Below are 57,671 nucleotides of genomic sequence, written 5' to 3'. Positions count from 1 at the left end.
GGAACGGGTTATACGATCGGGCGGGTTGCTTCCACGACGGTAAATCTGGTCGAGTCGAGCGTTTATGTCTACAGCTTCACAACGGCGGAGGCAGAATTGCAGGAGTCGCTGGATATTACGCTGACCGTGGGCGACGATAACTTCAAGGCGCCTAAGGATCTCGAATTGCCGTTCGAGGTCCTTTCGGGCTCGACGGCCGAGTTGGGTAAGCACTTCCTGGTGAAGGACGACGCCACCTCTTTCATCGTTCCGAAAGACGGCAACACGGCGACGCTGACGCTGCTCCCGGGGCCCGAGGTGGATCCGTCCAATCCCGCGACGCTGAAGCTCGGCGTGGATGAACAGGGTGGCCGTTTCATTGCCGGAGAGATTCCGAGTGTCACCGTTACGGTCAAGGGCCTGCTTTCGTATGCGGCGCTGGCCGGCACGTGGCAGCACAAGGAGTTGATCGGTCTGGAGGAACTTGAAGAATTTGCGATGCTTGAAGAGATGGATGTTGACGCGATTCCGAGCCACAACGACGGTTTTACGATTTCGATCACGGATGAAGGGGACCATGCGATGTTCACGCCGTCGAGCACGGGCGATCTGGCCGATCTCTTCCGGACGTGCGACATGACCTATACCGCACCTTTCAACGTGCAGGAGGCGGGCAAAGTGAGCGGGTCTTATACAACGGTCGGTGAGGGATATTTCTGGTTCGATGAAGGTTCGTTCGATCTGACTTATTTCCAGTTGAGCAGCGGAAACCGCTCTTTCGAGAATTCGAACGAAAAACTTGGTAAGTTGACTATCGCGCTCATGCTGGACAAGGACGGATCGATGATCCTCTTCCTGCGCGATTACGACGAGCCTCCCTTCCTGCCTTTGTGGTGGTATACGGATCATTTTGAAACCGACTTCTTCGGTTTTGGGTATCGTTTCGAGAAGGTTGTGCGATAGCCGTCTCTGCAATTCGGGAAAGCACCTCTCCTCTTACGCGAGGTGCTTTCCCTTTTGTTTTCGATCCGGAGTCGCCCGAATCGTTTCGTTCGTATAAAAAGAGTTTGCCATGAAGAGTTGTTTACGGTTGTTGTGGGGCATCGTGCTGCTCGGGTGCTGCGCCTGCTCGACTTCGCAGGATCGGACGACGCTGTTGGAGGTTTCGCCCCGGAGTGTCGTGTTGCCGCACGAGGGCGGGGATGAATGGGTCGAATTGCAGGCCGACGGAGCCTGGACCTCGGAGGTGTCGCCTCCGATAGCGCGGGAGTGGCTGACGGCCGAACCCGCCTCGGGCGGAGCCGGGAAATATCGGGTCCGGCTGCACGTCGCACCGAACGCGGATTTCGCACAGCGCGATGCCTCGGTCTATTTCGATGCGGCGGAGCTTTCGCAGGTGGTTGCGGTTACGCAGGCTCCGACCCTCGTGACGCCCGGACGACTCGAATTGCCAGCTCTCAATACTACCGAGTATCTGACGGTCGGATCGGCTTCCGAACCGCTCGAAGTCATGCTCTCCCCGCAGGCGGAGTGGTGTACGGCCGTGGTCGAGGGGACGCGGATGCGCATCCGCGTCTTGACGAATCTCGGCGCGGAAAGGTCCGTGACGTTGCATGTGACGGCCGGCCGGTTCACGCAGGAAGTCGTTCTCGTGCAACAGGCCTTCGATCCGGTGAAAAACTACGGTGACGGCGAGGTCGTTGCGTTGCAACGGGCCACATCCGGAAACGGCGTGTGTCTGGTCGTCGTGGGGGACGGCTACACGCTTGCCGAAATGGCCCGGAGAACGGGGAAATATGAAACCGACATGCGGCGAGCGGTCGAAGCCTTCTTCTCGGTCTATCCTTACAGCGCCTACCGCTCCTATTTCGATGTCTACATGCTGACTGCGATTTCCGAGGAGGCGGGCATGAGTTGTGTCTCTCCGGCGGAGACCGTGGATACGAAATTCTCGACGCTGTGGCAGGGGGTATCGACCTCGATTTCGTGCGATGACGGAGCCGTCCGCGACTGGCTGACGCGGGTGACGGCACTGACGGGGCGCCGCATGCAGGATTTGACGGTCGTCATGCCGATCAACCGGGCGGTGTATGCCGGGACCAGTCTGATGTGGACCGACGGTTTTTCGATCTCTATGATTCCTGTCGGAAGCAGTTTCGACAAACTTGTGGTGCACGAGGCCGGCGGACACGGTTTCGCCAAGCTGCTCGACGAATACGTCTATTACGAGACCGAGATTCCGGCGAAAACTCGGAACGAAATCGAGAGTTTAAAAAACTTTGGATTCTATATCAATGCGGACTTTTCGTCCGACATCTCCCAGACGACGTGGCGGGATTTCGCCGCGCTGCCCGATTATCCGATGGTCGGAACCTATCCCGGGGCGGGCACCTACCGTTCGGGGATCTGGCGTCCGGAAGAGAACAGCTGCATGAACGACAATGTCGCCTATTTCAATGCCCCGAGCCGATGGGCCCAGATCCGGCGTATCCGGAGGCTTGCCGGCGAGCCGGATTATACGTTCGCCGCGTTTCTGCTCGAGGATCAGCGCCCGGCTTATCCGGTCGGAACGCGCTCGGGAATCGGGGATTTGTCCCGCTTCGTGCCGTCGGGGCCTCCCGTGGTCATCATGGAGCCGTCGGACCGTTGAGCGGCGAAGTCCTTTGTTCGGAGCGGACGGATGTCGGGAAAATCGTACCTTTAACCTTTATGACTAATTTTGCAACATCTAAACTAAATATACATATCTAATATGAACAAGTTGCGAGCATTTATTTTTCTAATTGTAATGTTTTTTTGCATAGCACTATCGGCATCGGCTAAAGACGCAAAAAGACTAATCATTATTAATGGATATTTCTTTAATGAATTGCCTTCGGATATAAAAAACAGTGATACTCCACAGGACCTGAAAATATTTTTCATTGAAACGCTCAATGAAACCAAGGCGGTCTGTATGTATTCCCCATCACTTAAACTTTCTGAAGCATCCTTACGATACGCTATTCCTGTGGAAAATATTGAAGAAAGCGAAGAACTTCTGCGTCGGTACAACGAACAAAAGGAGAATGATGGTATTAGCTTCACAATGCAGGCCACAAAACCGCTTATAAAAGTTGGAGATAAATTCCCTGGTTTTTCAGCAACCGATATTGTCGGCAAAACATGGACAAACGCAGATGTAGAAGGTAAAGTTATGGTGCTTAACCTATGGTTTACGGGGTGTGGGCCTTGCCGTAAAGAAATGCCGGAACTTTCCTCTTGGAAAGATGAAATGCCGGATGTAATGTTTTTTTCATCTACTTATGAAGCTCCTGAAGTAGCAAAACAAGTTCTTGACAAAGTTAGATTTAACTGGATTCCCCTTGTAAACGATACCCAATTTAAGAAATTTATAGGCAACAACGGCTATCCGCTTACTATTGTGGTGGATAAATCTGGCAAAATTGCCGCTTTTGAGTATGGCACTTCTCCTGAGCAAAGAGAATCTCTGAAAAATAAAATCTCGGGACTTCGATAAACGTCTTCATATAATAATTGCTCCATAACCTTGGCGTAATGCCACAAATTATGGAGCAATTATTTTACATCTGATTGATATTTTACTTGATCAGATCATTGTACTGCGTCTCGCTCAGCGGAATGACCCAAACCCAGTCATTCGTTCCATTATCGTTGGGCCCTACCGTCACGGCAAAGTTCCGACCAAACGTTCCAGGACACTCGGCACCCGAAGTGTTGTCGGCATAGGTCTTGCGCGAGATGGAGGCTCCCAGCCGCTTCAGATCAAACCAGGAAAAACCTTCGCCCCACAACTCCATACGCCGTGTAAGCAGAATCTCGTCGATCAGCTCCTGCCCCGAGGCTGCTGTTTGCGTATAAGCATCATCGCGGGCGGAGTTGACCGTGTAGAGCAGATTTCGAGACGTTGACTCATCCGGAGTCTGCTGCTTGCAGAGCGCCTCGGCCTCGATGAGATACATCTCGGCGGCACGCATGAAACACATCTGCGAAACACCCGGGAGAGCGGATTTCCGTTTTCCGGAACAGCCCGGAAGAAAAATGCCGGCCGATGGTGAATCGGCCGGCATTTTTTTGCGATTGGCATCCTCTCGCTTGAAACGGATCGGGTTATATTTCGGAGAAGAGGTTGAACTGGTGCAGCAGCGTGAAGGCGAAGAATCCGCCGATGATTGCGCAGAGAAGTCCCAGCAATCCGTTGAGGACGCGCGGAGAGGGTTTTGCGGGCCGGTTTTCGAGGCTTTGGATGTATTCGCGGAAGAAGAGATAGAGCGCCGGGACGACGCTGCAGGCCATCAGATAGTCCTCCGGGATGCCGAAGAAGTAGACCTTCGAGAGGCCGATCAGCGCCCAGTGGCAGAGGAACATGGCCAGGACGATGTTGATGCGCTCGGAGAAGGCCAGCATCACACCGATGGTGAAGACCGCCACCGAGCAGGGCATCACCGGCGAGGTGATCTCCGGGAAGGTGCGTCCCAGGGCCAGCGAGCAGAGCGGATAGAGGAACGGCATGACGAAGAGCATCCGGGCAAAGCGGGCATGGTGGCCGGTTCGGGCCAGCGAGGCGTGTTTGACGATGAGGTCGTAGAGCCAGATGCACCCCATGATGGCCCAGAACAACGCTTGGGGACTGTGATATTGTCGCGGCTCGCAGTAGACGAGGAAATAGACCCCGGCGATCCAGAAGTTGAGCAGCGCCATGTAGAGCTTCATGGCGATCCGCACGCCGTGCGACGGACGTCGGACGAGCAGCGTCGTGAGCAGCACTCCGATGCCGGTCAGCACCAGTTGCGCGGGCCATGTCGCGGCGTTATAGGCGGCTATCGTACTCCAGAAGGTCTCCATCGGTTCATGCTATTGCGGATTGTTTGTCGGGGCTTCGGATTCGCCGGTTGTCCGGGCGTTGACGATCCCCGTTGTTTTCGCCCGCTCTTCCTCGTTGTCCGCAGGATTCTCCTGGGGGTCGGGATCGTTGCCGTTCGGCTCCGCGGCGCTCCGCCCGGCCCGGCGCCGGCGCGTGAGCGAGAAGGCCTTCCGCTTGAAGACGAAGATCGGCAGCGTGGCTCCGGCGGCCAGCAGGGCGATGACGCTCAGCGAGACCGTGGCGTTCAGAAAGAAAAGCTGCATGTATTGCATGCTCTGTCCCGGGTCGTTGAGCGACTGCAGGAACATGATCAGCGAAAAGACGGTTTTGTAGGCGTAGATACCCGGGACCATGGGCAGCAGCGCCGGGATGTACAACACCGTCATCGGGCAGCGGACACCGCATCCGAGCCAGAGGCTTCCGAATCCGATGACCATCGCGGCACAGAGCGAGGCCGAGGCGATGTCGATATCGGCATAGTTCATCAGACAATAGCGCAGGGCGTGGCCCACGGCGGCCAGCAGGGCAATGCGCGGGAAGGCGCGCATCGGCGGATCGGAGATGGCGCCGAATCCGATGGCGGCCACGGCTGCGAAGAGCCCGTCGAGCAGGATGTCCACGGCGATCATAGCAGGCTGTCTTTAACCATGAGGAGCGTCGCTGCCAGACCGATGGCGATGCAGATGATGAGCAGCAGGGCGTTGATCAGGCGGCTGCATCCGATGAGGATGTGCCCTTCGACGATGTCGATCACGCCGTTGATCAGGGGGACGCCGGGAACGAGGAACAGCACGCTTGTGGCGAGGGCCGTTTCGGCCGTGCAGTCGAATCGCAGGGCTGACGAAGCGCAGAGCGAGGCCATGAATGCCGCGACGATGAAGAACAGGAAGTGGTTGACGCCGTGGGCCTGCATGCGCTGTTTGGCGGCATAGCCGACCAGCGTCGAGGTGAAGACGATGGCCATGGCCGTCCAGTCGCCGCCGAACAGGCGGCAGAACGAGGCGTTGGCCAGCCCCACGGTCAGCAGCACGAAGATCGGGTCGATCAACGGTTTGGCGGTCAGCTCGTTGTAGCGGCGGCGGATCTCGTCCAGTGGCAGCCGCTCGTCGAGGGCGTCCCAGCTCAGGGCGCTCAGGTCGGAGTTGCGTTCGAAACTGATCGGCAGCGAGGGAATGCGCACCACGCGGGTGATGGCCTCGCCCGACTCGTCGTCGCGCACCGTGAGGATCGTGCTGCGTTGGAAGCTCGACAACTGGACGTCGACCCCCAACGAACGGCCGATGCGCTGTGAGTTGCGGATGGCGCGGGAGGTGTGGACCCCCGACCCGAGCAGATAGGTCGCATATTCGGCGATAAAGTCGAGGATTTCGGTCAGTTCGTGCCTGGTTTTCATGATAATCGCAAAAATAATCTTTTTCGGATAATTCTGTTCGTTTGATACGAAAAAAATGCCGCCTCATCCCGTTGCGGGGGAGAGGCGGCAGTCGGGGCGTTCTTCGGGAGCCGGAAGGGGTCGTATGGCAGACGACACGCAGGGTTACTCATCTAATCTCTAATCTCGTAAGGTTTCTCCGGCTCCCGGGAACGTCAGGCGGTATGTCGTCGGAATCGTGCGGTGATGTCGGTCATCCCTCCGCAGCGATCGACGCGGTAGAGTCGCTGGTTGGTGGTCGGGGCGTTGAGCGGGCCGCAGCGTTCGATCCAGGGGCCGAGCTTCACGTAGTCGAATACCTCGGGGGCCACCCCTTCGGGCAGCTGCGGCCGCCCCGAGTACCAGCCCACGCGCAGCGCGGGCCACGTGCAGCGCACCCACGCGGCCAGCCGGGCCACCTCGAGCGGTGCGGCGTCGCCGCCCATGAAGCAGAGGCAGGTGACCGAGTGTCCGTAGCGGTCGAGCAGCGCCGCGAGCTCCCGCTCGTCGAGCTGTCGCCCCGCATCGCGTTGCAGGTGGGGGCTGTGGCATCCCGGGCAGCGGTTCGGGCAGCCGGTGAGGTTGACGGCCAGCGTCGTCTCGTCGGGGATCTCCGCGAAGACGATGTCGAAGTTATGATAGCGGAGCATCGGTCTGCGGTTTATGGGCGTAGAAGCGGCGCGAGGCCTCCTGCTGGCGGGCCGCCGAGAAGTTCGAGACGCGTTTCATGTAGCCGATCACGCGCGTGAGGTAGTCCAGATCGGTCGAGTGGCACTCGGGGCACGCGTGCAGGTAGCGCTTGTCGATGTGTCCGCAGTGGTTGCAGACCGTGTTCGGGATGTTGAACGTGAAGTAGTTGCACCCCTCGCGTGCCGCCACGCGCAGCAGCTGCCGGTACTGCTCCTGCGAGAGGTGGTCCTCCAGATTGAGGTGCAGGGCCGAACCGCCGGTCAGGTGGTCGATGTAGCGGTGACCGTGGAGGCGGAACTTGTCGACGATGTTCAGCGACGGATCCTCCACGACGTAGAAGTACGAGTTGTAGCAGTCGCGCGGCACGGCGTATCCGTCCTCACGATCCCACTTGGCGTGCTTCACGCCGACGTTCTCGGCCGGGATCATCTCGCAGTTGAACATCAGCTCCTTCGTGCGGTACTTGCGGTTGCAGCGCTCGATGAGCCCCAGCACCTCCTCGACGAACGAGGCGTAGCGTTCGTTGTCCGAGATCTCCAGCCCGAGGAACTCGGCCGCCTCGACCAGTCCGTTGACGCCGACGGTCAGATACTGCCGCGAGAGGTTGATGTAGCCGGCGTCGAACAGCGGCAGCATCCCCTTTGCCTGCAGCTTCTTGAGGTTTTCGTTGTAGGCCGTCTGGACCTTGTGCACCAGGTCGACCACCTCTTCGAGGAACTTCAGGTAGTGCATGCCGTTGCGCGCGGCGTACTGGATGCAGCGGTTGAGGTTGACGGTCAGCACGCTCTTCGAGCCGGTCGAGACGCCCCCGGCGCCGAGCGTGTAGCTGAAGCCGTTGTCCTGGATTTCGTTGCGCAGGCGGCAGCACGACGAGAGCGAATCGGCGTTGTCGCTCAGGTAGGTGAAGAACGAGTGTCCCTCGGCATACATCTGCGCCGTGAAGTCGCCCCATTCGCGGTCCATCACGTCACCCTCCTTCGAGAGCAGGGCCATCGTCTCGACCGGGAAGGTCAGCACGGTCTTCGTACGCTCGCGGTTGAACCACCGCATGAAGCGCTTCTGCAGCCACGAGAGCGACTCCCAGTGGGGTGCCGATCCGTCCGGGAAGCGGAATTCGCCGAACAGCGACTCGAAGTAGCAGCGGTCGTAGTAGGCGATGTTCCAGAAGACGGCCTGGAAGTTGCGCGCCCCGGTGGGCTGGTTGATCGAGTAGACGATCTGCTCGAAGCAGTCGGTGATGACCTTGTCCAGCGTGCGGTGCTTGCGCGAGAGGTCGACCACCTCGTCGGCCCGCGTGTAGTAGTCCTCGCCGTACTCCTGCTCGATGAAGTAGTTCATGTACATGAGGAACTCGGGGGTGGCGCAGGCCCCCGACAGCATCGACGAGACGATGAAGACCATGTTGACGAATCCGCCGCAGAACGACTTGAGGTTGGTCGGGCGCGTCGAGTTGCCGCCGATGGAGATCGTGCCGCCGAGCAGCCACGGATACATCGTGATCGAGGCGCAGTAGTTGGCCATCGACGTCTCGTCGTTCTTGTAGATGAAGTGGTTGTTCAGCAGGTGGAGGTACTTGTCGGCCAGTTCCCGGCCGTACATTTCACGGATGCGGTCGGTGAGCAGGCGGCGGTTCAGGCGGATGAAGTTCTGCTTGGGCAGCTCGCCGATCAGCGTGGCGATGTTCTTGTTCTCGACGTTGGCGTTGGCGTCGAATTTCGACCCTGTGGCGGGGTTCGAGGCGGCGCAGTAGTCGGTCAGGAAGCGGAGCTTTTCGCGCTCCTCGCGGTCTTCGGTGTGGCGCTGGCGGTAGAGCATGTAGCTCTTGGCCACGGCGAAGTAGCGCTCGGCCATCAGGGCCACCTCGACCTGGTTCTGAATCTCCTCGACGGACATACCGTCGGCGACGTGCACGCGGCTCAATACCGACGTGAGGTCGTCGTCCGTAGCATACCCGCCCACCGAGAGGAAGGCCTTGCTGACGGCCCGTTTGATCTTCTCGACGGAGAACGCCTCGCGTTTCCCGTCGCGCTTGACAATGCAGAGTTCCGAAATGCCCATACAGGTTCCGTAGTTAAAAGGTTGTGCCATCGCTTCCGGCCGACGGTCGACGCCCCGGGCACGTTGCGGACCAAACGGCCCGAAAACGATGCGCGGCAGCCGCCTTGTCGGCGTCCGGAGTCGTATGTACTTAGTATAAAGTGTAAAAAAATGTTGCGGCGTCGTCCCACGTCCCGAGGACTACGGCCTGTCCGGCAAGGCAGGTCTTCTGACTCGCTCCCGCCGCACGCCTTCCCGTTCCTGCCGGAACAGTGGCAAAGAGTGTGCAGCCTTTTGCGGAGCTTACAGCTACGGGCATAGTCCCTGATTTGCACAGGAGTTCCCTTTTGATCCCGGGCCGGCAGCCGCCGGCTGGGAACCTTGCTCGGGAACAAAGATAGGAATTGTTGCGGGGTTTGCAAACGCCGGAGGCTTTTTTTAATGAACAATGTATCAACATCGACGCAATCCCGAGAAAAATTCCTACCTTTGCCGCGGTATGAAAGCATCGCTCAAAACGGGATATGCCGCGTGGGGACCCGACACGCTGGTCCTCTTCTGGCTCGGCGTCTGGTGGGTGTGCAACCTCCTGCAGGCGGGGTTCTCCCAGCTGGCCAACGACGAGGCCTACTACCACATGTTCGCCGAACACCTGGCGTGGGGCTATTTCGACCACCCGCCCATGACGGCACTGTTGGTCTGGCTGGGCGAACACCTCGCCGGCGGCGAACTGGGCGTGCGCCTCTTCTTCACGCTGCTGCAGCCGCTCTATCTTTGGGTGTTGTGGCGGCTGATCCGCCCGGCGGATGCCTCGCGCCGTGACGCCGCATTGTACTGCATGATCGCCGCCTCGACGCTCATGCTGCAGCTCTACGGCTTTATCGCCGTGCCCGACGGTCCGCTGCTCTTCACGACGGCGCTCTTCCTCGGGGCCTTCCGCCGCTTCACCGAGGAGCGGCGCGGCGCCTGGCTGTGGCTGGGGGTGACGATGGCGCTGATGGCCTACAGCAAGTACCACGGGGCGCTGGTCGTTCTCTTCGCCCTGTCGGTGACGCCCCGCCGGCTCTTCCTCCGTCCGGGACTCTATCTGGCCGGTGCCGTGGCCCTGCTGCTGCTCGTGCCGCATCTGCTGTGGCAATATCACCACGACTGGGCTTCGTTCGCCTACCACCTCTCGGGCCGCAATGCCGTCTTCCGCGTGAGCTACGTGACGGATTTCCTCGTCAACATGCTCGTGGTCTTCAACCCCTTCTTCGTGCCGCTCTGGGTCCAGGCCTGGCGCAAGACCCGCTGTCGGACGCCCTTCGAACGTCTGCTGCGGCTGCTGCCCGTGGGTTTCATCGGCTTCTTCCTGCTCTCGTCGCTGCGCGGATACGTCCAGCCGCAGTGGGTCATCGTCTCGACGTTCGGGCTCCTGTGGCTGCTGTTCGACTATGCGCGTCGCCACCCGCGCACGCGTCGCTACGTCATGCGGGCCGGCGGCGTCACGCTGGTGCTGGTCGTCGTCGTGCGGCTGGTGATGATCTTCAACCCGACCGATCTGCGCTTCGAGGTCTTCCACAACCCCGAAAGCTACGGCACCATTGCCCGCGAGGCGCACGGCCGTCCCGTGATCTTCTGCGACGGCTACGCCATTGCGGCCAAGTATGGCTTCTACACCGGCGGCGAGGCCTATTGTCAGCCCAATATCCGCTACCGGACCCATCAGTGGCAGTTTCGTGACGACGATACGCGCTTTGCGGGACGCGAAGTGTTGGTCGAGTGTCCACGGCAGGCCGACACGCTCCCCGGTGTGCAGACCATTCAGTTGGCCAACGGCCGCACCTTCTCGTGGTTCGTCGACCGTTCGTTCCACCCCGTGCGGCGGGTCGACATCGCCTTCAGCGGACTCCCCGAACGGGTTGCTCCGGGCGAGGTGCTCGACCTCGAACTGCGCATCATGAACCCCTATCGTTATGAGATTCGCGTCGGCGAGGGTCCGATCGGACTCCATATTCTCTGGAAGCACGGCCGCTTCCGGGTCGAGGAGTTCCCGACCGGGGCGCGCTTCACGCTCGGCGCCGGAGCGACGCTGACGCTCCCCGTGCGCTTCACGGTCCCGGAACAGCTGGCCGGTGAACAGTTCGACGTGGGCTTCGCCCTCTGCCGGACGGGCTATACGAATTGGTTTAACGGCAAACCCGTTTCGACGCGCGTCGACGGGTTGAACAAACGACTATGATCGAACAGTTTCTGAAATTCTGTGTAGTCGGCGGCTCCGGCGTATTCGTCGATTTCGGAATCACCTACGTCTGCAAGGAGTGGCTGCGGCTGAACAAGTATGTGGCCAATTCGGCGGGTTTCCTCTGCGCCGCCACCACGAACTACATTCTCAACCGGGTCTGGACCTTCCACAACGAGAATCCCGACATCGCGGGGCAGTATCTGCGTTTTCTGGGTATTTCGCTCGTCGGTCTGGCGATCAACAACGCCACGATCTATCTGTTGCACGGGCGTTTCAAGCTGAACTTCTATCTGGCCAAGCTCTTCGCCATCGGTGTGGTGACCTTCTGGAACTTCTTCATGAACTACTTCTTCACCTTCTGACGGCTGGGGCGGTCGGGACACACCCTCTTCCGCCGGTTTTGCCCCTCTCAGTACCCTAAAAAAAGCCCCGGAACATCTCCGGGGCTTTTTCAGGTTTGTCGTACGTCGGGGAATTCGGATCCTCTATCGGAGGCCGACCAGCCGGCACTCCTCCGAGAGCGACTCCGGGGTGCGGATGAAGGCCGTCCAGCAGATCCGGAGCCAAAGGTAGAGCAGCAGCCAGAGATTCAGCTGCCAGCCGTAGAAGAACTCCATGACCGGTAGCGGGCAGATCACGTCGACGGGCATGACCACCACGACGACGAACGTGGCCCAGTAGACGATGCGGTCGAGCAGGTTCAGGGCGCCGCCGCGCTTCATGCTCCAGTACCAGAACTGATAGGCGATCAGCGTGATGACGTAGGTGTGGCCCTCGCTCGAGTTGCTGAAGAGGATGACGTAACCCATCAGTACGGCCAGCGCCGCCAGCCGGAAGAAGGGCTGCCTCCACTTGCGGTAGTTGGCCACCAGCCCGACGGCCAGGGCGGCCAGCACGCCGATCTGCACGGCCATCTGGTAGCGCAGCAGTCCGAAGGGACGCAGGTAGAAGAGATTCATCCACGTGCGGGTGCTCTTGTGTTCGGTCAGGGCGGCGACCCACTTGCCGTAGTAGGCGGGGAGCTCCCCGAAGGGCATGTTGACGGCCGGGGCGGCCAACAGCACGACCCCGATGCCGAGGGCATAGCCGACGTTGCGCCAGAAGTGGGGGTAACAGAGCAGCAGTCCGAGCTGGAAGATGCCGTAGACCTTCGTGAAGCCGGAGATCATCATCAGCAGGACGGCCCAGAACCCCTTGTCGCGTTCGAGCAGCGAGTAGGCAAAGAGGAACATGTATCCCACGGCGACGTTGTACTGGAACGAGAGCTGCGTGCAGGCCAGAATCAGGAAGGTATAGAGGAACGACTTGCACTTTTCGTCGCGCGTGAAGCGGCCCGGGAGGGTGAAGATCGCCACGAACCACATCGTGAAGTTGAAGAGGTTCCAGACGAAGGGGCCCAACCAGGCGGGCAGGTAGGCGAACGGTGCGAAGAGGATGTTGAACAGCGGGCCGTAGAGGTAGTAGTCCAGCTGGGGCATGGCTTGCGACCAGCTTTCGCCGTAGGGGGCGATGTGCTGCCAGAAGATCTTCGTCGATTCGGCGAAGATCATGAAGTTCCTGTGGCGTCCGCGGGCCACCTCCGAGAAGGTGAGCGCCAGGACGATCAGCATGCCGAGCAGGTAGAGGTTCCGCGGGTTGAGGAAGAAGCTCCGGATGCGCTGCCAGAGGGAGCGTTCGACTCCCGGTTCGACGTTGAGCGTAGTTTGGGCCATGCGCTGCGGGGATTATTGTCGTTTGCGGATGCGGCGGAACGGGAGTCCCAGCACCCCGAAGAAGGCTTCGCGGAAGATGCCGCCCGACATCTTCGAGACCCCTTCGCAACGCTCGACGAAGATGATCGACACCTCGTGGAGCTTCAGACCGAGCCGCCAGGCCGTGTATTTCATTTCGATCTGGAAGCCGTAACCCTTCATGCGGATGGCGTCCAGATCGATGGTCTCCAGCGCGCGGCGCGAGTAGCAGACGAATCCGGCCGTGGCGTCACGCAGCGGCAGACGGGTGACCGTACGCACGTAGACCGAGGCAAAGTAGGACATCAGCAGCCGCGACATGGGCCAGTTGACGACGTTGACCCCCTTGACGTAACGCGAGCCGACGACCACGTCGTAGTCGCCCTCGACGGCGGCGCGGTAGAGGCGGACCAGGTCGTCGGGGTTGTGCGAGAAGTCGCAGTCCATTTCGCAGATGTAGTCGAATCCGTTTTCGAGACCCCAGCGGAAGCCGGTGAGGTAGGCGGTTCCGAGGCCCTGTTTGCCCGGGCGCTGGAGCAGGTGGAGCGTTCCGGGGAACTCCCGCTGGCGTTCACGGACGATGTCGGCCGTGCCGTCGGGCGAGCCGTCGTCGATGACGAGCATTTCGAAGGGTTCGGGCAGCGAGAAGACCTTGGAGATCATCTTCGAGATGTTCTCCTTTTCGTTGTAGGTCGGGATGATGACGAGTTTTCGCATGACGTATCTGCGTAAATGGTTTGGTAAGACAAATATACGATTATTTTCCGAATTCCGTTTTTTGTCGCCGTTATTTTGCGATTCGTCGCAGCGAGCGCACGAAGCGTCGGTCGTCGTCCGAGACGCGCAGCGACTCGACGATCTTCTGCAGCGACTTGTTGAAGGTCCACGCATCGAGCGGACAGGCATCCGCCAGCCAGCGGCGCATGCGTTCGGGGAAGCGGACATAGCAGACCGAAACGGCCCACGCCACCCCCATGCGGGCGTAGTAGCCCTCGTGGTGGAACGCCTCGAAGCGGCGCAACAGCGCTTCGAGGTGCTCCGCGTCGATGAAGTTGGTCGTGGCCATCACCACGGCGAAGCGCTGGTCGTATTCGCGCCGGGAGTCGAAGTAGGGCTGGATGAAGCGCCACATGGGTTCCCGCTCTTTGGAGCGCAGCTTCCAGCAGAAGCAGTCGCACAGCGCCCAGTTGTCGATCTTCGGGACGAAGCGGGCGACCAGTTCGAGCTTTTCGTCGACCGGGCAGCGGACCTCGCCGATGACCAACCCCTGCAGCATGCGCTCCTCGTGGTAGGGGCAGTCGTCGTCGCGAAGCACGTCGCGCCACGTGTCGCTGCGGGCAATCTGCCGGGCCAGGGCCCGCAGGTGGGGGATGCGGATGCCGATCGAAGGGCCGATGCCGGGGATCATCGAGGCGTTGAAGTCGCGGTAGGCCGGGTCGGCCATCGCAAGGAGCTGTTCGCGGATTTTCATGGTTGGACGGATTTTTGGGAATTGGATTTTGGAAAATAGTCGGGCGGGTTGTCGGGTCGCTGGAACGGATCTGTCGGTTACCAAGGCCGACAGTCGGACGGGCCTTATGGTTCCCGTTTGCTGAATTTCGGGGTCAGACCGATGAAGAACGAGGCGTTCAGACGCGGCATCGGGCGCCCCAACACCGACTGGTACTCTTCGTTGAAGAGGTTGTAGATGCACCCCTTGAGCGAGAGCGTCAGATGGCGGAATTCGAGGCTCTTCTCCAGTGCCAGGTCGTTCATCACGTAGGCCGGCACGCGTCCCAGCGCGCCGAGGTCGTTGTTCGACATGGTGAAGCGCTCGCTGTACCACTGCCACTTGTAGCTCAGCACCCAACGGCGCCACGCCACCCGTGCCGTGAGGGCTCCCGACCAGACCGGAATGTAGACCAGCTGGCGGCCCACCGATTCGTCGGCCTCGGAGAACTTGTCTCCGCGGTTGATCGAGCGGGTCCAGGCCAGGTTGCCGTCCGCCGAGAAGCGCCACCCCGAGGCGGTCGAGGTCGAGGCCGTGATCTTGCCCTCGGCGCCGTAGCTGTGGACGCGGCGGATGTTGATCGGCGTATAGACCCCCTGCTTGGCCGTGGCGATCCAGAGGATCCAGTCGTCGATGCGCGAGTCGAAGAGCGTGGCCGAGAGGCGGAGCGAGCTGCGCCGGCTGCGGAGCGTCGACTCCACGCCGGCATCCCACGTCCAGCCGCGTTCGGGGTCGAGATCCGGATTGCCGCCCGGCTGGAAGTAGAGGTCGTTGAGCGTCGGGTAGCGGTAGTTGCGGGCCGCCGAGGCCTTCAGCACGACATGGCCGCGTTGGGAGGCCTGCCAGTCGACGAACAGCGCCGGGATGAGCGGCGTCGAGCGGTTGCCGTAGAGCTCCCACCGCAGGTCGACGGCCACCCCCAGTCGCGGTACCGGACGCCACTTGGCCGAGGCGAAGGCCGAGATCTCGAACCGCTCCTGACGGTAGAGCGTGTCGGCCTGTCGGCCCGTCGTGGCGTCGATCACCGAGAGGTCGCCGCTGTGGACGCGGTGCTGGTGGCCCGAGAGGTTGGCCGCGAAGAGCCACTGCTCGTTCGGCGTGTATTCGGCTTCGGCCCGGATGAAGAGGGTGTGGATCCGGCTCCGGGCGTCGGTCACCGGGATGAAGTTGCCCGCTCCGTCGGGATCCGACTCCATGCGGTAGCGCAGATCGTCGTAGGTGTAGCCGGCGCGGGCCCCGACCTTCACCCCGCCGAAGAGGCGGTCCCACGAGACGACGGCCCGCAGCGTGCGTTCGGCCTGTGAGTTGCGCTTTTCGCGCGAGGTGTTGCGGTCCGACGACAGGAGGGCCAGCCCGCGGTCGGTGTCGAGATACCAGGCCGCCAGCGAGAAGCGGTCGCCGCGATCCGACGTGTAGTAGAGCTCCTGGAGCAGGTGCAGGTCGCGGAAGGCGCCGTTGCGGTTGCGCACGAGCGGGTAGTAGCTTCCGACGATCTGCCCGTCGGCATCGGTCGTGAACTGTTTCGAGTCGTAGTTGCGGTAGCGGAAGTCGTTCTCCGAGGTGCTGACCAGCAGCCGCGTCGAGGAGCTCCAGCGCCGGCCGCGGTAGCTCAGCTGCAGAAATTCGTCGAACGTGGTGAACGACCCGATGCCCTGGATGTAGCGCAGCGAGAGCCCCTCCCGGTCGGGTTGGCGGGTGGCCAGCGTGATGGCGCCGCCCAGACCGCCGCCGGTGATCCCCACCGAGCTGGCTCCGTGGTAGATCGCCGCGCGGTCGACGAAGTAGGAGGGGATGAGCGAGAAGTCCACCTGTCCGAGCATCGGCGAGTTGACCTTCATGCCGTTCCAGGTGACCTGCGTGTGGGAGGGGGCCGTGCCGCGGAATGAGGCCGTGGAGAGCGTCGCGCGGCCGTAGGACTTGATGAAGAGGGTCGAGCCGGCGCTCAGGGCGTCGGCCAGCGACGAGGAGATGTTCTCGCGCAGGATGGCGCTGTCGAGGACGGTGCGCTGCACGCCGATCTCCTTCATCGGGCGGCGCCCGGCGATCTCGACCTGCTCGATGGCCACGGTGCGGGCCGTGGAGTCGCGCTGCGCCAGGACGTTCCCCGTGCAGAGCAGTGCGGCGAGTATGACGGCAACGCTCCTCACCGCCTCGCTATTCGGTTCGGGTGACGGTGCGGTAGCAGCCCACGCCGCACACCTCGGTCGAGATTTCGCCCACGCCGTTGCCGGCCGTGCAGTTCACGCCGGTCTGGATGCGGATGAAGTCGATCTGCCGCAGGTCGACCGGATTTCCCTCCCCGTCGACGGCATTGGCGATGCGGAAGCGGTTCTTCGACCCGGCACCGTCGATCGTCGACGAATTGTCGGCGTATCCCCAGGCGAAGGACTGCATGTCGTAGATGCCGGTCTGCTCGTCGGGGACGACGTTGTCCGGAAGGCGGGTTCCCGTGTAGGTCAGCTCGCCGACCCAGGCCGGAATGTAGCTCTGCGTATGGATCGTGCGTTCGATCGTTCCGCTGCCGCCGCGGTTGTCCGTCCAGGCGACCGAACCGTCCTCCTGTGTGGTGTAGGTGACCTCGTAGCCGCGCGTGACCCGGGCCTCCTCGCTTCCCTTGAGTTCGTACCAGGTCTCGCCCGCGGGCGAACCGTCGCCGTTCGTGTCCTGCGCCACCGAGACGATGCCCGGCTCCGACGAACCGTTGAAGGAGTTGCCCGTGACGTAGAGGTCGTACTCCGCACCGCCCGAATTGGGCACCGGCTCGTCGAATCCCAGGATGATGTATCCACCCCAGCCTCCGAGCGAGACAAATCCGTAGGTGACGGTTTCGGTGCCGGAGTCGGGCTCACCGCCCCGAGTCAGACGGGCCGAGGCGTAGGCGGCGGCCGCTTCGGGGGTGGTGATCGGCTCCTGCGGGAAGCCGGCCAGCGTGCTGTTGATGAACTGTCCCGGAGCCGGGGTGTATTCGAGAACCTTCGAGGTGGGGAACTCCTCGCGGACCGTGGTGATCGTCTCGCTCGAGTTGCAGGCCGTGGTCGCGATCAGGAGCCACGCGCCGTGTTTCAGGGATATCTTTTTCATGATCGGATGTTTGTCTGGTGGTTCAGAGTCGTTTGAAACAGAAGTTGCCGGGGATGACCCCCACGCGGAGCGTATCGACGGGCTGCCCTTCCGCCGTGAAGCGGTAGACGACGCCGTTCTGCACGTAGTCGATGGCGTCGGCGACGTAGACCTCGCCCGTGTCGGGATCGATCCCCAGCCCGTAGTAAAGCGTCCCGGCGTAGGGGAGGAAGGGCTCCGCCGGAAGACTTTCATCCTGCGTGGACATGCGCCATACGTCGCGGGCGATGAAGTAGAGGCGGTCGTTGGCCGCGTCGAGCGTCAGCCGCGACGGCGGACGGTCGGCCGGCAGTTCGAAGCGGCGCTCGACCTCGAGCGTCGCGGCGTCGATCCGCCACAGGGCCGGGGCCTCGCCTGACCGTCCGTCGGTGGCGGTCCAGAGCTTGCCGTGACGGTCCAGCACGAGCGAATTGGGCTGCCAGCCCACGGTCAGCGAGTCGACGAGCCGTTCGGTGCGGGTGTCGATGGCCAGGATCTTGTTGTCGTACGACCAGCAGTTGACCAGCACGCGGTCGCCCGAGAGGACCATCTGTTCGGTCGAGCGGTGGCCGTTCATGTCGATGCGCGAGCGGATGCGGTTGGTGCGCGGGTCGACGACCGTGATCCGCGGATCATAGAGGTCCGAGATGTAGGCCGTCTGCTCGTCGACGAAGAGGATCTGTCGCGGCGAGACCACCTCCTCGATGAGTCCTGTGATGCGGAACGTGTCGGGGTCGATGACGTAGATCACCCCCGAATTGTTGACCACGACATAGCCCTTTCCGTCGTGAAGGGTCATCGACTGAGCCACGTCGCCGAGTTTCATGCCGTTGGCGCGCAGGAAGACGGTGTTTTCGAGGCGTCGCGACTCGGGGTCGTAGTACGACAGCGAGGCGTTGTCCCACATGAAGTTGCCCTCGCAGGTGATGAAGAGGCCGCGGCCGCGGAGGTCGAACGCCTCTTCGGTCTGGGGCCCGTACTCCATGCAGGCGCCCGTGGAGAGGGCTCCCGTCAGGAGCAGAAGGCTCCGCAACAGCATATGTCGCAGTGCGTGTTTCATCCGTCCGGTTTGGTTTTTGAAGGCCCGAGCCCGAGCCCGGGCGGAGGGCGGCGTTCGGCGGAAGGGGTGAAGATTCGCGTCGAACCCCATTCACCGCGGGGTTTTCGGACCGGAATGCCGCGGCAGGTCTTCTGACTCGTTACCGGTCGGGCGCCTTCCCGCCCCGTGGGGCAGTGGCCGAGAGTGCCGGACCGTACACGTAACTTACAGCAGCGGGAACTGTTGCCGATTTGCACGGCATTCCCATTTAATCCCGGACGGTCGACTCCCGTCCCGGAACCGCAGCGCGACAAAAGTACGCTTTTTTCCGCGGAACACCATGCTGTTTTCGACAAAAAGGTTATCTTTGTGAAAAATAACCGGATGAAGTTGCTTGTTGTCGATCGTGTGAAGGGGTTTCCCGCCGAGTTGGAGGAGGCGTTTTGCCGGTTGCTTCCGCAACTCTCCCCGCGGCTTGCGGCGCCCCTCGAAGAGCGGGTACGGCAGATGCTGGCCCATCCCACAACGGCACTCTTTGTGGCTCGGGAGGCCGAGGCGCCAGAGGCCGCGATGGCGGCCGGGCCGACGACGCCGACCTGTGCGGATGATTCCGTTGCGCGCGGCCGGATCGTGGGCGTGCTGACGCTGGTGTGGTATGACGCGCCGTCGGGGCGCAAGGCCTGGATCGAGGATGTGGTGGTCGACGCCGCGGCCCGCGGCTGCGGAGCCGGACACGCGCTGGTCGAGGCGGCGCAAGGCCTGGCCCGCGAGATCGGGGCGGAGCGGTTGATGCTTACCTCCAATCCCCGCCGTACGGCGGCACGGGCCCTCTACCGGAAATGTGGATTCAACGAGGCGGAGACTACGGTTTTCGTCTCCAACATGGATAAGGGATGAAAAAGTTTGCAAAGATTCTGACCACGATTGTGGTGGTCATTCTGGCGATCGCACTCATCGTGCCGTTCGCTCTGCGGGGCAAGATTGCCGACATTGTGAAGAAGGAAGCCAACGGGATGCTCACGGCCACGCTCGATTTCGAGAAACTCGACATCAGCCTGCTGCGCCACTTCCCCAACGCTTCGGTCGAGCTGAAGGGGCTGACGCTCGTCGGCGCCGAGGAGCCGTTCGTCGGCGACACGATCGTGGCCGCCCGGCGCATCTCGGTGGTGGTGAATCTCCTGTCGCTCTTCGGCGATGGCGGGTATGAGGTGACGAAGGTCATCCTGGCCGATCCGGCGCTGCACGCCCACAAGATGGCCGACGGCGCCGTCAACTGGGATGTGATGAAACCCTCCGAAGAGGAGCCGGCTGCCGAAGAGGCCGCCGAAGAGAAACCCTCCGAAGAGGGCGGCTCGTCGTTCCGCCTTTCGGTGCGCGACTTCCGCATCTCGGGAGCCGTGATCCGCTACGAGGATGATTCGACGCGGATGAGCTTCTCGACCGATCCGCTGTCGTTGCGCCTGCGCGGCGACATGTCGGCCGAACGCACGCAGCTCGATCTGCGTCTGAAGACCGAACGGACGAATTTCGTTTCGGGCGGTATTCCGCTGCTGAGCAATGCCGAGGCGGAGCTGGTGGCCGACATCGACGCCGATCTGAAGAACATGCACTTCACCTTCTCGAAGAATACCTTCCGGCTGAACGCCATCCAGGTGGGGCTTGACGGCTGGGTCGAGATGAAGGACGACGCCGTGGCCATGGACCTCAAGGCCGGTTGTGACGGCGTGCAGTTCAAGGATGTGCTGTCGCTCATCCCGGCTTTCTATACGCGGGAGTTCAAGAATCTGACGGCCGGCGGCGAGTTGGATCTTTCGCTTTGGGCCCGTGGTGAGATGCGCGGCTCGCAGCTTCCGGCCTTCGAGTTGAAGACCTCGGTGCGCAACGGCAGCTTCCAGTATGCGTCGCTGCCGAAGGCCGTTACGGATATCAACCTCGAGGCGCGCATCGCCAATCCGGGCGACGTGATGGACCGCACGGAGATCGACCTCTCGAAATTCGGCCTGCAGATGGCCGGCAACTCACTCGCGGCCACCTTCTATGCCACCAATCTGGCCAGCGACCCGACGTTCCGGGCCACGGCCGACGGCAAGATTGATCTGGGAGCCGTCAAGGAGGTCTATCCGCTGGAGAAGGGGATTGAACTCGAGGGTGTCATTACGGCCGACGTACAGCTCTCGGGCCGCATGTCCGACATCGAGAAGAACCGTTACGAGTCGCTGGGCGCCAAGGGAACGTTCGTGCTCGAGCAATTGGGACTGACGCTCGAAAACCTGCCGCCGATTCAGATCCGTCGGGCCGCGGCAACGATCACCCCGGCGGCGATGACCCTCGGCGAATTCGGCCTGACGGTCGGACGCAGCGATCTGTCGGCCAACGGCCAGCTGAGCGGTTATCTGGGTTATCTGCTGCGCGGCGAGGAGCTTTCGGGACGTCTCTACGTGAAGTCCGAACTGTTGGATCTGAACGAGATCATGGCGGCGCTTCCGGGCAGCGAGTCGGACGATGCCGCCGCCGAGGAGGAGGTTGCGGAGGAGGTGGCCGAGGCTGCCGATACGACGGCTTCCGCCCTGGAGATTCCGCGCAACCTGCGTCTGTCGCTCAATACCGATCTGAAGAAGGTCCTCTTCCAGAAGATGACCATCGAAAACATCACGGGCGAGATGAGCATGGCCGACGGTACGTTGTCGCTCGACGGCCTGCGGCTGGGCATCTTCGGAGGCAAGGCCTCGGCCTCGGGAAGCTACTCGACGGCCTCCGATCCGAAGCGTCCGGCCCTGAAGCTCAAGGCCGACTTTGCGAATGCCTCGTTTCAGCGTACGTTCGAGGAGCTGGAGATGGTCAAGCAGTTAGTGCCGATCTTCGAGAAGACGGGCGGCAACTATTCGCTGTCGCTCGATCTGGCCACGGCTCTTGATGCGGCTATGTCGCCCGACCTCGCTACGCTCAACGCCTCGGGCGAGATCCGCTCGGAGAATATCAATATCCAGAACATCAAGGCTTTCGAGGCGATGGCCGATGCGCTGGGCAACGATAAACTGCGCAAGATCGAGGCCAAGGATGTGAAGATCCGCTTCGAGATCCGCGACGGCCGGGTGAACACTTCGCCCTTCGATCTGAAGATCGGCGACGTAAACGTCAACCTTTCGGGTTCGACGGGGCTCGACCAGACGATCGACTACCAGGCCAAGGTGGCCATTCCGGGCGGCGGTGTGCTGCAGAACGTGGCCGTGAATATCGGGGGAACGTTCACCTCGCCGAAGATCACGCTCGGGGTGAAGGAGGCGGTTCAGGAGGCCGTAACCAACGTGGTCAACGAGCAGATCCAGAAGCTGACGGGCAGCGAATCGCTCTCGGAGGAGATTGCCAAGCAGGCTGAGAATCTGCGTCAGGAGGCCCGCAACGCGGGACAAAAGCTGATCGAGGTGGCCCAGCAGCAGAGCGACAAACTGGTCGAGGAGGCCTCGAAGAAGGGGGCGCTGGCCAAACTGGCGGCCAAGAAGGCCGGCGACAAGCTGGTCGAGGAGGCTGAGAAGCAGGCCGAGAAACTCACGGCCGAGGCCGAGAAGCAGATCGAGAAACTCACGGCCGGCAAACAATAGAGCGCCCGGTCGAAAGTCCGATACGACAAGGGGTGCTGACACAATGGTCAGCACCCCTTTTTTGTCGGATGGTTGGGCCGGCCTTATCGCCGGATGTAGGTCTGCAGCACCTCGACATACTCCGCGAAGGCGTCGCGTCCGGCGTCGGTGATGCGGCATACGGTACAGGGCATCTTGCCCCGGAAGGTCTTCTCCACGTCGATGTACCCTGCCCGGGCCAGTTTGTCGAGCTGCACGGAGAGATTGCCGGCCGTGGCGCCGGTCTGTTGTCGGAGAAAGGTGAAGTCGGCGCTTTCGACCCCGATGAGGACCGACATGACGGCCAGCCTCAGTTCCGAATGCAGCAGCGGATTCAACTCTCGGAACATGGCGTTATTTTTCGTGACGGGTCCGGTAGTTGATGATGTGGCCCGGGACGACCATCATCCCGACGAAAAGCAGGGCGAAGATCAGGATCTCGTTGCTCATCATCGTCGTATCGATCTCTGTGGTGCGGGCCAGTTGTCCGAGCCGGAAGTCGTACAGTGCGAAGAGCACCGAGCCGGCCATGCCGAAGAATCCGGCTGCGGTGTAGACCTTCGAGCGGACGATCAGCCCGGTCGAGGCGGTGCCGACCGACATCGTGAGGGTGATCAGGGCGAAGAGGCTTGGGCGGTAGCTCCAGCCGTGGAGGAAACTGAAGAGGAAGATCGGAATGAGGGTCAGCGAGCAGACCCTCCACAGCGAGTGGATGATGCGGTCGATCTCGGTGCGGGGCTCTGAACTCTTTTTTTCGGGGAAGAGACGCATCAGCAGGCAGCCGATGACCGGAATGAGGAACCACGTCAGGCTCCATGCCGGGTCGGCACCGGCGATGTTGAGGGCGTAGTTGAGCAGCGATACGGCTACGGTCGTGTAGCCCCAGATGAGGAACGGGCGTCCCGAGTGGCGTTCGAGTCGTTGGCGGGTGCTGCGGATCATGCGCGTGATGAGTTCGAGACTCTGCTGCGCGTCGAGTTGTTTTTCGTCCATATCGGTTGTTTTTTGAGGGTTTTCGGGGGTGAATGAACCGCGGAAGTCGACCGTGTATCGGTGCGGCAATCCGTGGCGGGAGTTTTCGTGCGGCGGCGTTTTGTGAGCGGCTACTCCTTTTCGTTGCCGAAGAGGTAGAAGAGCAGCGCGAGCAGCAGTTGCAGTCCCCATCCGGCGATGACCCACAATACCCACCAGTAGTGGGGTGAGGTCAGCCGGTTGACGACGGCCAGAAAGGCGCAGGTTACGGCCCAGACATGACCTGTCGGGCAAATCCCCGGGCAAAATAGCGGCGTGCGGTTGCTCTCCCGGCGGTGGCCTCTTCCCTGGTGTGGATCTCCCTTTGCTGAGTCTCCGTGTGGTTGCAGGTTTTCATGGTCTTGTGTTTTTGGGGTGTTTCTGACGCCCCGACTTTTCGGGACGGAATCTTTTTCCGCTCTCCTTTGTTTGCAAATATAAAGTAGTTTATTTTATAAACCAAATTCTCGTACTAAAATTTTCGAACAGTTCGATCGAGAGTCCGTGTAAACAACAAGAAGACGATGCAGGAGTGGCGGAGAGCCGATTGAGCCGGGTGCGGCCGAACGGGTGGCTGGACCGATTGGGGAGTCCGGCCCGGTTGTGACGGACGAGGCCTGCCGCTACACCTCGAACCGATACCCATCGGCCAGCAGCGGCTGCCACTCGGGGTGGCGACGGATATAGTGGACGATGTACGAACACTCGGGGATGATCCGATCGCCCCGCCGGCGGAACTCCTCCAGCGTCGCCTCGACCAGCTGACGGGCAATGCCTTGTCCTTCGAAGGCCGCCGGTACCTCGGTGTGGGTCAGGCGGTAGCCTCGCGGCGTCGCCTCGTAGTCGATCAGGGCCCGGGCGCCGTTGCCCAGGTCGAATTCATAGCGGCTCGCGGCCCTGTTGTGGATCAGTGGATAGCGTTTTTCCATCTTTTTTCGGTTTTGGATGCTCCGGAACGGATCAAATTCGGTTCCGAAATCGTATTTTTGTCCTCCGTATGGAACGGATTTCCGATTTGCTGCTCGACTGGTACGCCCGCGAAGGGCGCGATCTGCCGTGGCGCCGCACGCACGATCCCTACCGCATCTGGCTCTCGGAGGTGATCCTCCAGCAGACCCGCGTGGCGCAGGGCATGGCCTACTACGAACGCTTCACGGCGCGTTTTCCGGATGTCGCCTCGCTGGCCGCCTCCTCCGAGGACGAGGTGCTGCGTCTCTGGCAGGGGCTCGGCTATTACAGCCGTGCACGCAACCTGCTGACGGCGGCCCGTGAGGTGGTCGAGCGCTTCGGCGGCGCGTTTCCCCGCCGCCTCGACGAGGTGCGTTCGCTGCGCGGCGTGGGCGACTACACAGCGGCGGCCATCTGCTCGGCAGCCTACGACGAACCCTGCGCCGTCGTGGACGGCAACGTTTACCGGGTTCTCTCGCGGCTGTTCGACATTGACCTGGCAATCGACTCCACGGCCGGACGCCGCGCCTTTGCCCGTCTGGCGCAGGAGCAGCTCGATCCGTCGGCCCCCGGGCGTTACAACCAGGCCATCATGGACTTCGGAGCGCTGCAGTGCACCCCTTCGGCGCCGCGTTGCGACTGCTGTCCGCTCTCCGGGCGTTGTCTGGCCCTGGCGGCCGGAACCGTAGCCGAACGCCCCGTCAAGCAGGGGCGGACCCGCATCCGCGACCGGTGGTTTCACTACCTGCACATCACTTCGGGCGACCGCGTATTGCTCCGCCGCCGCGAGGGGCGCGACATCTGGCAGGGGCTCTACGAGTTTCCGATGATCGAGACGCCGGCGCCGGCCGATCTGACCGATCTGTCGGACGATCCCCTTTTTGTCGCACTGCTGGGGCCGGTGCCGTGGCGGCTGCTTCGCACCGTGGCCCTGCCCGTGCACCAGCTTTCGCATCAACGCATCCACGCCCGCCTCTACCGCATTGAGACCCCCGAACTGACGCCTGAGGCCGCGACCCTGGCCGTACCGACATCGGAACTCGGCGACCACGCCCTGCCGCGGCTGCTGGACCGCTACCTCTCCTCGCCGGAGGCTATCTGACCAGATAGGCGATGTAGGCGGCGTAGATCACCAGAAACAGAACCCCCTCCCAACGGTCGACGGCCCTGCGCCGGAAGGTGAAGGCTGCCAGAAAGAGCAGCACGGCGCTCAACAGCACGACCAGCAGGTCGACGAGCGTGATGCCGCCCATCGTCAGCGGATTGATCGTGGCACTCAGACCCAGAATCAGCAGGATGTTGGCGATGTTCGAACCGATGACGTTTCCGAGGGCCATGTCGCTCTTGCCCTTGATGAGCGAGACCACCGACGAGGCCAGTTCGGGGAGCGACGTGCCGCCGGCCACCAGCGTGATGGCGATCACCGACTCGCTGATGCCCATACGTCGGGCCAGCGCCGTGGCGCTGTCGAGGAACAGCTCGCCGCCGAAGATCAGTCCGGCCAGTCCGCCGATGATCATTACGGCCATGAGCCATCCGGCCATCGGCCGCTTCTGCGGCTGGCTTCCGTCGGCCGGGGAGTCGGCCGGAGCGGTGCGGCCCGTGGCGCGGATGGTGTAGGTCATCAGCAGCAGGTAGATGACGAGCATCAGGATGCCGTCCAGCCGTCCGATGCGGTCGACGGCCCCGGCCTTGAACCAGCTGTCCATGGCCAGAACCAGAAGCAGCAGCGAGGTGGCGACGCCGAACGGAATGTCGCGGCGGATGTTGCTGGCCGTCAGGGGCAGCGGGCGGATCAGGGCGCAGAGACCCAGAATCAGAAAGACGTTGAAGATGTTCGACCCGACGACGTTGCCGATGGCCACGTCGCTCTTGCCGGCGATGGCCGAGAGGACCGAGACCACAAGTTCGGGCGTCGAGGTCCCGACGGCGACGATCGTCAGTCCGATGATGAATTCCGGAACGCGGAAGCGTTGGGCCAGGGCCGCGGAACCGTCCGTGAGGAAGTTGGCGCCGGCCAGAATCAGCGCCAGTCCGATGATCAATAGCAGTATATCCATTTTCGAGCGTGTGATTTTGCGGATTTCTTCGGTTCGCGTCCCCTTAGGCGAGCAGCAGCAGGCTGACGGCCATTACGGCCATGCCCGTCACCACGCCGTAGATCGACGTGTGGGCCTCGCCATATTCGCGGGCCGCCGGGAGGAGTTCGTCGATCGAGATGAAGACCATGATGCCGGCCACCCCGGCCAGGATGCACCCCATGAGCGTCGGCGAAAGGAAGGGCATCAGCACCAGATAGGCCAGCAGCGCTCCGACCGGTTCGGCCAGTCCCGAGAGCAGCGACAGCCGGAAGGCCTTCGCGCGGTCGCCCGTGGCGTAGTAGACCGGAATCGAAACGGCGATTCCCTCGGGGATGTTGTGGATGGCGATGGCCGCGGCGATGGCCACGCCGAGCGTGAGGTTGTCCACGGCCGAGGTGAAGGTGGCAATTCCCTCGGGGAAGTTGTGGATGCCGATGGCCAGGGCCGTCATGACGCCCATGCGCATCAGACGCGGGTTGCGCGGGCGGTGGTCCATCTCCTCGATGAGGTGCGCCTCGTGGGGGTTCTCGAACGAGGGGACCAGGCGGTCGATCAGACCGATCAGCAGGATGCCGGCGAAGAAACTCGCCACGGTGATCACACCGCCGAGGCGCGTGCCCCATTCGGCCGAGAGGGCGATCTCCGCCTCGTGGAAGAGCTCGACCAGCGAGACGTAGATCATCACTCCGCCCGAGAGTCCGAGCGAGAAGGAGAGCAGGCGTTTGTTCGTACGCCGGGCCAGAAAGGCGATGGCGCTTCCGATTCCGGTGGCCAGACCGGCGCCGAGCGTCAGCAGCAGCGGGACGAGTATCGGATGGTTCTGCATCGTGAGTGCGGTTTTTGGAGGTTGTGGCCGGCCCGACACCAGACGACCGGCCTCCTTCAGGGGGGGACCGGTCGTCAGATAGTGCGGTCCGTCGGTTTCAACCGCAAAGATAGTGCATTCGTCGGGAAAAGACGATCCCGACGAATCGGTATTTCTTATGGTGCTATTGCCGGAACCGATCGCCGGATCGCGATGCGGCGAGCAGCTCTCCGAGCGTGCCGATGTCGTCGACGATCAGGTGCGGCCGGCGGGGGGCCTGTTCGGCCACCTCGAGGGTCGTCTCGCCCGAGAGGACCAGCACGCCCAGGGCGCCGGCATTGTGGGCCGTCTCGACATCGGTGTAGATGCGGTCGCCGACCATGGCGATCTCGTCGGCCTGCAGGCCGTGGCGCATGCGGATGCCCGAGAGCATGTTCGGATCGGGCTTCCCGAGGGTGACGTCCGGATGGCGTCCCGTGGCGTGGGCGATGGCGGCGCAGATCGAGCCGCAGTCGACCAGCACGGTGGGCAGGTCCGTCGGGCAGATCCGGTCGGGGTTCGTCGCCAGATAGGGGAGTCCCCGGCTGACCCACCAGGCGGCCCGGCAGAGACGCTCGTAGCGCAGCGTCATGTCGAACGATACGATGACGGCATCGGGGCGGTCGTCGGCCGTTTCGCCGGCCTCGCTGAATCCCGCGGCCCTGAATTCGGCAACCATCGACGGCGTGCCCAGCAGGAAGAGCCGACGGGCCGCCGGGAGATTCTTGCGCAGGTAGTCGATCGTGGCCAGCGTCGAGGTGTACATCTCCTCGCGCGAGGTGGGGATGCCCATTGCGTCGAGCCGATGCAGGTAGTCGTCGATTGATTTCGAGGGGTTGTTCGTCAGGAACGAGTGGTCGATGCCCAGTTCGCGCAGCCGGGCCAGAAAGGGTCGTGTGAAGGGAAAGAGCGTCGAGCCCATGTAGATCGTGCCGTCCATGTCGAGCGCCACGTGGCGGATGCGGGCCAAATGCCGCCGCAGTTCGTCGTCCGCCCAGACGGAGCGATAGTGTTCAAAATTTTTCATGTTACTTCAGTTTCTTCGTGCGGGGAACGTGAATCAGTGGCGGTTCGTGTCGAGCCCCTCGAAGAGGTAGGGGTAGTCGGTTTCGATGACGTCGCAACCGCTCGCCAGTTCGAGTTCGTAGCCGCGGATGCGCTGCTGCTCCGAAACACGGCGGTCGTGGGTCGGGGCCACTGAGATCATGCACATCACGCCGTGACGGTGGAGCGAGTCGTAGAGCGGCTGCTGGTCGCCGTAGAGCATCGGCCCGACGTAGGCCTGCATTTGTGACCAGGGAATCCCCGCCTCGCGGTAGGCCGCGAACTCGTCGAGATTCTTGCACCAGGCCGAGAACATCGCATCCGGATCACGGTCGAGCAGGTAGCGTGCCTGCTCGGCGTCGTGCACCGTATACATGACGTTGGCCGGGGCCAGCCGGTTGATGAAATCCGACATGAATTCGAGCGGCACGTCCTTGATGTCGAGGTTGAGGATGGTCTTGCCCTGGCTCCAGCGGATGCACTCCTCGAGGGTCGGGATCCGGTAGGGGGTGAGGTTGCCGTCGCGGTCCTTGAGGTGGAACTGCTGCAGCTCCGCCCAGGTGTAGTCCGAGACGCGGCCCGTGCCGTTGGTCGTGCGGTCGATCGTGGCGTCGTGCATCAGCACGATGACGCTGTCGCGCGTCAGCCGGGGGTCGATCTCGAAGAACGATGGCATCATCTCGAGCGTCTTCTCGAACGATTCGATGCAGTTCTCCGGATAGCCCGCCGTCATGCCGCCGCGGTGGCCGCTGATCACCACCGGACGCCGGGGCGAGTAGCGGAACCAGTCGTGCAGTTCGGCGCGGCTGCCGATCTCGATCCGGTGCGGTTCGGCGCTCCGGGGTGTCTGCTGCGTGCAGCTGCCGCCCAGCAGGGCCGCCAGGGCCATCACGCCGGCTGCAAGGGTATCTCTTTTTTTCATCTTCGTATGGTTTTGACAGGGATTTATCATTTGGAACCGCTCGCCGCAGACGGACGTGCATCGAGCCGGTGGTGGTGCAGATGCGCCCCCGCCGCGTCGAAGACGTCTAGGTCGATGCCGCCGGCATCGGCCTTGAGCACGAGGCGGTCGTTGTTCGAATTGATCAGGATCGGGAAGTTCGTGCCGCGGCTCGAGTCGTCGATCCAGCCATAGCGGTGGTAGTGGCCGCAGAGCATGACGTCGACATCGGCCCGGTTGAGGATCGGAACCAGCAGCCGGCGCAGCTCCTGTTCGCCGTACCAGCTCTTCGCGCCGCCCGGCACCATGTGCAGCAGCACGACGTGGAGCGGGGCCTGTCGATAGGCTTCGCTGTCGACCACCCGCTTCAGCCACTCGGCCTCCTGGCGGCGGTAGTCGTCCGTGGCGGCCAGTCCGTAGTAGCGGATGTCGCTGTCGGGCTTGTCCTCACCGCAGTCGAGCATCAGGAAGAAGACCGGTCCCTGGCGGAAGGCGTAGTAGGCTTCGCCGCTCGTCGTGGGGAAGTAGTCGAGGAAGCATTGCGAGGCCGAACCGCGGTTTTCGTGGTTGCCGCGCGTGGTGAAGATCGGGATTCCGGCTCCGGCCAGCAGCCGGGAGGCCGTGTCGAGATAGCCGTCGAAGAGCTGCTGTGGCGATTCGATCTGCGTCAGCATGTCGCCGTTGAAGCAGACGAAGTCGGGCCGCTGTTCCGGTGCTCCGGCCAGCAGCCGGCCCATGAGCGAGTCGCGGCCGTGGATGTCGTTCACCACCCAGCACTCGATCTTCTCCTTGGCCGGATCGAGCGTCGTGGCGGTGTAGGGCTTATGCTTGAGCAGGTCGCTGCCGTAGCCCTCGCCGAGGATCACGCGCCGGTTGCCCTCGTCGCACAGGACGGCCTGCTGCATGAGGCGGTAGCGGTAGGTGGTGCCGGGCTGCAGCCCCTCGACGCGCACGCGGTGGAGTTGCCCCGTGCGGCGTTTGCCCAGATAGGTGTCGTAGTATTTCGGGCGTTCGGCGGCGTAGAAGTGCGAGCCGTCGTCGGGCGCCACCTCGACCCATACCGCCGCATCGACGGTCGTCGTCCAGACGACCGTGAAGCCGTCCTCGGTGACCTGCTGCAGGTAGGGCCCGTGCGCCACACGCACCGAAGGCTGCCCGCAGGCAATGCCTGCGAGCAGCACGGTGACGAAAAGTGTGAGCAGTCGTTTCATGTGTCGGTGCTATTCATATGTCGGATAGTCTTCCGGTGCGGAGGTGGTGACGTGCGTTTGCGTGTAGACGTTGCCGAAACGGTCGGTGGCACGGACCTCAACCTGCGCCGAAGGATCCTTCAGCGTGTAGTAATAGAGGTGGGTGTTGCTCGTGCGGTCGTAGTTCGAGGTGCTGCGTCCCAGTACGCCGCAATGGTAGCCCGAAGCCCAGGCGTCGCGGCGCGTCACGCTGCTGCTGAAGGGGCTCATCTCTCCCGAAAGCGTACCGTTTTCGTAGACCTCGATTTTCCACTGCGAATCGGCGTTCCAGACGTTGGCCACGATCTGGTTGTCGTCCTTGTAGTAGAACTGATAGCTGGGCGTGTATCCCTCCATGAAGTGGTTGCTGGCCCGGTAGAGGCGGATCTGCTGACCGGCATCCAGCCCCGTGCCCTTATAGATCCACGAGGCGACCGAGGCTCCGTCGACCCGGTAGATGGCATATCCGTTGGGCGTGCCGTCGGTGTTGACGGTCGAGTACCACCAGGCTCCGCAGGCGGCGCCGTGAACATGCTCGTAGATGTTGTCGTAGATCTGGTTTTCGGCATAGTGGGTGTGACCCGTCATGATGTGCACCGTGGGGAATTCGCGCAGCAGGTCCAGTACCGCCTGGACGTTCTGCGCCGAACCGTTGCGCAGGGGCACATGGGCGCAGAAGATCACCATGTGATCCTTCGGAACGAAGCTCAGATCCTGACGCAGCCACTCGACCTGATCGTCGCGGAATCCGAGTCCGTAGTCGTCGTGGTTGCGGAAGATCATGTCGTCCATGGCGACGATGTGCACGTCGCCGCGGTTGAAGGAGTAGTTGACCGGTCCGAAGGCGTACTCGAAGTTGCGCTGTGCCTCGATGTCGTGGGCCACGGTGTAGTTGTCCTTCGTCACGGAGATCACCTTGTTGTCGTGGTTGCCCATCAGTTGGAAAAGCGGCAGTCCGGTCTTTTCGGCCTGCATGGCCCGTTTCATCAGCGGGAAGACGGCATTCGTGTAGTCGGTGCTGGCGGTGTTGTAGCCGATGTCGCCGAGCATGATGCCGTAGCAGGGAAGATCCGACGCGGCGGCTTGTGCCGCAAGGTCGGGAACCGTCTCATGCGTGAAACGGCTCACGTGCGAATCGTTCTGACACTGCGGGTCGGCCACGCAGAAGAGGTTGAACGCCTCCTCCTTTCCGCCGGCAAGCGGCGTGAGCGTGAAGTCGTAGCGCTGGCGGCCCGTGTCGATCTGCTGCCAGAGGTGGGGCAGCCCTTCGCTCATCGGTACCTCGTATTCGGCCGGGAGCGAAATGTAGATCTGGTAGGAGAATTCGTTGCCGACGAGCTGGTAGACGCCGTTGGCGTCGGTCGCCGTACAGGAGTATCCATCGCTGACCACGACCCCTTCGAGCGGCTGCCCGTGGTTGTCGGTCACCACGCCGTAAAAGTCCGTTTCGGGAGCAATCGGACTCTTGACCGGTCGCTCGTCTTCCTTCGCACACCCCGACAGAAACAGAACTGCCGCGGCGAAAGTTATGATGGTGCGTTTCATGTTGTCTTGTCGCATGTTTGAGGGTTATTTCCAGTAGTAGTTCTGTCCCAGATCGGGGTTGATGTTCAGGGCCGTCTGCGGAATGGGGCGCAGGTAGCGCTTCTCCTCGAAATTGCGGCCGATGGTGTAGAGCAGGCGCCCGTAGGTGTCGTGCTCGAGCGAGTAGAGCGACGTGCCGCCCACCTGGATGTAGCTGACTCCCGGTTCGTTGCCGGCCTCACCCTTCGTGAAGCAGATGTCGTTCGTGCCGTCGCCGTTCAGGTCGTAGGACGTGTCGAGGGCCGGAACGTAGATGCCGTACCACTGCTTGTTGAGCTTCTCGCCCAGGTGCCAGCGCATCAGGTCATCGTAGCGGCGTCCTTCGAGCAGCAGCTCGATGGCCCGTTCGCGGCGGATCTCCAGCAGATCGCAGTTGTTCAGCCCGTAGTACTCCTGCAGATAGGGGTCAACCGTCGTCGGACGGTCACCCTTGACGCCGGCGCGTTCGCGCAGCGGGCGGATCGTGGCGTTCCAGACCGCATCGTCGAATTCGCCCAGTTCGGCCTTGGCCTCGGCGTAGTTGAGCAGCACCTCGGCGTAGCGGATGATCGGCAGCGAGTTGTAGGAGATCTTGGCCGACTCGTAGTTCTTGTCGTCGATGTTGTACTTGATGATCTGGTAGCCGGTCAGCGTGACGGTGAAATCCGGCGGCGTGGGGGTTGGCGTACTGCCGCCGACGAGCTTCTCGTAGCCCGGCGTGATGATGCTCTGGCTGAGGCGGTAGTCGCGGTTCTCGATCTCGGTGGTGAACTCCTCGTCGGTGGTTTCGTGGCGCGATCCGTCGAGGTTCAGGTAGGTGCGGACGAAGTCCTGGTCGAGCGACCAGCGCTGTCCGTAGCTGCCCGACGTGTAGCGCCACGTCAGGTCGTGGTAGGTGGTCATGCCGACGCTCATCTCCCGGGCCCAGATCACCTCCGTGTAGTCGATGGCCTCCTTGGTGAAGAGGTTGCGGTACTGGGTCCTGACGTCGGCCGGGTTGTTGACGATCGAGTAGACGCCGGCCGCCATCAGCTTCTCGGCGGCATCGGCTGCGGCACGCAGGAAGCGCTCCGAAGCCCCCGTGTCCTCCCAGGGTTTGCCGGTCGAGGGGTCGACGCTGTGGTACTTGCGGTAGGTGCCCTCGAAGAGGCAGACGCGCGACTTGTAGGCCAGGGCAATGTAGCGGTTGATGCGGGCCGAGTTGATCCAGTTGCCCGAGTCGTAGCAGTGCTTGCAGGCGAAGTCGAGATCCTCGAGTACGCGGTCCATGACATATTCACGGCTGTCGCGAGTCTTGTAGAGCGCCTCCATGTCCTCGGGGTCGATCGGGGTGTCGTACCAGGGCACGGCGCCGAAGAGCTTCACCTTCTCGAAGTATTGCCAGGCGCGCCAGAAGCGGGCCGTACCCTCGTAGTGGTTGTATACCTCCTCGGAGAGTCCGCCGGCCTCGCGCATGTGGGCCAGGAAGTAGTTGATGTTGTAGATTGGGGTCCAGTCGCTGACCGACCAGCCGCTCTGCAGGTCGGGGGTCCACGAGGCGTTGGTCAGGAAGGTGGTCGACTGTTTGGTGGCAACGATGTCGGAGTACCCGTCGCCGTAGCCGAGGGTCTCGGCACTGGGCGTGTATTTCTCGAGGAAGCCGTTCGTGTAGGTGAGCAGCGAGGTCTCGTCCTTGAAGTAGTCGCCCGAACCCACTTCGGCAACGGGTTCCCGGTCGAGGAAACTCTCGCAGGAGGTCAGTGCCGCGCAGGCTGCAAGCAGGATGCAGATATTCTTTTTCATGTGTCGTGCGGATTTAGAAGGTGATGTTCAGACCGATCGTGTAGGATTTCATGACGGGATAGCCGTCGCCGTCGCCGAAGTTGTCCGTACCGAACTTGTTGGTGCCGTAATCGGCGTCGCCGGCGTAGATGCCTTCCGGATCGTAGTTCTTGGCGTACTTCTTCAGCGGCGTGAAGGTCAGCAGGTTCTCACCCGTGATGTAGATCTTCAGCGCCTGCAGACCGATCTTGCTGATCAGCGCCTTGGGGAAGTTGTAGTCGATGGTGAGGTTCTTCAGACGGATGTAGGAGGCATCCTGCAGATAGCGCGTGTTGGGCTGCGAGAGGATGGTGCCCGTGTCGCAGGCGGCGTAGGCCACCAGACGCGGCCAGTAGGCGTCGCGATTCGTGGGCGACCAGCGGTCGGTGGTGTGCCACGGAAGGGCCATGCTGTAGGGACGGCCGTACTGGCCCCAGAAGTAGCCCGACTCCTTGGCCGGATACCAGTCGCGCTTGCCGACGCCCTGCCACATCATGCTCAGACCGATGCCGTTCCAGCGCACGCCGCCCTGGATGCTGTAGCAGTAACGCGGCGTGGTGTTGCCGATCTTGACCAGATCGCCGTGGTCGTAGATCGTGTTGTTGCCGTTGTTGACGTATCCGTCGCCGTTGAGATCCAGATAGCGGGGATCACCGGCCGACCATTTGGCCGAACGGTTGGTGAATTTCGAGTAGTTGGCGTAGGTCTGCGCCTCCTCGTCGCTCTGGAAGAGTCCGTCGCACCGGTAGCCCCAGATCTCGCCCAGCGTCATGCCTTGGTAGTAGTTGATCTTGTAGTTGGTCGGCAGCGTACCGGTCTTGCTCGTGTAGCGGGTGATCTTGCTGGTGTTGTCCCAGACCGACACCTTGATGTTGTAGCTCAGCGGTTTGCCGCCCACCATGTGCGAGTCGCGCCACGAGAGGCTGGCCTCCCAGCCGTCGGTGTGCATGTCGGCGTAGTTGCCCTTCGGGGCGTTGTTGCCGTAGACGGCCGGCAGCTCTTCACCCACGACGTACATGTCGGTGGTCTTCTTGCGGTAGATGTCGGCCGTGAAGTTGAGCCGTCCGTTGAAGGCTTCGAAGTCCAGACCCAGGTCATAGGTGGTGGCCGTCTCCCAGGTCAGCCCGTCGGGAATGGGCGACGGTGCCGCCGTGTAGTTGAAGACCGAGCCGTTGTTGAGCAGCGACGACTGGGCGATGCTCATCGTCGAGAGGTAGGCGTAGGTGTCGCTGATCAGACCGTTGCCGGCCGAACCCACTGAGACGCGCAGCTTCAGGTTGTCGAGCCAGTTGGCGTTCTTCATGAAGCCCTCCTCCGAGATGCGCCATCCGATCGACCCCGAAGGGAAGAATCCCCAGCGCTGGTTGGTCGGGAATTTCGAATTGCCGTCGTAGCGGCCGCTCGTCTCGAAGAGGTATTTGCCCTTGTAGGAGTAGCTGACGCGGTAGAAGGCGCCGACCAGGCCCCAGTTGTAGCTGCCGTTGTCCTTCAGCGTGATGGCCTCACCCTCGAGCAGGCTGAAGTTCGGCATGTTGGGGATGATGATCCCTTCGCGGTTCATCAGGTTGCTCTTGTAGGCGTAGTCCTCGATGTTCCAGCCGCCGAGGACGGTCAGCGAGTGGTCCTTGCCCAGACGCGGGGTATAGGTGAGCGTGGCGTTCGAGGCGACCTTCTGGCGGTTGTACGAACGCTCCTCGTAGAGCGAGCCCGAAGGACGCTCGGCCGAACTCTCGGGGCCGGTGTAGTAGGTGTAACTGTTGACCGACTGCCGGCGGTCGGTCTGGTTGAAGTAGAAGGTGACGTCGATGTTGCCGACCAGCACGTCCTTGATCAGATCGAGATTGACCGACGTGCGGTTGGTCATGTCGAACTTGCGGTCCTTGCGCCAGGAGTTGCCCTCGACGAAGCCGGCCCAGCCGGTGTAGACGGCTGCTTCGGTCCACGTTCCGTCGGGGTTGGTGACCAGCGTGACGGGGAATGCCTGGTGGTTGAGCATGCGGTTGATGTTCATCGGCGTCGTCGAGATGCTGGTGTTGGCCGTCGGCTGGTGCGAATTCCGGTACATGAAGTCGGTGGTGTTCTCGATGCGCAGCCAGGGCTTGACCTTCACGTCGCCCTTGGCCTTGACGTTGAACTGACGGTACTTCTCGTCGCCGGCGTTGTAGATGCCGTCCTGCTCGAAGATACGGCCCGAAACGTAGTAGGAGGCCGTTTCGCCGCCGCCCGTCACCGAGATGTTGTGCTGGTGTCCGGTGGTGTATTTGCGGAAGAAGACGTCATACCAGTTCGTGTTGCCGAAGTATTCGTAGGCGTTTTGGTTGTTGATGCGCCACTTCTCGAACGAGGGATCGCTGTTGCGGCGGGCCAGTTCGTTGTACCACGTGCGGTTGAACTTGAAGACGTTGTTGATGTTGGCCGGATCGGTGCCGTAGGCGTTGATGTAGGATTCGAGGAAGGTGGTGGTGTAGTCGTAACCGTTGGTGACCATCGTGGGGGTGACGGTGCGCTGGTAGATCGAGAAGGTGCCGTTGTAGGTGACTTTGGCATGGCCCTTCTGGGGAGCCTTGGTCGTCAGCAGGATGACGCCGAAGGTTCCGCGGGCGCCGTAGACGGCCGTCGACGAGGCGTCCTTCAGCACGGTGATCGACTCTATGTCGTCGGGGTTGACCGTCGACATGTCGGTCTCCACGCCGTCGACCAGCACGAGGGCCGAACCGCCGGCACCGATCGAGTTCTCGGCGCCGCGGATGCGGATCGTGGCCGAACGGTTGGGCTTGCCGTCGGAGAAGGTCATCGTCAGTCCAGGAATGGCGCCCTGGAGCGAACGGGCGATGCTCATCGACGAACCGGTGCGCTCCTCAAGCGTCTGGGCCGAGAGGGTCTCGACGGCACCGACGATGTCGCGGCGTTTCTGGACGCCGTAGCCGACGACCACGACCTCCTCGAGGCTGGTGTTGTCCTCCTCGAGCGTGACGTCGATACGGGTTTGGTTGCCGATGGTCCGGGTTTGGGTTTTGTAACCGATGTAGCTGAATGTCAGGGATTCGTTCTGCGAAGCCTGGATCGAGTAGAGACCGTCGGCGTCGGTCGTTGTACCGCGGGTGGAGCCGGAAACGATGACGGTGGCGCCGAGGACGGGATTTCCCTGGTTGTCTTTGACGGAGCCCGATATGCTCCTGTTCCCCTGGGCCAGAACGGGCAGGGTGAAGAGAGCCAGGATGAGTGCCAGAGCGAGGTTTCGGATGCGGGGGCGGGAGTTCCGCGCGGAGTCATCCGAGCTGGGCGAGTAGCGTTGTTTCATTGAGCAGCAAATTTGGTTGTTAGTCGGTTCATCCGTTCGGCGGGTACCTTATTATTATAGTCAGGTTGGTTGTCTCCGGACGGGGTGCAAGTTGATTCCGATTCTGTCTTTGCCGAGATGATAAGAAATTAAAAATTTTAAGTTATTAGGTTTGTTTTCTTTGTGGTTTTCAAATGTATATTTTTATTTCCTTTTATGCAACTTTCTGGGGATAAAATTTTCTTTTTTGTGTTTTAATTTATGCTTTTGTGGTTGAATCGCGCGTCGAATGGAACTTTTCTGCGGGATTGCCCGCTGTTTTTTTTCGCTGCAAAAATCGCGAACGGCTGTTATGAAACGGTTACAAAATGGTAAAAATATCATGAAAGGAAAGAATTTGTTTCTCAATTTTTGCTTTTTTGATTTTGATGCTTGCGAAAAAGAAAAAATGTTCTTACTTTTGTCGTGCAAGTGATTTGATTTCTTCTTCTGAGAGTAAGAGGTGCCGGTCTGGCACGTCTGTTTAGCTATGCTTTGCTATTTTATCGACGATCACCGTTTACTCTAATCGAATTGTTATGAAAATCAGGAAATGTTATATAGGCATGATGCTCGCCTTGGCAGCCGGTGCATTCGCAGGCTGTACCAACGATCCGGGAGTAGAGCCGCTTCGTCGTGATACCGATGCGGTGGAGCTGACCTATCATGCAAATGCCACGACGCAGGTTTCGGTTCGCTATGCCGGAGCCTGGCGGGCTCGCGTGGAGTGTCCCGATGCCACCGGCGCACTGGGCGAGAACTGGTTTGCGGTTTCACCGGCCGAAGGGGTCGGAAACGGCAGCGACTATCAGTATGTGACCATTACGGCCCAGCGGAACCCCGGAGACAAACGAACCGGCTACCTTTATCTTGATGCGGACGGAAAGGAGGTTGCCATCGAGGTGTCGCAGGCCGACGGTCATTTCTCGGTCGAGGATCCCGTCATTTCCGGGTCGATGCGTTCGGGCTCGGAGGCGGCCGCCTCGCTCGATATTGCCTACGACAAGGCTTTCGGCGGCGAACAGGTGGAGATTGTGGCTTCGCTGGAAGGGGCGGCGGCCGCCGGTCTGGCGATTGAGCCGGATTATCTGACGGAGATCGAACGGGAAGGCAGCGGGACGATCTCCGTGCCGATTACGGGTACGCCCTCCTCGCTGGGCGAACTGATCTGCAAGGTGAAGTTCCTGCTCGACGGAGAGGTGCTCTTTGACGGAGAGGTGCTGGGAAGCGTCAATTCGTCGACCGAGCTCTTCCGCATGGGCTTCGATCTGTTCGTCTGGGGCGGCAACTATCCCACCAACCAGAAGGGCAGCGGCCCGAACGGTTCGTCGACGGCCGGCAAGGAGTTCAACGGCACGGAACCGGCCGAGCCGGGCGTGATTACCGCCGGATCGGACGGTACGAACGACGTCTTCGCCACGATGACCGAGGAGTACCGGATCAACCGCGGCGTGGCGGACTGGGAAGGTCTGCGCGTATACGAGCACCCGGGATACGTCAAGCTGGGTGTGACGGCCAACGGCGGCTGGATCATGACTCCGGAACTCAATCAGCTTTCGGCGGTTCCCGAGACGGTGGTCGTGTCGATCGACTTCCTGCGTTTTGACAATGAAAAGGGATCGTACATCGTCTCGGCCGAGGGGGCCGGAACGGTGCTCAACGGCATGGTGAACGAGGCGGTACTTCCGGCTCAGACCTCGGCTGCGGGGCGCAAGTGGAAGACGTTGAGCTTCACGGTGCAGGATGCCACTAACAAGACCCGCATCAAGATCTGCGCCGAGACGTTCAACCAGACGGGCTACCGCATGAATATTGACAACATCGTCGTGATGGGAACCGACAAGGTGGAGGTGACCGAGCAGCTTGCGGCTCCGTCGGCCGATGCGATCACCTATACGCCGGGCGAGACGTCGATCGCCGTAGCCTGGGAAGGCGTCAAGGGGGCCACCTCCTATGAAATTTCGCTGGCGGCCCGCAACAATCCGGATTTTCGCAAGACGGTCGAAACGACCCAGGTGGATTACGAATTTACGGATCTCGAACCGGGACGCTACGTGTTTACCGTCAAGGCGCTTTGCGCCGGCCATCCGGAGTTCGATTCGGAGGAGACGGTGAAGAACGTTGCGACGCTCGGATTCCCCGAGGTGAAGCTGGAGGCCCCGACGGAGCTGAAGGTCGGGGAGGTTACCTCGACGGGTGCCGCGTTGAGCTGGGGCGCCGTGAGCGGAGCCTACGGATACCGGGTGTCGGCGGAGCCGGTGACCGGCGGTGAGCCGGTGGAGGCGGTCGTTGTCGACGGGACTTCGTACACCTTTGCGGAGCTGCTTCCCGGAACGTCGTATCGGGTTTCTGTCGTGGCGATGGCGGCGGCCGATCCGAGCGAATACGATTCGGAGGCCGTGACGACCGATTTCACGACCACGAACCCCGAACTGCTCATTGCACCTTCGGTTCGCATCTTCGCCAAGACGCACGGTCTGGCCGTGATTGAATGGGAACTCTCCGACGAGGCGCTGGCCCAGCAGCCGGTGAGCGGATCGGATACCTACGACTTCCGGGTGAAGAATGCCGCCGGAGAGGTGATCCGCAGCTTTGAGCGTTTCGTCGACTTCAACTTCACGAAGTACAAGTATTACCGACTGGTTTGGGGCGGACTGACGCCGGCAACGACCTATACGTTCGAGATGCGTCGCCGTTCGACGGCCGATCCCGACCGCTATCTCGATTCCGATTGGGCCGCCGTTCAGGTGACGACCGAGGCCGAGCCCTCCGTCGACCGTTCGTCCTACCTGCTCTACTGCGATTTCGAGGCGATGCCTACGGGCGGCCAGCCGCTCTACGGAGCCTACGGCTTCAGCTACGGAGCAACGACGGACTTTTCGGATCCGGACAAGATCCTCTATACGGCTCCGGGCAGCAGCAACAAGAATACGATCTACTGCCAGGCCGTCAAGGCCACGCAGTCCTACTTCGACGCCTATCTGCCCGAATGGGATCTGACCGACTGGCAGGATACCAGCTCGAACATCGGCATGGCGGCCGGCTACATGAAGTTCGGCGGCAGCAGCAAGCCGGCCTGGCTGACGCTTCCGGCCTTCACCTCGCTGACGGGAGCCTCCGAACTCGAGGTGGATCTGGATGCCTGCTCCTATTACGAGCCGAGTTCGGACGGTGACATGCTTAAGCCGTCGAACGTCGATGCCGACGCGCCGTTCTACGTGGAGGTGCAGGGTGCCGGTACGATCACCAAAGTCGAGGGCGAGACCTCGTCGCAGGCGGTCATCAGCGAGGATGCCCGGACGGTGGAGCTCCGCAACGTGACGGCCGAGACGATGCGCAATGAAGGGCTGACGGATACCTACCGCTATACCAACCACCGGATCCGCATCTCGGGAGCCACCTCTTCGACCCGCATCCGGATCTACACGGCACTCGAGAACGACAAGGCGCAGCACCGCATGTGGCTCGACAACCTCAAGGTTCGCCGAATCAATTGACGGATTGCGTCCGGGGTGCCCGGCCGCCTGTCGGCCGGGCACCCCGGACAGATCCTTCGGATTGTACGGGGGCCCCGGGCTTCCGGATTTGCGGACCGGATGATATGTAATCTACCGATAAAACCAATTTTCAAGATGGATAAAATCGAAAGTGCGCTTCGGCGCACGACCGATACGCGTGCCCTGGCGCTCGGTGTCGGAACCCTGCCGCGTACGGCAGATCTCTTCAAGGAGTTTTTCCCCGGATGCCGGGCTCTGGTCGTTGCCGACACCAACACGTGGCGCGTGGCCGGAGCCGAGGTGCATCGGATTCTCGATGCCGCCGGCATTGCGCAGGATGAGCCCTGCATCTTCACCGACCCGGATCTCTATGCCGAATGGCGCTTCGTCGAGCGGCTCGATGCCGTGCTGGCCGCCACGGATGCCGTGCCGGTGGCTGTCGGTTCGGGCGTCATCAACGACCTGACCAAACTCTCGTCTCACCACAACGGCCGTCGCTACCTGATCGTCGGCACGGCCGCCTCGATGGACGGCTATACCTCCTACGGTGCCTCGATCACGAAGGACGGAAACAAACAGACGTTCGACTGTCCGGCCCCGCTGGCCATGGTCTTCGATCCGTCGATTGCGGCGGCGGCTCCGGCCGAACTCTCCGCTTCGGGCTATGCCGATCTGATCGCCAAGATCCCGGCCGGGGCCGACTGGATGCTGGCCGACGTGGTCGGGGCGGAGACGCTGGACGATTTCGCCTTCAGGCTGGTGCAGGATGGCCTGCAGGAGGCACTCAGTGATCCGGCCGGGGTACATGCCGGACGGGTCGACAAGGTGGAGCAGCTGGCCGAGGGATTGATCATGAGCGGTTTTGCCATGCAGGCCATCCAGTCGAGCCGTCCCGCTTCGGGGACTGAACACCAGTTCAGCCATCTGTGGGACATGGAGCATCTGCGTTATCGCGGGGCTTCGGTTTCGCACGGATTCAAGGTCGGCATCGGCACGCTGGCCTCGACGGCCTTCTACGAGATGCTGCTCGAGACGCCGGTCGGGGAGCTCGATGTCGAGCGCTGCGTGGCGGAATGGCCCTCCTGGGAGCAGACTGAAGGCGAGATCCGCCGCCTGTTCGACCACGATCCCGAACTGGTGACCCGCTGTCTGAAGGAGACCCGCGACAAGTATGTTGGCCGCGACGGGCTGCGCGATCAGCTGACGCGTCTGCGCGAGGCGTGGCCCGAACTCCGCGAGCGGATCCGCCGGCAGATCATCCCGCTGCAGGAGGTTCACCGGCGGCTGGAACTGGTCGGAGCCCCCTGCGAACCCGAACAGATCGGCGTTTCGCGGGCCGGATTCCGCGAAGCCTTTGAACGGATCCCCTACATGCGCAGCCGTTATTCGGTGGTCGATACGGCCTTCCGCTGTGGTTGGATGAAGGGGTGGCTCGACCGGCTCTTCGGAGAGGGCGGCATCTGGGAGATTCGTTGATACGACGGCGCCGCATCCCGGGGTCCGGTGTGCCCGGCCCCGGGGCGCTCCGCTGTGGACGATGTGAAAAATGAACTATCTTTGCGACAAATCTGTGACAAATCATCAAAACCCATGACTGCGGAACAGCAAAAGCGTTTCAAACATTGGCAGATGCGCACGATCCTCGCCACGATGATCGGCTATGCGCTCTTCTATTTCGTCCGCAAGAACTTCTCGCTGGCCATGCCCGGCCTGGAGTCCGATCTCGGCATCTCGAAGGTCAGCCTCGGCATCTTCCTGACGCTCAACGGCGTGGTCTACGGTCTTTCGCGCTTCGTCAACGGCGTGCAGGCCGACCGCATGAATGCCCGCTGGTACATGGCCATCGGACTGGCCCTCTGCGCCCTGTCCAACTTCGCCTTCGGTTTCGGCGAGGACATCTCCTACTGGATCACGGGCGAACATACGGGTGACCGATTCACCAACACGATGATCCTCTTCATGGGCATCATGTGGGTGGTGAACGGCATGCTGCAGGGAACGGGTTTCCCGCCCTGCGCCCGGCTGCTGACCCACTGGATTCCGCCCCACGAGCTGGCTACCAAGATGTCGGTGTGGAACACCTCGCACTCGATCGGCGCGGGGCTGGTGGTGATCCTCTGTGGCTATATCATGGGTACGATGGGCAGCGGTCCCGACCATGTCGGGGCCTGGCGGTGGTGCTTCTGGATCCCCTCGGGCATCGCCTTTGCCGGAGCTATCGGTCTGGTCGTCTTCCTGCGCGACACCCCCTCGTCGGTCGGACTGCCCGAGCTGGAGGGAACCGAATCAGGCGAGAAGCGCGAGCGCTTCATGGCCAAGAGGGCCGAGCACAAGGCCTTCCTGATGAAGCACGTCTTCCGCAACCCGCTGATCTGGATCCTGGGTGTGGCCAACTTCTTCGTCTACATCGTCCGCTTCTCGGTGCTGGACTGGGGCCCCTCGCTGCTGAGCCAGTCGAAAGGGGTCAGCATGGAACATGCCGGCTGGCTGGTGGCGATGTTCGAGATTGCCGGCATCCTGGGCATGCTCTTCGCCGGATGGGCCACGGACCGCTGGCTGAAGGGGCGTGCCCACCGCACGTGCGTCTTCTGCATGGCGGGTGCGGCGCTCTTCGTCTTCCTCTTCTGGCAGCTGCCGGCCGATGCGCCGATCTGGCTGCTCTTCGCCACGCTGTGCGCCGCGGGATTCTGCATCTACGGCCCGCAGGCGCTGATCGGCATCGCGGCGGCCAACCAGGCCACCAAGAATGCGGCGGCAACGGCAAACGGTCTGACGGGACTCTTCGGCTATGCCTCGACCCTCGTCTCGGGCGTCGGGCTGGGCTACGTGGCCCAGCACTACGGCTGGAACTGGGCCTATGTGGGGATTCTTGCCATGGCGGTGGTCGGCATGGGGGTCTTCCTGCTGATGTGGGGCGCCCGGGCCGACGGCTACACAACCGAGGCAAAAACGGAGCATTGACTAACCTTCCGGCAATTCAAGAGGCGGGCCGAGAGCCGTTTACCCGGCTCCTTCCCCTTGGGAAAAAGCGGAATTTTCCCTATATTTGCCTTTGATAACTTTTTTATTGCTCTTTTGACCATAAAACCATGTTGAGTATTGCCGAACGACACAAATACATTCTCGATTCGCTGAATGCACACGGATTCGTACGCATTACGGACATCGCCAACGAGCTGGGGGTCACGAAGGTCACCATCCGCAAGGACGTGAAGATTCTCGAAAGCAAGGGGCTGCTGTACAAGGTGCACGGCAGCGCCCGGCCGGCGAATCCCCATGTCTCGGATCTGGACGTGCACGTCAAGGATACGATCAACCGCGACGCCAAGCGGGCCATCGCCCGCCGGGCGGTGGCGTTGCTCGACGACGTGGATTCGGTGATCGTGGCCTCGGGATCGACGATCTACGCCTTTGCCGAGGAGATCCGCTCCCGGACGTGGCGCCATCTGAACATTGTGACGCCGTTCCTGCGGCTCGGAGTTCTGCTCAACGAGGTGGAGAATGTCAACGTCGTGCAGTTGGGCGGTGCGGTGCACCGCAAGTCGCTGTCGGTGTCGGGCGAGGAGGCGATCCGCGCGCTGGACGACTGTCGCTGCTCGAAGGTCTTCTTCGGCGTCGACGGCATCGACATCGACCACGGGGTGACCACCTCGACGATCGAGGAGGCGCGTCTGACGCGTCGGATGATGGCGGCCGCTTCGCAGACGATCGTGCTGGCCGATTCGTCGAAGTTCGGACAGCGCGGCTTCGGGCGCATCGGTTCGCTGGAGGATATTGACGTCATCGTCACCGAGGCGGAGCTGCCCGAGCAGATGGCGGCTGCTCTCGAGGAGGCAGGTGTCGACGTGATTGTCGTCGAGTAGCCGGAGCCGAAGCTGCGGTCGGAGAGACCGATGCGGGGGGGCGGAGCGGTTTTGCCGGCCGGAGACGTGGTAGCCCGGATGGCGATTGTTGAAAAAAAATCGGGAAAAGGTTTGCACGCCCGCCGAAAAACCCCTACCTTTGTAGGCAATTATAGCGAAATCCGAATCCTATGAATGGCAATCCCCATATCCCGATGGCGCAAATGTGCTGGCAGCAGGATTATTGGTCGGGGTTCCACTCTCCGAAGGATGCGGATTTTCTGGTTTTTTAGGGTAACTGTTTCGGTTGCCCTATTTTTTTATGCGATCGGGTCGATGAAAACATTTTACGAGAATGCCATGATCTACCGCGGGGGGCGCTTCGAGAAGGGGCGTCTGGTCGTGGAACAGGGTCGTGTGGCGGCGGATTGCGAACCGCAGCCGGGCGATAGCCGGGTGGATCTCGGCGGCCGGTACCTCGTGCCGGGGCTGGTCGACGTGCATGTCCACCTGCGCGAACCGGGTTTCCCGCAGAAGGAGACCATCGCCACGGGTACGGCCGCAGCAGCTCACGGAGGCTATACGACGGTCTGCTCGATGCCCAACCTGAATCCGGCCCCCGATACGCCGGAGCACCTCGAGGAGCAGCTGGCGCTGATCCGCCGCGATGCCGCGGTGCGCGTCAAACCCTATGCCTCGATCACCATGGGGCAGCGCGGATGCGGCGAACTGGTCGACTTTGCGGCGCTGGCACCCCACGTGGCGGGATTCTCGGACGACGGGCGCGGCGTGCAGTCGGAGGAGCTGATGGAGGAGGCGATGCGCCGGGCGGCGGCGGTCCGCAAGCCGATCGTGGCCCACTGCGAGGTCGACGAACTCCTGCGCGGCGGCTATATCCACGACGGCGTCTACTGCCGCGAACACGGCCACCGCGGCATTTCGTCGGAGAGCGAGTGGCGGCAGGTCGAGCGTGACATCGCGCTGGCCGAACGGACCGGGTGCCAGTACCACGTCTGCCACGTCTCGACGAAGGAGAGCGTCGAGCTGGTGCGGCGCGCCAAAGCCCGCGGGCTGCGGGTGAGCTGCGAGACGGGTCCCCACTACCTGCTGCTCTGCGACGAGGATCTGCAGGAGGAGGGACGCTTCAAGATGAACCCGCCGCTGCGCAGCCGCGAGGACCGCGAGGCGCTGCTGGCCGGCATTGTCGACGGCACGATCGAGGTCATCGCCACGGACCACGCCCCGCATACCGCCGAGGAGAAGTCGCGCGGTCTGGAGCGGAGCGCCATGGGCATCGTCGGGCTGGAGACGGCCTTCCCGCTGCTCTATACCTATCTGGTAAAGCGGGGCGTCATGACGCTGGAGCGCCTCGTGGAGCTGATGTCGGTCAATCCGCGACGGCTCTTTGCGCTCGAGGGGGGGATTGCCGAGGGGGATCCGGCCGACTTTACGGTGCTGGACCTCGACATGCACTATGCAATTGATCCCGCTACGTTCCTCTCGAAGGGCCATGCCACGCCGTTTGCCGGCTGGCAGGTCGATGGCGGCGCGGTGCTGACGGTGGTTGGCGGCCGCGCGGTTTACGATACGCTGACAACGAAATCAAACAGATAAGGACAGACAAGGATGAAAGCATTTACGAAAAAGATCGTCCTGGAGGACGGCCGCGAGTTTTACGGATACGGTTTCGGATCCGACCGCGAGGCCATCAACGAGATCGTCTTCAATACCTCGATGGTGGGGTATCAGGAGATCATGTCCGATCCGTCGTACACGGATCAGATGGTCGTGATGACCTACCCGCTGATCGGCAACTACGGTATGGCCGATGAGGATTACGAGACCAAGACGCCGACCGTCGGCGGCATGATCGTCCGGGAGTACAACGACCTTCCGTCGAACTTCCGCTACACGAAGACGCTCAACGAAGTCTTCGAGGAGTACGACATCCCGGCCATCTCGGGAGTTGACACCCGGACGCTGACGCGCATCATCCGCGACGAGGGCAGCCAGAAGGTGATCATCACCTCGGCCCAGACCCCCCGCGAAGAGGCGCTGGCACGGCTGCACGCCTATGAGATGCCCCACGACATGGTCGCACGCGTAAGCTGCAAGAAACGCTGGCTGTCGCGCGTGGCCAACCACAGGTACGACGTGGTGGCTATCGACTGCGGCATCAAGTACAACATCGTGCGGCAGTTGAACCACGTGGGCTGCAACGTCACGGTGATGCCCTACAACTCGACGCTGGAGGAGATCCTTGCCTTCCATCCCGACGGTATCCTCTTCTCGAACGGGCCCGGCAACCCGGAGGACGTACAGCCGGTCATCGAACTGATCCGCCGGCTGCGGGGGCGTCTGCCGCTCTTCGGCATCTGCATGGGCCATCAGCTGATCTCGCTGGCCTACGGTGCGCGGACCTTCAAGATGAAGTTCGGCCACCGCGGCGCCAACCATCCGGTCAAGAACCTGCAGACGGGCAAGATCGAGATCACGAGCCAGAACCACAGCTATGCCGTGGACATCGACTCGCTGAAGGGTACGGGGCTGACGCTGACGCACGTCAATCTGCTCGACGGCACGGCCGAAGGGGTGGAGTGTGCCGAGGAGCGGGTCTTCTCGACGCAATATCACCCGGAGAGTGCCGCCGGTCCGCAGGACAGCACCTATCTGTTCAATAAGTTCACCAAAATCATGGAGGAGTACAAACATGCCTAAGAGAAAAGATATCAAGAAGGTGATGGTGATCGGGTCGGGCCCGATCGTGATCGGTCAGGCCGCGGAGTTCGACTACGCGGGTACGCAGGCCTGTCTGGCCCTCAGGGAGGAGGGCTACGAGGTGATCCTCGCCAACTCGAACCCTGCCACGATCATGACCGATACGCATATTGCGGACAAGGTCTACATGGAGCCGCTGACGCTCGAATATGTGGCCAAGATCATCCGCTACGAGCGTCCCGATGCCATCGTTCCGGGACTGGGCGGACAGACGGGTCTGAATCTGGCCGTGCAGCTGGCCAAGAAGGGCATCCTGAAGGAGTGTCAGGTGGAGATCCTGGGCACGTCGTTCGACTCGATCGAACGCGCCGAGGACCGCGAACTCTTCAAGGAGCTGTGCCAGTCGCTGGGCGAACCGGTGCTTCCGTCGGAGGTGGCCTCGACGATCGACGAAGGGGTGGAGATTGCCGCGCGGATCGGCTATCCGGTGGTGCTGCGTCCGGCCTTCACGCTGGGCGGTACGGGCGGCGGCTTCGCCGATGACGAGGCGCAGCTGCGCGAGATGATGCGCAACGCCTTGGCTCTCTCGCCTGTGCATCAGGTGCTGGTCGAGAAGAGCATCAGGGGCTACAAGGAGATCGAGTTCGAGGTGATGCGCGACCACAACGACACGGCCATCAGCATCTGCTGCATGGAGAACATCGACCCGGTGGGCATCCATACGGGCGACTCGATCGTCGTGGCCCCGAGCCAGACGCTGACCAACAAGGAGTTCCAGATGCTGCGCGACTCGGCGCTGAAGATCATCCGCGCGCTGAAGATCGAGGGCGGCTGCAACGTGCAGTTCGCGCTGGATCCGCTGTCGTTCAAATACTTCCTCATCGAGGTGAACCCGCGCGTGTCGCGTTCGTCGGCCCTGGCCTCGAAGGCCTCGGGATACCCGATCGCCCGCGTGAGTGCGAAGATCGCCGTGGGTCTGACGCTCGACGAGATCCGCATTGCCAATACGCCGGCCTCGTTCGAGCCGACGCTCGACTACGTGGTGACGAAGATCGCCCGTTTTCCGTTCGACAAGTTCTCCGACGCCTCGAACAAGCTCGGCACGCAGATGAAGGCCACGGGCGAGGTGATGTCGGTCGGCCGCACGATGGAGGAGTCGCTGCTGAAGGCCGTCCGCTCGCTTGAGACGGGCGTCTGCCACATCTACCACAAGAAATTCGATTCGTGGTCGAACGACGATCTGCTGGACTATATCAAGATCGGTACGGACGACCGCCTCTATGCCATCGCCCAGCTGATCCGCGGCGGGGTCGACCTGGCGCTGATCTACGACAAGACGAAGATCGACATGTTCTTCCTCGAGAAGTTCAAGAACATCGTCGAGTTCGAGAAGGTGCTCCGCGCCCATCCGATGGACATCGAGACGCTGCGCGACGCCAAGCGCATGGGCTTCAGCGACAAGTATATCGGCCAGCTGTGGGGACTTTCGCAGCATGAGATGTACCGCCTGCGGGAGAAGAACGACATCTTCCCCGTCTACAAGATGATCGACACGTGCGCCAGCGAGTTCGACTCCTACGTGCCCTACTTCTACTCGACCTACGAGCACGAAAATGAGTCGAAGGTGAGCGACCGCAAGAAGATCGTCGTGCTGGGTTCGGGCCCGATTCGCATCGGACAGGGCGTCGAATTCGACTACTCGACGGTTCACGCCATCTGGTCGATCCGCGAGGCGGGCTACGAGGCCATCATCATCAACAACAACCCGGAGACCGTCTCGACGGACTACACGACCAGCGACAAGCTCTACTTCGAGCCGCTGACGGTCGAGGACGTGATGAACGTCATCCATCTCGAAAAGCCCGAGGCGATCGTGGTGTCGCTGGGCGGACAGACGGCCATCAACCTGGCCGAACCGCTGGCCGAACTGGGCGTGCCGATCATCGGCACGGACTGCGAGGCGATCCGCAACGCCGAGGACCGCGGTTGCTTCGAGCGCATCATGGAGGAGCTGGGCATCCCGCAGCCGGAGGCCGAGGCCGTGACGGACATCGAGGCCGGCGTGAAGGCGGCGGCACGGATCGGCTATCCGGTGCTGGTTCGTCCGAGCTACGTGCTGGGCGGCCGCGCCATGCAGATCGTCTCGAACGAGGAGCGGCTGCGCCACTACCTGCAGACGGCCGTGGAGGTGAATGTGGACCAGCCGGTGCTGGTTGACCGCTACATCCTGGGCAAGGAGCTGGAGGTCGACGCCATCTGCGACGGACGCGATGTCTTCATTCCGGGCATCATGGAGCATGTCGAGCATACGGGTATCCACTCGGGTGACTCGATCAGCGTCTACCCGACCTTCAGCGTCAGCCAGCGTGCCAAGGAGAAGATCATCGACTACACGGTGCGGCTGGGTCTGCGGATCGGCATCGTGGGTCTCTACAACATCCAGTTCATCGTGGCGGGCGACGACGACGTCTACGTCATCGAGGTCAACCCGCGTTCGTCGCGTACGGTACCGTTCCTCTCGAAGTCGACGGGCGTTCCGATGGCGCACATCGCCACGCAGGTCATCCTGGGCAAGTCGCTCCGCGAACTGGGTTACAGCGAGGTCTACGGCCGCGAGAAGGAGCGCTGGTACGTGAAGGCTCCGGCCTTCTCGTTCGCCAAGATCCGCGGCATGGATTCCTACCTCTCGCCGGAGATGAAGTCGACGGGTGAGGCGATCGGCTACGACGACAAGCTGACGCGGGCGCTCTACAAGGCGCTGCAGGCCACGGGTATGCACGTCTCGAACTACGGAACGATCTTCGTGACGATCGCCGATCAGGACAAGCCGCAGGCGCTGCCGCTCGTGAAGCGCTTCTACGACCTGGGCTTCAACATCGAGGCGACGACCGGCACGGCGGAGTTCCTGCGCGAGCACGGCATCCGCACGCGCACGCGCCGCAAGCTGAACGAGGGAAGCACGGAGATTATCGACGCCCTGCGTCAGGGACATATCAGCTACGTGATCAACACGATCGACATCAACCAGCACAATACGCGGCTGGACGGCTATGAGATCCGCCGCACGGCCGTCGAGAACAACGTAACGGTCTTCACGGCCCTCGAGACGGTGAAGGTGCTGCTGGACGTGCTGGAGGAGATCACGCTGCGGGTTTCTACGATCGACGCCAAATAGGAGAGCGCCATGATGACGGACAAATCGGCAAGCGGGACGATGTACAAGCGGGGACTCTACCGCATCGAAGAGAACGAACGGCTGACGGAGTCGGTGTGGCGCATGACGCTCGAGGGTGACACGCAGTGGATTACGGCTCCCGGACAATTCGTCAACATCGCCCTCGAGGGGCACTATCTGCGGCGGCCGATCTCGGTGTGCGACTGGGACAACGAGCGGATCGTGCTGATCTATAAGGTCGTGGGTGAGGGTACGGCGCAGATGAGCCGCATGGAGGCGGGCGAGGAGCTCGACCTGCTGACGGGGCTCGGAAACGGCTTCTCGACACGGATCGACGCCCGGCGTCCGCTGCTGGTCGGCGGCGGAGTGGGGGTTCCCCCGCTCTACGGACTGGCCCGCAAACTGCTTGATGCGGGCAAACCGGTCGGCGTGGTGCTGGGCTTCAACACCGAGTCGGAGATCTTCTACGAGGAGGAGTTCCGCCGTCTGGGGTGCAGCGTCACGGTGGCCACGGCCGACGGTTCGCGCGGCGTGAAGGGCTTCGTGACGACGGCCATCGCCGAGGAGAGGCTCGATTTCGACTACTTCTACGCCTGCGGGCCGCTGCCGATGCTCCACGCCCTGTACAACGCCGTGGAGCAGGACGGACAGCTTTCGTTCGAGGAGCGCATGGGGTGCGGATTCGGCGCCTGCATGGGCTGCTCGTGCAAAACCCGGTACGGCAACAAGCGCATCTGCAAGGAGGGACCCGTACTGGAGAAAGGAGAGATCATATGGTAGGGAAACAGACGATACAACCCGGCATCGCCGCCGGGGTCGACACGACGGTGGAGCTGTGCGGCGTGCGGCTGGACAACCCGGTCGTACCGGCCAGCGGCACGTTCGGCTACGGCAACGAATTCAAGGACTTCTACGACATCAACATCCTCGGGTCGTTCTCGTTCAAGGGAACGACGCGCGAGGCGCGCTTCGGCAACCCCACGCCCCGCATCGCCGAGTGCACCGAGGGGATGATCAACGCCGTGGGGCTGCAGAACCCGGGCATCGACGCCGTGATCCGGCACGAACTGCCGCGGCTGCGGAGCTTCTTCCGTAAACCGGTCATTGCCAACATCTCGGGCTTCTCGGTCGAGGAGTATGCCTACTGCTGCGAGCGGATCGACAAGCAGGAGCAGGTCGGGATCATCGAGGTGAACGTCTCGTGCCCGAACGTGCGCCACGGCGGCATGTCGTTCGGCACGAGCCCCGAGGCGGCGGCCGAGGTAACGCGCGCGGTGAAGGCCGTGACTACCAAGCCGGTCTTCATCAAACTCTCGCCCAACGTCACGGACATCGTTGCGATCGCCCGGGCGTGTGAGGAGGCGGGGGCCGACGGCATCTCGCTGATCAATACGGTGCTGGGCATGCGCATCGACGTGGCCCGCAGACGGCCTGTAATCGCCAATACGATGGGCGGGTTCTCGGGCCCGGCAATCTTCCCGCTGGCCGTGCGGATGGTCTACCAGGTGGCCCATGCGTGCCGGATCCCGGTCATGGGGTGCGGCGGCGTGCGGTCGGCCCGCGACGTGATCGAGATGATGATGGCCGGCGCGACGGCCGTGCAGGTCGGCGCCGCCAATCTGGTCAACCCCTACGCCTCGAAAGAGATCGTCGAGGCACTGCCCGGCGAGATGCAGCGCCTGGGCATCGAACGTTTGTCGGATATAATCGGAATAGCTTGAAAAACAATATGGAACGAGACGTAATCATCGCCTGCGACTTCAAGTCCGCAGAGGATACCTTCCGCTTCCTCGACCGCTTCCGGGACGAGGCGCGCAAACCCTTTCTGAAGATCGGCATGGAGCTCTACTATGCCGAAGGCCCGTCGATCGTGCGCGAGATCAAGCGCCGGGGACACAAGATCTTCCTCGACCTGAAGCTACACGACATTCCCAATACGGTGAAGAAGGCGATGGCGGTGCTGTCGCGTCTGGATGTGGACATGTGCAACGTCCACGCCGCCGGTACGATCGAGATGATGCGGGCGGCCCTCGAGGGGCTGACGCGCGAGGACGGGACGCGTCCGCTGCTGATCGCCGTGACGCAGCTCACCTCGACGAGCGAGGAGCGCATGCAGCGCGAACTGTTGATCGGCGCCTCGATCAACGATACGATCGTCAAGTATGCGCAGAACACGCGCGAGGCGGGGTTGGACGGTGTGGTCTGCTCGCCGCTCGAAGCCGGTATGGTTCACGAGGCGTGCGGCCGTGACTTCCTGACCGTCACGCCGGGCGTGCGCTTCGCCGACGGCGACGTGGCCGACCAGGTGCGTGTGACGACTCCGGCCCGGGCCCGCGAGATCGGTTCGGATTTCATCGTCGTCGGACGTCCGATCACGGCGGCTGCGGATCCCGTGGCGGCCTATCGCCGCTGCGTGGCCGAGTTCGTCGGCGAGTAGCCAGAAGGCCGGAGCTGTGGGGGGGGGAAAGGAAAAAAACATGCCGTCCTCTTCGCCCGTATGGCAGGGCCGGAACGTTCCGGCGGCCGGAGAATTGAAAACGGAAAACACGGAAAAACCATGAAACCCGTAAAATTGTTCTATCTGAAGACGTGCCCCTTCTGCAAGAAGGCGCTGCGTTATATCGAGGAGGCCAAGGCGGCCCATCCGGAACTGGCTCCCGTTGAGATCGAGATGATCGAGGAGTCGGAGGAGCCCGAGGTGGCCGACCGGTATGATTACTACTACGTGCCGACCTTCTACGTCGACGGCGTGAAGGTGCACGAAGGGGGCATCTATCCCGACGAGGTGGAGAAGATCCTGCGTCAGGCCCTCGAATAGCGGGCGGTCCGGGCGGCACTCCGGGAGCGGGCGTGCGGCCGGGTCTGCATGAGAAAAACAGAAAAACGAGCAGCATAAAAAAGTTATGGAAAAAGCTATTGCAAAGGATTTGCTGTCGATCGGCGCGGTCTTCCTGCGCCCCGAACAGCCGTTTACGTGGGCCAGCGGTATCAAGAGCCCGATCTATTGCGACAACCGTCTGACGCTGACGGCTCCCGAGGTGCGCAAGCACGTGGAGGCGGGTCTGGCGGAGATCGTCCGCACGAAGTATCCCCAGGCCGAGGTGCTGATGGGAACGTCGACGGCCGGCATCGCCCATGCCGCCATCACGGCGACGATTCTCGACCTGCCGATGGGTTACGTCCGCTCGGGGTCGAAGGACCACGGCCGCGGCAACCAGATTGAAGGCCGGCTGGAGAAGGGCCAGAAGGTGGTCGTCATCGAGGATCTGATCTCGACGGCCGGATCGTGCATCGAGGTGGTCAACGCCCTGCGTGAGGCCGGTGCCGAGGTGCTGGGCGTGGCGTCGATCTTCACCTACGGGATGAAGAAGGGGTTGGACCGTCTGCGCGAGGCCAATGTCGTCAACTACAGCCTCTCGAATCTCGACGCGCTGGTCGAGGTGGCCGCCGAGGAGGGATACATCAGGCCCGAGGACAAGGAGCGTCTGCTGAAGTTCCGCGACAATCCGTCGGACGAATCGTGGATGAAACACTAAAAATAGCACACATGCGTCATCTGATTGATCCTACCGATCTGACGGTCCAGGAGACCGAACAGATCGTGGCTCTGGCCGAGGACATCATCGCCAACCGGGCCAAATACAGCGAAGCCTGCAAGGGCAAGAAGTTGGCCACGCTCTTCTACGAACCCTCGACGCGTACGCGTCTGAGCTTCACCTCGGCGATGCTTGAACTGGGCGGCCAGGTGATCGGTTTCTCGGACGCCAATTCGTCGTCGGTGTCGAAGGGCGAAACGGTGGCCGATACGGTGCGGGTGATCCGCTGCTTTGCGGACATCATCGCCATGCGCCACTTCAAGGAGGGTGCGCCGCTCGTGGCATCGCAGTATGCCGGAATCCCGGTGATCAACGCCGGCGACGGCAGCCACTCGCACCCGACGCAGACCCTGACGGACCTGTTGACGATCAAGCGCGAAAAGGGCCGTTTCGACCACATGACGATCGGCTTCTGCGGTGACCTGAAGTTCGGGCGTACGGTCCACTCGCTCATCAAGGCGCTGTCGCGCTACGAGGGGATCAACGTGATCCTGATCTCGCCCGAGGAGCTGCGTCTTCCGGACTACATGCTGCAGGAGATGCAGGCCAACTCGCGCATCACGTTCCGCGAGGTGCGCACGATGGAGGAGGTGATGCCCGAACTGGATATCCTCTACATGACGCGCGTGCAGAAGGAGCGTTTCCTGGACGAGGAGGAGTTCGACCGCGTGAAGAACAGCTTCGTGCTCAACCCCGAGAAGCTGCGTACGGCCAAGAAGGATATGACGATTCTTCACCCGCTGCCGCGTGTGAACGAGATCACGCGGGCGGTGGACAACGATCCGCGTGCGGCCTACTTTCGGCAGGTGGAGAACGGCAAGTTCGTGCGTATGGCACTGATCCTGACGCTGCTGCGCTGGGCCGACGAGAACCGGCCGTATGCCCATACGCCGGTCTTCAACGAGGAGTATATCGTCAACGAGATGGTCTGCCCGAACCGCCGTTGCATTTCGGCCACGGAGGATGTCGACCAGCTGTTCCGGCGGATGCCCGACGGCACGTGCCGCTGTGCCTACTGCGAGGCCAAGGCCCGTTGACGGAGCTGAGGAGGCGAGGGCCATTCCGGCCGTTCCGCAAGGAAATTTCACCCCGGGAGCCGACGGCTTCCCGGGGTGTTTCGTACAATCGGAAAGAAGGAGGTTCGATTGTCGAAAAAATGTCGATAGAATCTCTCCGGGAATTTTGAAAGTCGGCCGAAAAGCGCTACTTTTGTAACGATGTTTTAACAGTTAGGTTAATCCCGATGATACAAGACTGCCTCTCAGACTGCTGCCGGCGAAACGTCGCTTCCGACGGGCGCGAGCGGAAGAAACAGCAGGTTCGGGCCGCTGCGTTCTATTCGGCGGTGTCCCGACAGCAGCAGTGTGCGCAGTCCCGGGGACGGCAAATGGTCTCCTGCGGACTTCTCGGATAGATACCGGACCGCCATGACATACGATGTCGTGGCGGTCTGCCTTTTGTTTTTGGATGATTTTGTAATTCGATATGACCATGAAAGTAGGCGTTATTATGGGCTCCGTGAGCGATTATGAGGTGATGGCCGATGCTGTCCGCACGCTCGAATCGTTCGGCGTGGAGTTTGAAAAACGGGTCGTCAGTGCCCATCGTACCCCCGATTTGCTGTGTGAATATGCCAAGACTGCCCGCTCGCGCGGCCTGGGTGTCATCATCGCCGGTGCAGGCGGCGCGGCTCATCTTCCGGGCATGGTGGCTGCCATGACCACGCTGCCCGTGGTGGGTGTTCCGGTCAAGTCACGGGCTCTGAACGGCCTGGACTCGCTGCTGTCGATCGTGCAGATGCCGGCGGGCGTTCCCGTCGCCACGACCGCCATCAACGGCGCCAAGAACGCTGCGCTGATCGCCGTGTCGATCCTTGCGCTGCAGGACGAGGCGCTGGCCGCCCGGCTCGAAGCCTTCCGCGCCAAACAGACCGCCGATGTCCTGAAAGCCGAACTCGACTGATGAAGACCATCGGAATTATCGGGGGCGGCCAGCTGGGGCTGATGATCGCCGAACAGGCCCACGTGCTGGGCGTACGGGCCGTGGCGCTCGATCCGGCGCCGGATGCACCGGCCTTCCGCGTGTGTGACGACCACATTGTGGCGGCCTACAACGACGCCGAAGCGCTCGAACGGCTCTGCCGCATGAGCGACGCCGTGACCTACGAATTCGAAAACGTGCCGGGGGATATTCTCATCCCGCTGAGCGAAAAATACAACATCCCGCAGGGCTACCGCCCGCTTTACGACTCGCAGGACCGCTTCCGCGAGAAGACGAACGCCCGCGACCACGGGCTTCGCACGCCGGGCTTTGCGGCCGTCGACGATGAGGCGTCGCTGCGTGCCGCCGTGCGGGAGCTGGGCCTTCCGGCCGTGCTGAAGACCCGTACGCTGGGCTACGACGGCCACGGACAGATGGTGCTCCGCCGCGAGGAGGATATCGAACGGGCGCTGCCGCTGCTGACGGTCCCCTGCATCCTGGAGGAGTTCATCGCTTTCGACTCGGAGGCCAGCATCGTCATGGTGGCCGACCGCGAGCATGTCGTGAGCTTCCCCGTGGGGCGCAACATCCACCGCGACGGCATCCTCGATCTGTCGATCGTTCCGGCGGCGGCCGATGCGGAGGTGCTCGGACGGATGAAGGTGCAGAGCGAACGCTTCATGCGCGACTGCGGCTACGAAGGGATTCTGGCCATCGAGTATTTCATCCGCGGGCGGGAGATCTTCTTCAACGAGATGGCGCCGCGCCCCCATAACTCGGGTCACTATACGATCGAAGGGTGCACGACCAACCAGTTCCGCGAATTGGTTCGCTATCTGGTGGGCGAGCCGCTGCAGGAGCCGCGTCTGGTGGCCCCGACGGTGATGAAGAACATCCTGGGACAGGATCTTGAGACGGCCCGCCAGGTGGAGCGGGAGCATCGTCCGAACGTTTACGTCCACCTCTACGGCAAGACCGAGAGCCGCCCCAAACGCAAGATGGGGCACATCACCTTTGTCGGCATGACGGGTGACGAATATGAAAAGGAGTGGGCCGACCGTTTTGTGAAATGAGAAGAGAGCAAAGACAAACCATACAGTAAATGAACACGACCAACTATCGTATTTTCGTCGAGAAACTGCCGCGCTTCCGGGTGGAGGCGGAGAGTCTTCGACGCGAGTTGAACACGAATCTCAACCTTTCGCTGCGCGAACTGCGGCTGCTGAACATCTACGATCTGTTCGGCTTCACGCCCGAGCTGCTCGAAAAGAGCCGCTACCGCGTCTTCGGCGAGGTGGTGACCGATGAGGTGAGCGACGCATGCGACCTCTCGGACCACAAGTACATCGCCGTGGAGTGCCTGCCGGGACAGTTCGACCAGCGGGCCGCATCGGCCGTCGACTGCGTGCGGCTGATCGACCCCGAGGCGCAGGTCAATATCCGTTCGGCCAAGCTGCTGCTCTTCGACCCGAGCGTCTCGGAGGAGGAGCTGGCCCGCATCCGCCACTACTACATCAATGCCGTGGAGTCGCGCGAGAAGGATCTCTCGGTGCTGAGCGATATGGAGCAGGCCGAGGTGAAACCCGTCCAGGTGCTGGAGGGTTTTCGGGAGATGAAGGATGACGAACTCGAACCCTATTGTCAGCGGATGGGTCTGGCGATGAATGCCGACGACCTCTACGAGGTGGTGAAGTACTTCCGCGCGGAGGGTCGCGACCCCTTCGAGACGGAGCTGCGCATCCTGGATACCTACTGGAGCGACCACTGCCGCCATACGACCTTCACGACCGAACTGGAGGGCATCACCGTCGAGGAGTCCTTCGTGAAGGACGAAATCGAGGATTCGCTGGCCCTCTACCTGCGCATCCGCCGTGAGTTGGGACG

At 61.9% G+C, this 57,671-nt stretch carries 46 protein-coding genes, 2 pseudogenes and 2 riboswitches (2 of these 50 running past the window's edge); of the genes and pseudogenes, 24 read left to right on the top strand and 24 right to left on the bottom strand.

The window, feature by feature from the left end; translation table 11 throughout:
- The 3 genes from B5G09_RS01750 to B5G09_RS01740 form a co-directional block, all read left to right on the top strand.
- Positions 1 to 942, top strand: partial view of a hypothetical protein gene (locus tag B5G09_RS01750; protein ID WP_143256449.1) — the 3' portion only. It extends 345 nt beyond the left edge of the window; the window shows 942 of its 1,287 coding nt (coding positions 346–1,287); the start codon falls outside the window, past its left edge; its stop codon occupies positions 940 to 942.
- A 109-nt stretch (positions 943 to 1,051) separates the two neighbouring features.
- Positions 1,052 to 2,629 (top strand): M64 family metallopeptidase, encoded by a 1,578-nt coding sequence (locus tag B5G09_RS01745; RefSeq protein ID WP_087403758.1) that lies wholly within the window; start codon positions 1,052 to 1,054, stop codon positions 2,627 to 2,629.
- Positions 2,630 to 2,731: 102 nt separating this feature from the next.
- Positions 2,732 to 3,499 carry a TlpA disulfide reductase family protein gene (locus tag B5G09_RS01740; protein WP_087403757.1) on the top strand — a complete coding sequence of 256 codons (768 nt, stop codon included), beginning with the start codon at positions 2,732 to 2,734 and terminating at the stop codon, positions 3,497 to 3,499.
- An 82-nt stretch (positions 3,500 to 3,581) separates the two neighbouring features.
- Here B5G09_RS01740 and B5G09_RS01735 read toward each other — a convergent pair whose 3' ends face one another.
- From B5G09_RS01735 to nrdD, 6 genes and pseudogenes are all read right to left on the bottom strand, one after another.
- The gene (locus B5G09_RS01735; protein ID WP_162608222.1) at positions 3,582 to 3,977 is read right to left on the bottom strand and encodes a RagB/SusD family nutrient uptake outer membrane protein; all 396 of its coding nucleotides are present in this window, start codon (positions 3,975 to 3,977) and stop codon (positions 3,582 to 3,584) included.
- Between the two features lie 133 nt (positions 3,978 to 4,110).
- On the bottom strand, positions 4,111 to 4,845 hold the full coding sequence (locus B5G09_RS01730) for a DUF6064 family protein (RefSeq protein ID WP_087309412.1): 735 nt from the start codon (positions 4,843 to 4,845) through the stop codon (positions 4,111 to 4,113).
- Between the two features lie 165 nt (positions 4,846 to 5,010).
- Positions 5,011 to 5,493 (bottom strand): annotated as a pseudogene (locus tag B5G09_RS01725) (threonine/serine exporter family protein); the annotation flags it as partial.
- Positions 5,490 to 6,257 carry a threonine/serine exporter family protein gene (locus B5G09_RS01720; RefSeq protein WP_087403754.1) on the bottom strand — a complete coding sequence of 256 codons (768 nt, stop codon included), beginning with the start codon at positions 6,255 to 6,257 and terminating at the stop codon, positions 5,490 to 5,492. The gene B5G09_RS01720 and the pseudogene B5G09_RS01725, both read right to left, overlap by 4 nt.
- Before the next feature lie 194 nt (positions 6,258 to 6,451).
- The gene (gene nrdG / locus B5G09_RS01715; RefSeq protein ID WP_087403753.1) at positions 6,452 to 6,925 is read right to left on the bottom strand and encodes an anaerobic ribonucleoside-triphosphate reductase activating protein; all 474 of its coding nucleotides are present in this window, start codon (positions 6,923 to 6,925) and stop codon (positions 6,452 to 6,454) included.
- Positions 6,909 to 9,023: an anaerobic ribonucleoside-triphosphate reductase gene (gene nrdD, locus B5G09_RS01710; protein WP_087403752.1), complete on the bottom strand. Its 2,115-nt coding sequence runs from the start codon at positions 9,021 to 9,023 to the stop codon at positions 6,909 to 6,911. The genes nrdG and nrdD overlap by 17 nt, the downstream gene beginning before the upstream one ends.
- Before the next feature lie 180 nt (positions 9,024 to 9,203).
- A riboswitch (cobalamin riboswitch) is annotated at positions 9,204 to 9,401 on the bottom strand.
- A gap of 100 nt (positions 9,402 to 9,501) precedes the next feature.
- Between nrdD and B5G09_RS01705 the strand changes: the two genes are divergently transcribed.
- Positions 9,502 to 11,223 carry a glycosyltransferase family 39 protein gene (locus tag B5G09_RS01705; RefSeq protein WP_087403751.1) on the top strand — a complete coding sequence of 574 codons (1,722 nt, stop codon included), beginning with the start codon at positions 9,502 to 9,504 and terminating at the stop codon, positions 11,221 to 11,223.
- The gene (locus tag B5G09_RS01700) at positions 11,220 to 11,588 is read left to right on the top strand and encodes a GtrA family protein (protein WP_087309418.1); all 369 of its coding nucleotides are present in this window, start codon (positions 11,220 to 11,222) and stop codon (positions 11,586 to 11,588) included. Before B5G09_RS01705 ends, B5G09_RS01700 begins: the two co-directional genes overlap by 4 nt.
- A 123-nt stretch (positions 11,589 to 11,711) precedes the next feature.
- Here the strand turns inward: B5G09_RS01700 and B5G09_RS01695 are convergent, their stop codons facing one another.
- The 6 genes from B5G09_RS01695 to B5G09_RS01670 form a co-directional block, all read right to left on the bottom strand.
- Positions 11,712 to 12,938, bottom strand: coding sequence for a glycosyltransferase family 87 protein (locus B5G09_RS01695; protein WP_087403750.1), 1,227 nt, complete (start codon positions 12,936 to 12,938; stop codon positions 11,712 to 11,714).
- Positions 12,939 to 12,950: 12 nt separating this feature from the next.
- Entirely contained in the window at positions 12,951 to 13,673 is a 723-nt protein-coding gene (locus tag B5G09_RS01690) for a polyprenol monophosphomannose synthase (RefSeq protein ID WP_087403749.1), read from the bottom strand.
- 70 nt (positions 13,674 to 13,743) lie between these two features.
- A complete protein-coding gene (locus B5G09_RS01685) occupies positions 13,744 to 14,427 on the bottom strand; it encodes a DNA alkylation repair protein (RefSeq protein WP_087403748.1) in 684 nt (227 codons plus the stop codon).
- A gap of 104 nt (positions 14,428 to 14,531) precedes the next feature.
- On the bottom strand, positions 14,532 to 16,592 hold the full coding sequence (locus B5G09_RS01680) for a TonB-dependent receptor (protein WP_241147527.1): 2,061 nt from the start codon (positions 16,590 to 16,592) through the stop codon (positions 14,532 to 14,534).
- Positions 16,593 to 16,599: 7 nt separating this feature from the next.
- Positions 16,600 to 17,526 carry a hypothetical protein gene (locus tag B5G09_RS01675; RefSeq protein ID WP_087403747.1) on the bottom strand — a complete coding sequence of 309 codons (927 nt, stop codon included), beginning with the start codon at positions 17,524 to 17,526 and terminating at the stop codon, positions 16,600 to 16,602.
- Between the two features lie 22 nt (positions 17,527 to 17,548).
- Positions 17,549 to 18,604, bottom strand: coding sequence for a YncE family protein (locus tag B5G09_RS01670; protein ID WP_143256448.1), 1,056 nt, complete (start codon positions 18,602 to 18,604; stop codon positions 17,549 to 17,551).
- Positions 18,605 to 18,707: 103 nt separating this feature from the next.
- A riboswitch (cobalamin riboswitch) is annotated at positions 18,708 to 18,903 on the bottom strand.
- 64 nt (positions 18,904 to 18,967) lie between these two features.
- Here B5G09_RS01670 and B5G09_RS01665 point away from each other — a divergent pair.
- Complete coding sequence (locus B5G09_RS01665) at positions 18,968 to 19,480, top strand: GNAT family N-acetyltransferase (protein ID WP_087403745.1); 513 nt, start codon at positions 18,968 to 18,970, stop codon at positions 19,478 to 19,480.
- The gene (locus tag B5G09_RS01660; protein ID WP_087403744.1) at positions 19,477 to 22,182 is read left to right on the top strand and encodes an AsmA-like C-terminal region-containing protein; all 2,706 of its coding nucleotides are present in this window, start codon (positions 19,477 to 19,479) and stop codon (positions 22,180 to 22,182) included. The genes B5G09_RS01665 and B5G09_RS01660 overlap by 4 nt, the downstream gene beginning before the upstream one ends.
- 83 nt (positions 22,183 to 22,265) lie before the next feature.
- Here the strand turns inward: B5G09_RS01660 and B5G09_RS01655 are convergent, their stop codons facing one another.
- From B5G09_RS01655 to B5G09_RS01640, 4 genes and pseudogenes are all read right to left on the bottom strand, one after another.
- Positions 22,266 to 22,550, bottom strand: coding sequence for a transcriptional regulator (locus B5G09_RS01655; protein ID WP_087309424.1), 285 nt, complete (start codon positions 22,548 to 22,550; stop codon positions 22,266 to 22,268).
- A 4-nt stretch (positions 22,551 to 22,554) separates the two neighbouring features.
- Positions 22,555 to 23,193: a hypothetical protein gene (locus B5G09_RS01650; protein ID WP_087403743.1), complete on the bottom strand. Its 639-nt coding sequence runs from the start codon at positions 23,191 to 23,193 to the stop codon at positions 22,555 to 22,557.
- A 110-nt stretch (positions 23,194 to 23,303) separates the two neighbouring features.
- A pseudogene (locus B5G09_RS14525) lies at positions 23,304 to 23,530 on the bottom strand (2TM domain-containing protein).
- Positions 23,531 to 23,834: 304 nt separating this feature from the next.
- Positions 23,835 to 24,140: a GNAT family N-acetyltransferase gene (locus B5G09_RS01640; protein WP_087403742.1), complete on the bottom strand. Its 306-nt coding sequence runs from the start codon at positions 24,138 to 24,140 to the stop codon at positions 23,835 to 23,837.
- Positions 24,141 to 24,208: 68 nt separating this feature from the next.
- Here B5G09_RS01640 and mutY point away from each other — a divergent pair, with 68 nt between their 5' ends.
- Positions 24,209 to 25,261 carry an A/G-specific adenine glycosylase gene (mutY, locus tag B5G09_RS01635; RefSeq protein ID WP_087403741.1) on the top strand — a complete coding sequence of 351 codons (1,053 nt, stop codon included), beginning with the start codon at positions 24,209 to 24,211 and terminating at the stop codon, positions 25,259 to 25,261.
- On the opposite strand, the gene B5G09_RS01630 is transcribed toward mutY, so the two are convergent.
- The 8 genes from B5G09_RS01630 to B5G09_RS01595 form a co-directional block, all read right to left on the bottom strand.
- Entirely contained in the window at positions 25,254 to 26,219 is a 966-nt protein-coding gene (locus B5G09_RS01630; protein WP_087403740.1) for a calcium/sodium antiporter, read from the bottom strand. The genes mutY and B5G09_RS01630 overlap by 8 nt on opposite strands.
- A gap of 43 nt (positions 26,220 to 26,262) precedes the next feature.
- Positions 26,263 to 27,066 (bottom strand): zinc transporter ZupT, encoded by an 804-nt coding sequence (gene zupT / locus B5G09_RS01625; RefSeq protein ID WP_087403739.1) that lies wholly within the window; start codon positions 27,064 to 27,066, stop codon positions 26,263 to 26,265.
- Positions 27,067 to 27,229: 163 nt separating this feature from the next.
- Positions 27,230 to 28,111, bottom strand: a complete 882-nt coding sequence (locus tag B5G09_RS01620) for an HAD-IIA family hydrolase (protein ID WP_087403738.1) — start codon at positions 28,109 to 28,111, stop codon at positions 27,230 to 27,232.
- Between the two features lie 33 nt (positions 28,112 to 28,144).
- Positions 28,145 to 29,050 carry a glycerophosphodiester phosphodiesterase family protein gene (locus B5G09_RS01615; RefSeq protein ID WP_241147526.1) on the bottom strand — a complete coding sequence of 302 codons (906 nt, stop codon included), beginning with the start codon at positions 29,048 to 29,050 and terminating at the stop codon, positions 28,145 to 28,147.
- 26 nt (positions 29,051 to 29,076) lie between these two features.
- Positions 29,077 to 30,279, bottom strand: coding sequence for an FN3 domain-containing metallophosphoesterase family protein (locus B5G09_RS01610; RefSeq protein ID WP_087403736.1), 1,203 nt, complete (start codon positions 30,277 to 30,279; stop codon positions 29,077 to 29,079).
- A 9-nt stretch (positions 30,280 to 30,288) separates the two neighbouring features.
- A complete protein-coding gene (locus B5G09_RS01605; protein WP_087403735.1) occupies positions 30,289 to 31,842 on the bottom strand; it encodes a calcineurin-like phosphoesterase family protein in 1,554 nt (517 codons plus the stop codon).
- A 24-nt stretch (positions 31,843 to 31,866) separates the two neighbouring features.
- Positions 31,867 to 33,642 carry a RagB/SusD family nutrient uptake outer membrane protein gene (locus B5G09_RS01600; protein WP_087403734.1) on the bottom strand — a complete coding sequence of 592 codons (1,776 nt, stop codon included), beginning with the start codon at positions 33,640 to 33,642 and terminating at the stop codon, positions 31,867 to 31,869.
- A gap of 13 nt (positions 33,643 to 33,655) precedes the next feature.
- The gene (locus tag B5G09_RS01595; RefSeq protein WP_087403733.1) at positions 33,656 to 36,961 is read right to left on the bottom strand and encodes a TonB-dependent receptor; all 3,306 of its coding nucleotides are present in this window, start codon (positions 36,959 to 36,961) and stop codon (positions 33,656 to 33,658) included.
- Between the two features lie 584 nt (positions 36,962 to 37,545).
- Between B5G09_RS01595 and B5G09_RS01590 the strand changes: the two genes are divergently transcribed.
- From B5G09_RS01590 to B5G09_RS01515, 16 genes are all read left to right on the top strand, one after another.
- Complete coding sequence (locus B5G09_RS01590) at positions 37,546 to 40,476, top strand: fibronectin type III domain-containing protein (protein ID WP_162608221.1); 2,931 nt, start codon at positions 37,546 to 37,548, stop codon at positions 40,474 to 40,476.
- Between the two features lie 135 nt (positions 40,477 to 40,611).
- Complete coding sequence (locus B5G09_RS01585) at positions 40,612 to 41,952, top strand: iron-containing alcohol dehydrogenase (RefSeq protein WP_087403731.1); 1,341 nt, start codon at positions 40,612 to 40,614, stop codon at positions 41,950 to 41,952.
- Positions 41,953 to 42,066: 114 nt separating this feature from the next.
- Positions 42,067 to 43,437: an MFS transporter gene (locus B5G09_RS01580; RefSeq protein ID WP_087403730.1), complete on the top strand. Its 1,371-nt coding sequence runs from the start codon at positions 42,067 to 42,069 to the stop codon at positions 43,435 to 43,437.
- A 128-nt stretch (positions 43,438 to 43,565) separates the two neighbouring features.
- Complete coding sequence (locus B5G09_RS01575) at positions 43,566 to 44,339, top strand: DeoR/GlpR family DNA-binding transcription regulator (RefSeq protein ID WP_087403729.1); 774 nt, start codon at positions 43,566 to 43,568, stop codon at positions 44,337 to 44,339.
- 315 nt (positions 44,340 to 44,654) lie between these two features.
- A complete protein-coding gene (locus tag B5G09_RS01570) occupies positions 44,655 to 45,932 on the top strand; it encodes a dihydroorotase (RefSeq protein WP_087403728.1) in 1,278 nt (425 codons plus the stop codon).
- 12 nt (positions 45,933 to 45,944) lie between these two features.
- Complete coding sequence (carA, locus tag B5G09_RS01565) at positions 45,945 to 47,036, top strand: glutamine-hydrolyzing carbamoyl-phosphate synthase small subunit (RefSeq protein WP_087403727.1); 1,092 nt, start codon at positions 45,945 to 45,947, stop codon at positions 47,034 to 47,036.
- Positions 47,029 to 50,211: a carbamoyl-phosphate synthase large subunit gene (gene carB / locus B5G09_RS01560; protein WP_087403726.1), complete on the top strand. Its 3,183-nt coding sequence runs from the start codon at positions 47,029 to 47,031 to the stop codon at positions 50,209 to 50,211. Before carA ends, carB begins: the two co-directional genes overlap by 8 nt.
- Before the next feature lie 39 nt (positions 50,212 to 50,250).
- The gene (locus tag B5G09_RS01555) at positions 50,251 to 50,991 is read left to right on the top strand and encodes a dihydroorotate dehydrogenase electron transfer subunit (protein ID WP_087403878.1); all 741 of its coding nucleotides are present in this window, start codon (positions 50,251 to 50,253) and stop codon (positions 50,989 to 50,991) included.
- A complete protein-coding gene (locus B5G09_RS01550; protein ID WP_087403725.1) occupies positions 50,985 to 51,932 on the top strand; it encodes a dihydroorotate dehydrogenase in 948 nt (315 codons plus the stop codon). Before B5G09_RS01555 ends, B5G09_RS01550 begins: the two co-directional genes overlap by 7 nt.
- An 8-nt stretch (positions 51,933 to 51,940) precedes the next feature.
- Positions 51,941 to 52,648: an orotidine-5'-phosphate decarboxylase gene (gene pyrF, locus B5G09_RS01545; RefSeq protein WP_087403724.1), complete on the top strand. Its 708-nt coding sequence runs from the start codon at positions 51,941 to 51,943 to the stop codon at positions 52,646 to 52,648.
- A gap of 120 nt (positions 52,649 to 52,768) precedes the next feature.
- Positions 52,769 to 53,029, top strand: coding sequence for a thioredoxin family protein (locus tag B5G09_RS01540; protein ID WP_087403723.1), 261 nt, complete (start codon positions 52,769 to 52,771; stop codon positions 53,027 to 53,029).
- 85 nt (positions 53,030 to 53,114) lie between these two features.
- Positions 53,115 to 53,747: an orotate phosphoribosyltransferase gene (gene pyrE, locus B5G09_RS01535; RefSeq protein WP_087403722.1), complete on the top strand. Its 633-nt coding sequence runs from the start codon at positions 53,115 to 53,117 to the stop codon at positions 53,745 to 53,747.
- 11 nt (positions 53,748 to 53,758) lie between these two features.
- Positions 53,759 to 54,844, top strand: coding sequence for an aspartate carbamoyltransferase (gene pyrB, locus B5G09_RS01530; protein WP_087403721.1), 1,086 nt, complete (start codon positions 53,759 to 53,761; stop codon positions 54,842 to 54,844).
- 448 nt (positions 54,845 to 55,292) lie between these two features.
- Positions 55,293 to 55,769 carry a 5-(carboxyamino)imidazole ribonucleotide mutase gene (gene purE, locus B5G09_RS01525; protein WP_206384398.1) on the top strand — a complete coding sequence of 159 codons (477 nt, stop codon included), beginning with the start codon at positions 55,293 to 55,295 and terminating at the stop codon, positions 55,767 to 55,769.
- Positions 55,769 to 56,860 (top strand): 5-(carboxyamino)imidazole ribonucleotide synthase, encoded by a 1,092-nt coding sequence (purK, locus tag B5G09_RS01520; RefSeq protein WP_087403720.1) that lies wholly within the window; start codon positions 55,769 to 55,771, stop codon positions 56,858 to 56,860. The genes purE and purK overlap by 1 nt, the downstream gene beginning before the upstream one ends.
- A gap of 29 nt (positions 56,861 to 56,889) precedes the next feature.
- Positions 56,890 to 57,671, top strand: partial view of a phosphoribosylformylglycinamidine synthase gene (locus B5G09_RS01515; protein ID WP_087403719.1) — the start only. 2,944 nt of this gene lie beyond the right edge of the window; the window shows 782 of its 3,726 coding nt (coding positions 1–782); the start codon lies at positions 56,890 to 56,892; its stop codon lies off the right edge, out of view.

It is taken from the genome of Alistipes sp. An54 (genome assembly GCF_002159375.1).
GTDB lineage: Bacteria > Bacteroidota > Bacteroidia > Bacteroidales > Rikenellaceae > Alistipes > Alistipes megaguti.
The sequence above is the reverse complement of the archived record's forward strand: the minus strand, read 5'-3'. Positions and strand labels throughout refer to the sequence as shown.

What these genes read in the sequence shown, in the direction of transcription:
- B5G09_RS01745 (WP_087403758.1), top strand. Translation starts at nt 1,052, where the DNA reads ATGAAGAGTTGTTTACGGTTGTTGTGGGGCATCGTGCTGCTCGGGTGC.
- B5G09_RS01740 (WP_087403757.1), top strand. Translation starts at nt 2,732, where the DNA reads ATGAACAAGTTGCGAGCATTTATTTTTCTAATTGTAATGTTTTTTTGC.
- B5G09_RS01735 (WP_162608222.1), bottom strand. Translation starts at nt 3,977, where the DNA reads ATGCGTGCCGCCGAGATGTATCTCATCGAGGCCGAGGCGCTCTGCAAG.
- B5G09_RS01730 (WP_087309412.1), bottom strand. Translation starts at nt 4,845, where the DNA reads ATGGAGACCTTCTGGAGTACGATAGCCGCCTATAACGCCGCGACATGG.
- B5G09_RS01720 (WP_087403754.1), bottom strand. Translation starts at nt 6,257, where the DNA reads ATGAAAACCAGGCACGAACTGACCGAAATCCTCGACTTTATCGCCGAA.
- nrdG (WP_087403753.1), bottom strand. Translation starts at nt 6,925, where the DNA reads ATGCTCCGCTATCATAACTTCGACATCGTCTTCGCGGAGATCCCCGAC.
- nrdD (WP_087403752.1), bottom strand. Translation starts at nt 9,023, where the DNA reads ATGGGCATTTCGGAACTCTGCATTGTCAAGCGCGACGGGAAACGCGAG.
- B5G09_RS01705 (WP_087403751.1), top strand. Translation starts at nt 9,502, where the DNA reads ATGAAAGCATCGCTCAAAACGGGATATGCCGCGTGGGGACCCGACACG.
- B5G09_RS01700 (WP_087309418.1), top strand. Translation starts at nt 11,220, where the DNA reads ATGATCGAACAGTTTCTGAAATTCTGTGTAGTCGGCGGCTCCGGCGTA.
- B5G09_RS01695 (WP_087403750.1), bottom strand. Translation starts at nt 12,938, where the DNA reads ATGGCCCAAACTACGCTCAACGTCGAACCGGGAGTCGAACGCTCCCTC.
- B5G09_RS01690 (WP_087403749.1), bottom strand. Translation starts at nt 13,673, where the DNA reads ATGCGAAAACTCGTCATCATCCCGACCTACAACGAAAAGGAGAACATC.
- B5G09_RS01685 (WP_087403748.1), bottom strand. Translation starts at nt 14,427, where the DNA reads ATGAAAATCCGCGAACAGCTCCTTGCGATGGCCGACCCGGCCTACCGC.
- B5G09_RS01675 (WP_087403747.1), bottom strand. Translation starts at nt 17,526, where the DNA reads ATGAAAAAGATATCCCTGAAACACGGCGCGTGGCTCCTGATCGCGACC.
- B5G09_RS01670 (WP_143256448.1), bottom strand. Translation starts at nt 18,604, where the DNA reads ATGAAACACGCACTGCGACATATGCTGTTGCGGAGCCTTCTGCTCCTG.
- B5G09_RS01665 (WP_087403745.1), top strand. Translation starts at nt 18,968, where the DNA reads ATGAAGTTGCTTGTTGTCGATCGTGTGAAGGGGTTTCCCGCCGAGTTG.
- B5G09_RS01660 (WP_087403744.1), top strand. Translation starts at nt 19,477, where the DNA reads ATGAAAAAGTTTGCAAAGATTCTGACCACGATTGTGGTGGTCATTCTG.
- B5G09_RS01655 (WP_087309424.1), bottom strand. Translation starts at nt 22,550, where the DNA reads ATGTTCCGAGAGTTGAATCCGCTGCTGCATTCGGAACTGAGGCTGGCC.
- B5G09_RS01650 (WP_087403743.1), bottom strand. Translation starts at nt 23,193, where the DNA reads ATGGACGAAAAACAACTCGACGCGCAGCAGAGTCTCGAACTCATCACG.
- B5G09_RS01640 (WP_087403742.1), bottom strand. Translation starts at nt 24,140, where the DNA reads ATGGAAAAACGCTATCCACTGATCCACAACAGGGCCGCGAGCCGCTAT.
- mutY (WP_087403741.1), top strand. Translation starts at nt 24,209, where the DNA reads ATGGAACGGATTTCCGATTTGCTGCTCGACTGGTACGCCCGCGAAGGG.
- B5G09_RS01630 (WP_087403740.1), bottom strand. Translation starts at nt 26,219, where the DNA reads ATGGATATACTGCTATTGATCATCGGACTGGCGCTGATTCTGGCCGGC.
- zupT (WP_087403739.1), bottom strand. Translation starts at nt 27,066, where the DNA reads ATGCAGAACCATCCGATACTCGTCCCGCTGCTGCTGACGCTCGGCGCC.
- B5G09_RS01620 (WP_087403738.1), bottom strand. Translation starts at nt 28,111, where the DNA reads ATGAAAAATTTTGAACACTATCGCTCCGTCTGGGCGGACGACGAACTG.
- B5G09_RS01615 (WP_241147526.1), bottom strand. Translation starts at nt 29,050, where the DNA reads ATGAAAAAAAGAGATACCCTTGCAGCCGGCGTGATGGCCCTGGCGGCC.
- B5G09_RS01610 (WP_087403736.1), bottom strand. Translation starts at nt 30,279, where the DNA reads ATGAAACGACTGCTCACACTTTTCGTCACCGTGCTGCTCGCAGGCATT.
- B5G09_RS01605 (WP_087403735.1), bottom strand. Translation starts at nt 31,842, where the DNA reads ATGAAACGCACCATCATAACTTTCGCCGCGGCAGTTCTGTTTCTGTCG.
- B5G09_RS01600 (WP_087403734.1), bottom strand. Translation starts at nt 33,642, where the DNA reads ATGAAAAAGAATATCTGCATCCTGCTTGCAGCCTGCGCGGCACTGACC.
- B5G09_RS01595 (WP_087403733.1), bottom strand. Translation starts at nt 36,961, where the DNA reads ATGAAACAACGCTACTCGCCCAGCTCGGATGACTCCGCGCGGAACTCC.
- B5G09_RS01590 (WP_162608221.1), top strand. Translation starts at nt 37,546, where the DNA reads ATGATGCTCGCCTTGGCAGCCGGTGCATTCGCAGGCTGTACCAACGAT.
- B5G09_RS01585 (WP_087403731.1), top strand. Translation starts at nt 40,612, where the DNA reads ATGGATAAAATCGAAAGTGCGCTTCGGCGCACGACCGATACGCGTGCC.
- B5G09_RS01580 (WP_087403730.1), top strand. Translation starts at nt 42,067, where the DNA reads ATGACTGCGGAACAGCAAAAGCGTTTCAAACATTGGCAGATGCGCACG.
- B5G09_RS01575 (WP_087403729.1), top strand. Translation starts at nt 43,566, where the DNA reads ATGTTGAGTATTGCCGAACGACACAAATACATTCTCGATTCGCTGAAT.
- B5G09_RS01570 (WP_087403728.1), top strand. Translation starts at nt 44,655, where the DNA reads ATGAAAACATTTTACGAGAATGCCATGATCTACCGCGGGGGGCGCTTC.
- carA (WP_087403727.1), top strand. Translation starts at nt 45,945, where the DNA reads ATGAAAGCATTTACGAAAAAGATCGTCCTGGAGGACGGCCGCGAGTTT.
- carB (WP_087403726.1), top strand. Translation starts at nt 47,029, where the DNA reads ATGCCTAAGAGAAAAGATATCAAGAAGGTGATGGTGATCGGGTCGGGC.
- B5G09_RS01555 (WP_087403878.1), top strand. Translation starts at nt 50,251, where the DNA reads ATGTACAAGCGGGGACTCTACCGCATCGAAGAGAACGAACGGCTGACG.
- B5G09_RS01550 (WP_087403725.1), top strand. Translation starts at nt 50,985, where the DNA reads ATGGTAGGGAAACAGACGATACAACCCGGCATCGCCGCCGGGGTCGAC.
- pyrF (WP_087403724.1), top strand. Translation starts at nt 51,941, where the DNA reads ATGGAACGAGACGTAATCATCGCCTGCGACTTCAAGTCCGCAGAGGAT.
- B5G09_RS01540 (WP_087403723.1), top strand. Translation starts at nt 52,769, where the DNA reads ATGAAACCCGTAAAATTGTTCTATCTGAAGACGTGCCCCTTCTGCAAG.
- pyrE (WP_087403722.1), top strand. Translation starts at nt 53,115, where the DNA reads ATGGAAAAAGCTATTGCAAAGGATTTGCTGTCGATCGGCGCGGTCTTC.
- pyrB (WP_087403721.1), top strand. Translation starts at nt 53,759, where the DNA reads ATGCGTCATCTGATTGATCCTACCGATCTGACGGTCCAGGAGACCGAA.
- purE (WP_206384398.1), top strand. Translation starts at nt 55,293, where the DNA reads ATGACCATGAAAGTAGGCGTTATTATGGGCTCCGTGAGCGATTATGAG.
- purK (WP_087403720.1), top strand. Translation starts at nt 55,769, where the DNA reads ATGAAGACCATCGGAATTATCGGGGGCGGCCAGCTGGGGCTGATGATC.